The organism is Algibacillus agarilyticus (assembly GCF_003286125.1).
Lineage (GTDB): Bacteria > Pseudomonadota > Gammaproteobacteria > Enterobacterales > Alteromonadaceae > Algibacillus > Algibacillus agarilyticus.
On record NZ_QMED01000023.1, the window covers coordinates 1 to 57,671 of the forward strand.

General features: G+C 39.2%; 33 protein-coding genes and 1 other RNA gene (1 of these 34 running past the window's edge). 12 read left to right on the forward strand and 22 right to left on the reverse strand.

Annotated features, from left to right (window positions below; genetic code table 11):
• On the reverse strand, nucleotides 1-1,826 hold a 1,826-nt coding region (locus DPX34_RS15790), incomplete at its 3' end, for a TonB-dependent receptor plug domain-containing protein (protein ID WP_157964757.1).
• Between the two features lie 385 nt (nucleotides 1,827-2,211).
• On the opposite strand from DPX34_RS15790, the gene DPX34_RS15795 reads away from it, so the two are divergent.
• Entirely contained in the window at nucleotides 2,212-3,630 is a 1,419-nt protein-coding gene (locus tag DPX34_RS15795; RefSeq protein WP_111979418.1) for a DUF1570 domain-containing protein, read from the forward strand.
• 127 nt (nucleotides 3,631-3,757) lie between these two features.
• Here DPX34_RS15795 and DPX34_RS15800 read toward each other — a convergent pair whose 3' ends face one another.
• The 5 genes from DPX34_RS15800 to DPX34_RS15820 all read right to left on the reverse strand — a co-directional run bounded on the left by DPX34_RS15800 (nucleotide 3,758) and on the right by DPX34_RS15820 (nucleotide 11,712).
• Nucleotides 3,758-4,192, reverse strand: coding sequence for a DUF695 domain-containing protein (locus DPX34_RS15800; protein ID WP_111979419.1), 435 nt, complete (start codon nucleotides 4,190-4,192; stop codon nucleotides 3,758-3,760).
• Nucleotides 4,193-4,890: 698 nt separating this feature from the next.
• Entirely contained in the window at nucleotides 4,891-6,357 is a 1,467-nt protein-coding gene (locus DPX34_RS15805) for a sulfatase-like hydrolase/transferase (RefSeq protein ID WP_111979420.1), read from the reverse strand.
• Nucleotides 6,358-6,687: 330 nt separating this feature from the next.
• Nucleotides 6,688-7,263, reverse strand: coding sequence for a YdeI/OmpD-associated family protein (locus tag DPX34_RS15810; RefSeq protein ID WP_111979421.1), 576 nt, complete (start codon nucleotides 7,261-7,263; stop codon nucleotides 6,688-6,690).
• A 294-nt stretch (nucleotides 7,264-7,557) separates the two neighbouring features.
• On the reverse strand, nucleotides 7,558-8,844 hold the full coding sequence (locus DPX34_RS15815) for a GGDEF domain-containing protein (RefSeq protein ID WP_111979422.1): 1,287 nt from the start codon (nucleotides 8,842-8,844) through the stop codon (nucleotides 7,558-7,560).
• A 444-nt stretch (nucleotides 8,845-9,288) separates the two neighbouring features.
• Nucleotides 9,289-11,712 (reverse strand): right-handed parallel beta-helix repeat-containing protein, encoded by a 2,424-nt coding sequence (locus tag DPX34_RS15820; RefSeq protein ID WP_232824770.1) that lies wholly within the window; start codon nucleotides 11,710-11,712, stop codon nucleotides 9,289-9,291.
• 718 nt (nucleotides 11,713-12,430) lie between these two features.
• Between DPX34_RS15820 and DPX34_RS15825 the strand changes: the two genes are divergently transcribed.
• Nucleotides 12,431-14,392: a CRTAC1 family protein gene (locus tag DPX34_RS15825; protein WP_232824771.1), complete on the forward strand. Its 1,962-nt coding sequence runs from the start codon at nucleotides 12,431-12,433 to the stop codon at nucleotides 14,390-14,392.
• A 1,887-nt stretch (nucleotides 14,393-16,279) separates the two neighbouring features.
• Here DPX34_RS15825 and ffs read toward each other — a convergent pair.
• Nucleotides 16,280-16,376, reverse strand: an RNA gene (gene ffs / locus DPX34_RS15840) — signal recognition particle sRNA small type.
• 248 nt (nucleotides 16,377-16,624) lie between these two features.
• Between ffs and aroA the strand changes: the two genes are divergently transcribed.
• Nucleotides 16,625-17,911, forward strand: a complete 1,287-nt coding sequence (aroA, locus tag DPX34_RS15845; RefSeq protein WP_111979426.1) for a 3-phosphoshikimate 1-carboxyvinyltransferase — start codon at nucleotides 16,625-16,627, stop codon at nucleotides 17,909-17,911.
• A gap of 222 nt (nucleotides 17,912-18,133) precedes the next feature.
• Nucleotides 18,134-18,967: a LysR substrate-binding domain-containing protein gene (locus DPX34_RS15850; protein ID WP_111979427.1), complete on the forward strand. Its 834-nt coding sequence runs from the start codon at nucleotides 18,134-18,136 to the stop codon at nucleotides 18,965-18,967.
• A gap of 93 nt (nucleotides 18,968-19,060) precedes the next feature.
• Here the strand turns inward: DPX34_RS15850 and DPX34_RS15855 are convergent, their stop codons facing one another.
• A complete protein-coding gene (locus tag DPX34_RS15855) occupies nucleotides 19,061-19,291 on the reverse strand; it encodes a hypothetical protein (protein WP_111979428.1) in 231 nt (76 codons plus the stop codon).
• A 250-nt stretch (nucleotides 19,292-19,541) separates the two neighbouring features.
• Complete coding sequence (locus DPX34_RS15860; RefSeq protein ID WP_111979429.1) at nucleotides 19,542-20,432, reverse strand: class II glutamine amidotransferase; 891 nt, start codon at nucleotides 20,430-20,432, stop codon at nucleotides 19,542-19,544.
• A gap of 140 nt (nucleotides 20,433-20,572) precedes the next feature.
• Between DPX34_RS15860 and DPX34_RS15865 the strand changes: the two genes are divergently transcribed.
• On the forward strand, nucleotides 20,573-21,805 hold the full coding sequence (locus DPX34_RS15865; protein ID WP_111979469.1) for a XylR family transcriptional regulator: 1,233 nt from the start codon (nucleotides 20,573-20,575) through the stop codon (nucleotides 21,803-21,805).
• 9 nt (nucleotides 21,806-21,814) lie between these two features.
• Nucleotides 21,815-22,990 (forward strand): lactonase family protein, encoded by a 1,176-nt coding sequence (locus tag DPX34_RS15870; RefSeq protein WP_111979430.1) that lies wholly within the window; start codon nucleotides 21,815-21,817, stop codon nucleotides 22,988-22,990.
• 107 nt (nucleotides 22,991-23,097) lie between these two features.
• On the opposite strand, the gene DPX34_RS15875 is transcribed toward DPX34_RS15870, so the two are convergent.
• On the reverse strand, nucleotides 23,098-23,529 hold the full coding sequence (locus DPX34_RS15875) for an FKBP-type peptidyl-prolyl cis-trans isomerase (RefSeq protein WP_111979431.1): 432 nt from the start codon (nucleotides 23,527-23,529) through the stop codon (nucleotides 23,098-23,100).
• A gap of 263 nt (nucleotides 23,530-23,792) precedes the next feature.
• On the opposite strand from DPX34_RS15875, the gene miaE reads away from it, so the two are divergent.
• Nucleotides 23,793-24,551 carry a tRNA isopentenyl-2-thiomethyl-A-37 hydroxylase MiaE gene (gene miaE, locus DPX34_RS15880; protein ID WP_111979432.1) on the forward strand — a complete coding sequence of 253 codons (759 nt, stop codon included), beginning with the start codon at nucleotides 23,793-23,795 and terminating at the stop codon, nucleotides 24,549-24,551.
• A gap of 162 nt (nucleotides 24,552-24,713) precedes the next feature.
• Here miaE and DPX34_RS15885 read toward each other — a convergent pair whose 3' ends face one another.
• The 6 genes from DPX34_RS15885 to DPX34_RS15910 form a co-directional block, all read right to left on the reverse strand.
• On the reverse strand, nucleotides 24,714-27,872 hold the full coding sequence (locus DPX34_RS15885; protein WP_111979433.1) for a LamG-like jellyroll fold domain-containing protein: 3,159 nt from the start codon (nucleotides 27,870-27,872) through the stop codon (nucleotides 24,714-24,716).
• 1,163 nt (nucleotides 27,873-29,035) lie between these two features.
• Complete coding sequence (locus DPX34_RS15890; protein ID WP_111979434.1) at nucleotides 29,036-29,719, reverse strand: nucleotidyltransferase family protein; 684 nt, start codon at nucleotides 29,717-29,719, stop codon at nucleotides 29,036-29,038.
• 107 nt (nucleotides 29,720-29,826) lie between these two features.
• Nucleotides 29,827-30,837 carry an XdhC family protein gene (locus DPX34_RS15895; RefSeq protein ID WP_111979435.1) on the reverse strand — a complete coding sequence of 337 codons (1,011 nt, stop codon included), beginning with the start codon at nucleotides 30,835-30,837 and terminating at the stop codon, nucleotides 29,827-29,829.
• Nucleotides 30,838-31,338: 501 nt separating this feature from the next.
• Nucleotides 31,339-33,096 (reverse strand): Ig-like domain-containing protein, encoded by a 1,758-nt coding sequence (locus tag DPX34_RS15900; protein ID WP_111979436.1) that lies wholly within the window; start codon nucleotides 33,094-33,096, stop codon nucleotides 31,339-31,341.
• An 85-nt stretch (nucleotides 33,097-33,181) separates the two neighbouring features.
• Nucleotides 33,182-36,820 (reverse strand): TonB-dependent receptor domain-containing protein, encoded by a 3,639-nt coding sequence (locus DPX34_RS15905; RefSeq protein ID WP_111979437.1) that lies wholly within the window; start codon nucleotides 36,818-36,820, stop codon nucleotides 33,182-33,184.
• An 80-nt stretch (nucleotides 36,821-36,900) separates the two neighbouring features.
• The gene (locus tag DPX34_RS15910; RefSeq protein WP_111979438.1) at nucleotides 36,901-38,364 is read right to left on the reverse strand and encodes a sulfatase; all 1,464 of its coding nucleotides are present in this window, start codon (nucleotides 38,362-38,364) and stop codon (nucleotides 36,901-36,903) included.
• Nucleotides 38,365-38,780: 416 nt separating this feature from the next.
• Between DPX34_RS15910 and DPX34_RS15915 the strand changes: the two genes are divergently transcribed.
• Complete coding sequence (locus DPX34_RS15915) at nucleotides 38,781-39,515, forward strand: FadR/GntR family transcriptional regulator (protein WP_111979439.1); 735 nt, start codon at nucleotides 38,781-38,783, stop codon at nucleotides 39,513-39,515.
• Nucleotides 39,516-39,816: 301 nt separating this feature from the next.
• Nucleotides 39,817-40,734, forward strand: coding sequence for a hypothetical protein (locus tag DPX34_RS15920; RefSeq protein WP_111979440.1), 918 nt, complete (start codon nucleotides 39,817-39,819; stop codon nucleotides 40,732-40,734).
• Between the two features lie 158 nt (nucleotides 40,735-40,892).
• Here the strand turns inward: DPX34_RS15920 and DPX34_RS15925 are convergent, their stop codons facing one another.
• The 3 genes from DPX34_RS15925 to DPX34_RS15935 all read right to left on the reverse strand — a co-directional run bounded on the left by DPX34_RS15925 (nucleotide 40,893) and on the right by DPX34_RS15935 (nucleotide 44,275).
• Entirely contained in the window at nucleotides 40,893-42,107 is a 1,215-nt protein-coding gene (locus DPX34_RS15925) for a serine hydrolase domain-containing protein (protein WP_111979441.1), read from the reverse strand.
• Nucleotides 42,108-42,524: 417 nt separating this feature from the next.
• Nucleotides 42,525-43,637: an ankyrin repeat domain-containing protein gene (locus DPX34_RS15930; protein ID WP_111979442.1), complete on the reverse strand. Its 1,113-nt coding sequence runs from the start codon at nucleotides 43,635-43,637 to the stop codon at nucleotides 42,525-42,527.
• Between the two features lie 32 nt (nucleotides 43,638-43,669).
• The gene (locus DPX34_RS15935) at nucleotides 43,670-44,275 is read right to left on the reverse strand and encodes a hypothetical protein (RefSeq protein ID WP_111979443.1); all 606 of its coding nucleotides are present in this window, start codon (nucleotides 44,273-44,275) and stop codon (nucleotides 43,670-43,672) included.
• A 604-nt stretch (nucleotides 44,276-44,879) separates the two neighbouring features.
• Between DPX34_RS15935 and DPX34_RS15940 the strand changes: the two genes are divergently transcribed.
• Entirely contained in the window at nucleotides 44,880-46,364 is a 1,485-nt protein-coding gene (locus DPX34_RS15940) for a sel1 repeat family protein (protein WP_111979444.1), read from the forward strand.
• 168 nt (nucleotides 46,365-46,532) lie between these two features.
• Here DPX34_RS15940 and DPX34_RS15945 read toward each other — a convergent pair whose 3' ends face one another.
• Complete coding sequence (locus DPX34_RS15945) at nucleotides 46,533-51,563, reverse strand: tetratricopeptide repeat protein (RefSeq protein WP_111979445.1); 5,031 nt, start codon at nucleotides 51,561-51,563, stop codon at nucleotides 46,533-46,535.
• A 659-nt stretch (nucleotides 51,564-52,222) separates the two neighbouring features.
• On the opposite strand from DPX34_RS15945, the gene DPX34_RS15950 reads away from it, so the two are divergent.
• Nucleotides 52,223-52,465 carry a hypothetical protein gene (locus DPX34_RS15950; protein WP_111979446.1) on the forward strand — a complete coding sequence of 81 codons (243 nt, stop codon included), beginning with the start codon at nucleotides 52,223-52,225 and terminating at the stop codon, nucleotides 52,463-52,465.
• A 328-nt stretch (nucleotides 52,466-52,793) separates the two neighbouring features.
• On the opposite strand, the gene DPX34_RS15955 is transcribed toward DPX34_RS15950, so the two are convergent.
• Nucleotides 52,794-54,251, reverse strand: coding sequence for an NAD(P)-binding protein (locus DPX34_RS15955; protein ID WP_111979447.1), 1,458 nt, complete (start codon nucleotides 54,249-54,251; stop codon nucleotides 52,794-52,796).
• A gap of 51 nt (nucleotides 54,252-54,302) precedes the next feature.
• Entirely contained in the window at nucleotides 54,303-54,980 is a 678-nt protein-coding gene (locus tag DPX34_RS15960; RefSeq protein ID WP_111979448.1) for a phosphoglycolate phosphatase, read from the reverse strand.
• A gap of 474 nt (nucleotides 54,981-55,454) precedes the next feature.
• Here DPX34_RS15960 and DPX34_RS15965 point away from each other — a divergent pair, with 474 nt between their 5' ends.
• Nucleotides 55,455-57,671: the 5' portion of a beta-galactosidase gene (locus tag DPX34_RS15965; protein WP_232824773.1), read on the forward strand. The gene runs 75 nt beyond the window's last position; 2,217 of the gene's 2,292 nt are visible here — the first part of the coding sequence; the start codon lies at nucleotides 55,455-55,457; its stop codon lies beyond the right edge, outside the window.

The window sequence follows — 57,671 nt, forward strand, 5'->3', positions numbered from 1 at the left end:
ATGGGTTGCCAATCAAGTTGCACAAAGTATTGCTTTGCTGCAATTAATGGCACGTCGTCTTTCGTTTTACTATTTTCAGCTTGTGTAAAAGCAGCATTGGCCCGTAAGGCCAAAGCCGGTGTTATTTGCCAATTTAGCTCAAACTCCGTACCGTAGGCGGTTTGAATGCCATTATTGGAGGCTAAAGAAAAGCTTTCACCCGCTTGTGGAACTAATTGTATTATATCGTCCCATGTGTATTTATAAATATTCCAAACCAGACCAAAGTCTTGCGCTGGATGATAATCAAAAACTAGCTCGAGGTTTTCTAATTCTTCAGGTTGAATGTTAGGGTTGCCAATATTAGCTGGATTATTGATTGCACTCATATCAACAAACGAAGGCGCTCTAAAGGCCTGCCCATATAATAATTTTGTCGATAAATTTAAAGATGTCGACCAGACTAACGCCAGCCTTGGGTTGGTTGTGCTGCCAAAATCTGAATAGTTGTCGTGGCGTAAACCGGCGGTTAATTGCCAATCGTTAGCGATATTCCAAATATCTTGTAAAAACACATAATGATTTTGACGCGACTGCTCAGGAATAAACACATAGGGCGTATCCGTTACATCAACTATCGGGCTACCGGGTGCAATTGGCTGGTCGGTTGCGGGGTCAATTCCAAAGTTTTTGGTTTCTTCTACTCGGTACATGTTGGCATTATGATACCCTAATCCAACGAGAACAGAATGGTTTGACCACCCCGTATACAAGCCTGATGTGTTAAATCGCGCGTGTTTCTCCCACACTTGCGGGTTGCCAATTAAACCCTCGGTATAAACCCCCGCATAACCAGGCGGAAAAAGCGTATATTGATTTTTAACTTCTTGGCTGGTTCTCAAATAAGTAGCTTGAGTACTTAATTTAAAATCAGACGTTAACTGGCTATTATAATTTAAATCTAAGTTCCAAATATAATTAGTGTTAAGTGAGTCAGGGTCAAGCGCACTCACAACACCAGCACCAATACCTTGGCTCGCAATGTATTGTAAACCCGATCGCAACGTAAAATTGTGGTAATTAATTTCGGTTCTAACATCGTATTTTTCAATACTTTTGCTTAAATGCCCCGGCGCAAGAGAGGCATTAGTGCCATGTGCCGCATCATTAGCGGTTTGCAAGTCAGCTTCTATTAATTCATTTGAGCCATCTGTTTTGTGATACTCAACCGTGGTGGCATAGTTAAGTTCACCTTTATTACCCGCTAGGTTAAACCAAGCATCTTGTGTATTAAAACGCCCTACTCTTATCGCAGCCCCATTTTGTTTAATATCATCTGCATTTTTAGTAATGATATTAATCACCCCAGCAAACGCATCGGCACCAAATAATGCAGAACCGGGCCCACGCATAATTTCAATACGCGCGATAGCTTCAACCGGCATTCCGCCCCAACTGTTATTTCTATTTCCAATAAAGTTATTCGTGATCGGTACACCATTGATCAACATTAAGGCTTGAGAATTTGCACTCGAATAGATCCCTCTAAAAATATAAAGCGGTAAATGAAGAATTGGATCGCGTTGGATATGTAAACCGGGCACGGTCTCGAGCACATCATCGATATCCGTCGCGCCCATTTTTTTTATTTGCTCAGCGGTAAACACATTAGTCACCGCGGGGGCTTTGTAAATTTGTGTTTTAACACCGGTCGCAATTTCAACCATTTCTTCACTGCCATAAAAGCTATCTAATAAGTCATTATCAGAGCCAATATATTCAACACTTACCGCGCTAAATGATAAAGAATATAAAATAGAAAAAGAGGTGCATAACATTTTCATCATTGAAGGCCTAAACAGTTAATGAAATAGTTAAGAAAATTGGCCTGAACAATAAGCTAAATCATCTATCAGGGTTGGTTTAGTGCAAGACTAACTATAACGCAATGTCTGTTTATTTCAATCTTTACGTGCTTTTAAGTGAATGGCTTTCCTAATAAAACAACTGAATAAATGGCTAAATAAAAAGCCGAACAAGCATGTCACGCCCAACATTGGTAATACCAAAAATTCAAATTAACAATCAATGTGAAAATAAGGTATATTACTTTTTTATGATTAACGTGACATAAAAAACCAACTACTCATTAATCTGTAATACCAATTTAAATGGTGTTTTAATACAAACTTGAATTGAAAACGCAATCCCCCCCAACAGGACTTTAATTAAGTGACCAAAACAGCCATCAGAACGCTATTTAATCTAACCATCATTTTGACCCATTTTTTATTGCCTACAATGGCTGTTGAAAAAATAGAACAATTTAATAAAGCTTATGCCACGCACACTACCTTAATCAGCCAACAAAAATACGCGGAAGCACTGCCTTTTGCCAAACAAAGCTATCAGCTCAGTAAAGATTTATTTGCATCAACGCACGATACTCGCATGACGGTAACAGATAACTATGCGCTTAATCTAAAATTAGCCGTTAAACCGTTGGCAGCTCACCAGGTATTTATTGAATTATTAGCCCTATATGAGCAAAGGTATGGTCAACATGCTAAGCAGCTGATGCCTATCTTGACAGATATCACGCAACTAGATGAGCAATTAACCAGTCAAGTTGATAAACAAGCTGCCAAAGCTCGTTTAATACGCAAATATAAACTCTATTTACGTCATCACAGTGATGAGTTTGTTGCACAATTTGTCGATCCGGTTATGCCCACCACCCAACATGCTAAAAACACCTTAAGCAAAATACAAAGCCATTTTGAAACCCCTTTCGCGATTTATGAAACCAAACACTGGAGCATTATACACCCACCTGAACAGCTTAAATTTGTTAAACAAAACATGGCTAGGTTAATAGAAAAAACCTATCAAAATAATATTAGTTTTTTAGTGGCATTAGGGCTCAGAAACAAACCGATTGATCATAAAATGACGGCAGTCTATTTACCGTCTAAAAAAGATTATCAATCTTATATTAAAGAAATCACCCGAGATAGTTATGCTGCTAACAACTCTGGCGGCATATACAGCCCTAAAGCTAAAGCCATTTTTGTACACGGTCATCATAAACGAAAAAACAAACGAGCTAATCCACAAACCGTCGCACATGAAGTCACACATCAAGTGATGATCGAAACCGGCTTGCAATCGTTACACGTGGTTTATCCGCGTTGGTTTACAGAAGGATTAGCCGCCTGTTTTGAATTTAATAATATTAAAATGCCATTTGGTCCACACACACAAAACTTCGCTTTTAGACGTGTTTTTCCGTTACAAAAGCCATTACAAAACAACTCACTCATCACGTTAAAGCAATTAGTAACCTTTGATGGCGATGATGAATCGTTTGACAACCGCCAAAATCAAAACGATATTTATGCCTTAGGATCAATGTTAATTCGGTTTTTATATACGCATTATCCCGATCAACTTAAAGACTATTTAGCAATTATTGCTAAATCACGTTCGGCTCTTTATGAGCGGGCTAAATTTGGTAAAGAGATCCGTTTAAAGCAATTTGTTAAAGCCTTTGGCCCACCAGAAAATTTACAAGAAGAATTTGAGCGGTTTATTAACAACGCAATTCATATTACCAACAACGCTTTTGCGCAAAGTAAAAAAAATAAGTGAACAATACAAAACACATGATCAAATTTACGCGAATACCCATTACCATTATTAAGTGAACCAGATTTGCCTAAAAATTTGATAACCAAAGAAAAGCATCTAACGGCTAATTTAATCAGTTATCGAGAGGTTATATCCCCTGAACGTCGGCTAAAAAATCATAATACGTTGCCCAATCTGGCTCTTTGCTAATGGTAATTTCAATAGGGTATGCTTCCTGGCCAGCCAAACATTCGTTTAACTGCCCCATCCAAAGATCGACACTAAATACATACCAAAACCATTCTTTACGGCCATTGCCCGTGATCACTAACATGAGATGACAAGTAGTTGTTTCGCCCATGGCAGCAATCGCTTTTTCGAATGCGATTTGTGCCGCTTTGGTCTCTTGATCGGGCATACCATTATTCTCAAGTGAGAATGGCCAGTTGATATTAACTAAATGTGGATAATCCGATTCTTTTAGTCCAATGGGCGCTTTTTTCATACTGGTAAAAATAACGGGGTATTCATCTTGCTCGCCATGCGCCGTAAAATAAAGACTGTCAGTTGTCGATGCCGACATAAATATTTTCCTTTTTATAAATTTTTTTAATATGACTCTTAAAACTAACTCTGGTTAAGATGTACAGTGTATAGTCTTCTCGCTCAGGTTTTATGGTTCATTGTCAGCGCTTACTCGCCCCAATCACATAGTAGAGCATATGCTCATGGGGTCTCGAAGCTTGACTGCTTTGCTTACATGGATGTAAGTACTTCGGTTTCGTCTGGAACTAGAAACCTGCCCCTAAAACCCGATCGCTTTGACTATAAATAAAATATTCAGATATTTTACAGAAACTTAACGCAGAATCAGGTCGAAAAAGCCATCAGAAATGGATTATTTTCTAGAGTTAAGGTTATTTAACCACCCTATATAAAATTACATTTAGGTATATACCTAATAAGTAAATACTAAAATCATTTGATTAAAAGAGGATAAAACAAGATGGCGTAGTTTAACAAACTAATAAACGGCAAGCTAAGTGATTGCGTATTTTGAAGCGTGTTTTGTTACAAAAAGTGAATGTGTGAACGGCTAAGTTAACCAAATTCGGGGTTCGTTAACCAGCTTTGACTGTTAATTACCGTTGCCTATTCATTATTAAGATTACTCAGAGACATTGCGTGCACCGCTTAAATCCTAATCTCACACTAATATCACAAATCAAACCACTATCGAAAACAGATATCGTAAATGAATATCGATAGTGGTTGTTTACGCTATTTTAACTTAAATGTTTCGTCAAAACGCGGCATGCCATTAACACGCCATTGTGCAGCATGTTCATGATTATAAAACCAATCGGGTTGAGTGTGCGACCAGCTCCAAACCGACATTTTACTCACCATCTCTCTAACTAAATCAGGATGTAAATGACTTAGATCATTATCTTCAGCCGGATCCAGCTCTACATCATATAAACGCCAAGGCTCGTTACGAGTTCTAATCACTTTTAAATTATCTTGCCTAGCGGCAACATTGGTATGATCACCTCGATGAACCATTACATATAACGGTTCACCTGCTCGCGCACTTACACCTGTTTTAACGGCTGTTAAAATATCTTTACCATCTAATTGCTTATTAGGTGCTATTGTTGCACCGGCTAGATTCGCAAAAGTAGGAAATAAATCTAAAGCCGAAACAGGATGTTTGTATAAACCACCCGCTTTGATACCCACAGGCCAGTGCATAAACATAGGCGTGCGATAACCACCTTCTTGCACACTGTTTTTACCTTCTTTTAACGGGTAATTACTTGCACCTTGATCGGTACGATCACCGTTATCACTCATAAATACAATTAATGTATTGTCATATTGGCCGGTTTTTTTAAGCGTTTTAACGATGTCGTTTATACCTCGATCAACTGCATAAACCATACCGGCATAAGTTTTGCGCTTTTCATCTTTAATATGCGGAAATAACGCCATATCGTCTTCTTTGGCTTCGAGTGGTGTATGGGGCGCGTTATACGATAAAAATAAAAAGAAAGGCTCGTTTTTTTGGCTCGCTTGGGTAATAAACGTTGATGCTTCACGTGACAGCGCATCAGTTACATATTCAGTTTCTTTTACTTCTTTACCGTTATGTTGCATGGGCGCTAAATACTGCCAAATCGCGTAATCTAAACCACGTACTTTAGCGTCTTTATATTTTTTTTGATATTGCTCAGGAAAATAACTATGACCGCCAAATAAAAAACCATAAAACTCATCAAACCCGCGTTGATTAGGGTGATGTTCTGGCATTTCACCTAAGTGCCACTTGCCGATTATGCCCGTGTAATAACCTGCATCTTGTAATACCTCACTAATATAACTTTCATCTGTCGGTAAACCTAAACCGCCAGAATCTTTCACCGAAGGTAAGTTAAATTGAGAGCCAAATTTATGTGGATACCGGCCAGTCATTAACCCCGCACGACTGGGCCCACAAAAAGGATGCACAACATAAGCTGAAGAAAACACCGTGCCGTTGCTGGCTAAAGCATCGAGTGAGGGTGTTTTTAAGTCTGTTGAACCATTAAAACCCACATCAGCGTAGCCTTGATCATCCGTTAATATAAATAATATATTTGGTCGATCAGGCTGATTTTGTATTTCGTCTTTACTGGCAACCGCGTTTTCACCGCAAGCCGATAAGCTAAAAATGAATATAAAACTAATGAATAAATGGATTTTCATTCTGACTCCAAATTAAAAAATAGATTGTGCTTATACCTGCAGACAAAGCAACAAACATAATATGTTTATCAAAATTATACACCATAAATGTCTTTTTATACGGATAAATTAATTTTTAACTCTCACCTAAAAATAGACTCAAATGAAATAAATCGCACGAATAGACAGAATGATCTTTATGTGATTTAAAATGAGATACTTTTGGCTGTGTACAAGGCGAACTTGCGGACGTAATGGTGAGCAATTCATTTATTATGACTCGCTGGCTAATTCAACATCGATATAAAAGAGCATAACCCTTAGAAAACAAGTGACTATCCAAAATTCAGCTTATTTGGGCTTTTCTTGATTCACTAACATCTGCCTATATTTTTCGAACCGTTTGTGTCGAGTTTCTGCTTTTTTCGCGCTTATTAGCCCATTGGCAATAATGTAACGACTTGATTTACTGAGCGTTGCAAAAAAGCGTTTGGCATTTGGTGCGTTTTCAAGTGCGTCGATAAAATCGGCAGGCACTTCTATTTCACTCACTACATACGCTTTTTGCCATCGGCCATCGGCTTTGGCAGCAGTAACATGTGCAAGCCCTGCATCCATCATTCTACCGGCACTGATTAAACGTTCTACATGTTCTGTATTACGTTTAGACCAATTACTACGGGCTTTTCGGGGTGTAATACGTTGAGCATAAGCTTGCTCATCAATTGATTTTTTAATGCCATCTATCCACCCCCAACAAAGTGCTTCAACAACAACATCATCCCAAGTGACACTTTGAATACCGGTTTGTTTTTTGTATATTTTTATCCACAATTCACTTTCGAGTGTGTGATTAGCCTTAAGCCAAATACCAAGATCTTGGGGTGTTTTAAAGGTCATCATCTTTGATGGGTCGACTAAGGGCATTAATGAATCCTATTATTTTAACGCTTCAATCAACCGTAAACTTTAGATCCAGTTGATTGACAAGGAATTAATATTAATACGAAAACATTAGTTCGAAAACAATAAAATTTACCACTTATTAGCCATACGCTTAATTAACGTAAAAATGCACTATTTTAACGAGAGAAATGATGAGAAAGCTAATAAAAAGAGAGGGTAAAAAAGTAAATGAATAAAGTAATAGAAAACTAACGAATACCAACCACCGTTAATAACAAGTTAACATGAGTATAAAAAAAGCGACTCCTCTATTTTTTAAAATTGCGTTTGGTCGCGCCCAGACGTTTTAGCACTATAGAGTTTGATATCGGCACGTTTAAAACAATCGTCAAAAGATTCGTCCTGCATTCTAATCGCAAAACCAATGCTAGTCGTAATACTAATTTGAGGAAACTCAGGGATCGCAAGTTCTTTAATCGACAATCTTAATTTTTCAGCAAGCGTTAACACACTATCGGCAAAACTATCACTCACATATACTATAAATTCTTCACCGCCCCAGCGCCCAACAATATCGTTTTTACGCACATTATCAATAATAACTTGCGTGACCGTTTTTAACACGATGTCGCCTGCGTCATGCCCAAAGGTATCATTTATATTTTTAAAAAAATCAAGATCAATGAGTAATATCGCTCCCGCATAATGCCCTGCAAAAAACGGGTCGGCTTGGTCGTTAAAACCACGGCGATTATATATGCCCGTTAACGGGTCTTTACTCGACAATTTTTTATATTTATCTGCTTTATTCGTTAATTTTTTATTCTGACTAATTAGCTCATTACCTCGTTCTTGATAATGCACAACCGCATTTTTTACATAACTTAGCCGAGTAAATAAATAACCAAATTGCACAAGCATCCAAATAAACAATATACACAAATAATAGTTAGACTCGTCAAAAACAGGCCCGATTAAAGTGATTTCATCAATAGTAATTTCGTGGCGGCCTTCAAACACTTCTTCCGATAACTCAAATCCGATCGACGTCACATTTTTAAAACTTGGTTGAACGAGTGTACGCTTGTGGTCGTATTGTTCTATCCACCAATCTGCAACCGTAAATTCAGTCATGTAAACATCAATGGGCTCATTTTTTAACGATGACGTTTTAATTTCGGTATAAATATACTGCAAACTATTATCGTCTTTAACGGTTGCATAACCGGGGTCAAAACTTCGCATAACAAATCTAATTTTTTCACTCGACCCCGTATAAGATATCTTTAATTTTATACTCGAAATGTTATTCAAATTACGGCCTTCACCGTTTTTTTTATTACGTGTTAAAAAATTTACGCCACAAAATTGATAATCAGTCTCTTCTTTTAAGGCATCACAGCGCCAACCATTTTGAGAGTCATCTAACCATTCAATGTCAGGCGCGTTACTAGTTGAACTGCCCGAATATAAAGCGCCAAAAATATTATTTGATGGATAATATTCAACATGTTGATCCGGTATAAAATGATACAACGCCAACATAAATAAGGTGAAAGGAACTGCAACCCAAGGTAGCGCATCAAATAATTTATTTTTCATTCAGCTGCAGATTTTATGAATAGATAACCATTAGTATGGTTCAAATTATCGGGAAGTGAAGATATAAAGCGGAACAAAATCGTGAAATAGTCTTTTTTTTACCATAATCCAGCGCATATTTTATTACCCCTTAATATACAAAAATATTCACATCACAGTGAATATTTTTATTTAAGAGCCGCAAAACCAATGAAGCGATAAAACAACGGTAAATAGCAACTTTGAATATTTTGGATCAGCCCGACGCTTAAAGAACGAACGACTATACTCCCCTCCCCCTATAATTAAAAACGATGATTAAATACGATAATTAAAAGAATCTTAATTTAAACCCATAAAGGGCTCGCCGTAACCGATACAAACCGCATATTAGGTTTGAGTTTGTATCGGTGTTTATTGCTATTTTTAGAGAAGCACTATTAGTGAAGATCTAATAAAGAGGCACTAAATCACAATAGCGGCGCGTTTTCTGCGCGTTAAATTAACGAATGCCACAAGGATAAACCAATACGCTAAGCTACCGCCACCACTGTTACTGTCAACATCATTACCACCGATATCGCTTGGCGTATTAGGCTCAGGCTCAGGTTCTGGCTCTGGCGTCGGTGTTTTATCTTTAAGAGTGAGTGTAATAGTATTGCGACTACCCAAAGTCGCGTTTACCAGTGTTCCCATGCTAATGATGAGCGTTTCGTCTGTTTCGATCAGATCATCGGCTGTCGCTTTAATACGGAGCGATCCTTCTTTTCCTGCGTTAATCACGATTGTACCAGCAGAAAGATCATGATCGTTGGCCGCCGCCGTGCTACTAAGCGTATAGGGGATGGTTACAGGGTAACTCATTGCGTAATCTGATAACGTAACCTTGATCGTGAGCTCACTATCTTCGTCAATATTCACGTCAGAATCAAAATTAGCCTCTGGTGATTGAGTCGGTGGTTCGATGCAGTTTTCACCCGGTAAGCCATAACAACCATTGCCTGTTGGCCCTAATTTTTGTTCCCATGTAATACCGGCAACCCAGTTTTCATTCGTCCCATTTTTCTCGTACGCACCGACATCGGGTTTGCCATCCGTTACGTCGTCGGTTATTCCAGCAATCACTCGACCGGCATCAATGGCTGTTGTGTTGGCTTTAAGCCTAAAATCACCGTTTTCGTAATCGACAAAAGGCGATGTCGATATGGTTAGGTTATTTTGTTTATCCGATTGGGGTTCCCACGAACTTTGATCAGATAAATTATTCCATACATTAACATTAGAAAAAGCGGAGCCTTCTTTGTGCCATGCTCCCATTGTCGCACTGCCGTGCCAGAGCGTATTGTTATAAATATTAAGATTACTACCATCCCAATTGATTTGAATATTTGACCATTCAGTGTTCCAAATTACGTTATGGTGAACATCAAACGCCTGTGCATCGTTATCTAAATAGATACCTGCGGCTTTACTCTTGCTACCCGATGAATAAGCGTCGTGCAACCAGTTGTGATGTATCTCACTATTGCTTGGACCACCTACGGTGTAAAACAGCCCGCAATCATCGGCAATCAAGTTGCTACGTGAAATGTCGTTATACGCGTATTCGGCATTATCATTAAAACCTTGTATCCCGTCTCTACCTGCACGTGTGATCGTATTGTTTAACACTTTAGTGTTGTTACCACCACGCGCATTGATAATGGCGTCGTAATTACCAAGGTAATTAAAGTCATGAATATATGAATTGAAGATCTTCGTGCCTTCGCCAGAATCGTATATGCCTGTACCGGAGCCAAAGCCAATTTCGCTTTTTTCTATAATGTTGTTTCGGGTATTTGATTGGTTCCAATCGCTACGAATGTTAATACTTTGGCTGCCAGATGCAAACCCAGATACAACACCTAGCGTATAGTTACCATATAAACTGGTTACGCCATAAATATGGTTGTTAGACGCACCACCCGTGATTTCAATTGAACCACCAAAAACGGCTAAGTTTTTTATATGAATATAACTTCTTGCCGATAAATCGATAGTTTTTTCTCGTCGCCGCATTTGCACCTGATTATCTACTGGCATTACGCCATTAGGTAACTGGACATATAATTTGTTATTGTTTGGATCGAAATACCATTCGTTTTGATAGTCGAGCGCTTCTTTAATGCCTTGTAAAAAAAAGTCACCTTTATCGGCTGGCGCATGGAACGTGCGGATCCAACTCGGGTTTTTATCTAAACTGAAACTGACACGTGTGCTGGTGTTGCTGGTAATGAATGATCGCCATGTTGTCCAACCTGAACCCGGTTTATCACCGTAAAAATATAGTGAACCGCCATTCGACCAGTCGCCACTCGGAATGCCCGCCGCATAGTCGAGATAGGCATCATGTGCAACATCACTCGCACTACCGCCGCTATTGCGCAATGAATCTTGCGTGAATGGATCACCATCGACGTTATTGGGCCAACGCGCCAAATCCATTGCGGTGTTGCCTTGCATAACAAAATTAGCTTGGCCTAACGTCCAATCGACATCGGCTACGTATATGTTGTTGGTATCCAAACGCCAATTATTAACTGGCTCCATCGCCGTGATCACCACTTTTTCATCGGCATATGATTGAAAGACGATAGGATTTGACTCGGTGCCCGAATGACTGGGGCGCAATACCTCATTGTAGGATCCAGCTCTGATATTAACGACATCGCCAGCCACAGCCGTTTGTGCCGCTTTTGTTAAAGTTAAAAAGGGTGAAGTGATCGTACCTCTGTTGGTATCGTCACCTGTGGTGGCAACGTAATAGTCGGCAGCATGCACGACGGGTAGCAATGTAACTAAGCTGGTTAATAGTGCTGATACAGTAAAGTGTGTTTTCACGGTTTTCACGTTTAAGCTCTCAATATTGTTATGTATATTTTTTGTTAACAGACGAAACAATATACTAATCAACCCACACTTACAATTAAGTATGAACTTGTTATTTTATATTTAAATCAAAAGTCAATCACGTTTACTGCGTTGAATCACTATATATTGAGTATGTATTGTAAAATGTTGTACGCCTTAAATAATAAAATACACCAGAGGACGCGCTAACCAGATCGTTTTATAAATACGATTTTGTGAATAATTTTTCTTTTGTGAAAAGTTTGTTTGTGACTCGTTTTTATTGCAAATAGTTTTTTGTGAATTCAGTTTAGTGACGGTCGTGAATAATAAAGCAAGTGCAAATGAGACCGCTTAATTAAGTCGACCAGAGAGGGTTCACCATGGTTGTTAATTCTATCCACCACAGCAATAGCAATATCTTCAACACCGCCAAAAACACGTATTGCACAGTCGCTTTCCTAATAGCTTAAGTGCTCTGAATGAGCATGTGAAAGTCACTTGAGTATACACTCTAATTATTGTTAACAATTAAATATTATTAGCGTATTATCTTTGTAATTCTTGTATCACTATCAAACATTGACTCCCTATTTTTCTCAATATGACATAACGCAGCGGCTTAATCATATTAGTATCCGGTTAAAAATAAAACACGGTCAGTCAAGATAAATAAACCCTTTTTAGTTTTAACAAACGTTACATTAGGTATATAAATATGAAAACTACATTATTACAGGCGGCCTTGCTAAGCGCCGTGTGTATGAGCCAAATGAGTTGTGCGGATAAATATGCCACCAACACATCAGCTGTTCCAGCCATTAACCCAGCCCTAAATCAGGCGCCTCGTTTTACTGATGTTTCTAACCAAGTGGGTTTAGTTACCGGCGAACATTGGAAATACGGCGGCCCATCAATAGCCGACCTCAATAATGACGGCTATTATGATTTTTTATTAACCAATCATAACGAAACACCTGTTCAGCTCTTTTTATCAAATGGAGAAGCAACCTATACAAAACACCCCGATATTTACCCACTGGTTGATTTACATGGTGTATCTGCTGGTGATTATGACTTAGACGGCGACAACGATATTTTATTATCGGTGGGCGGTGGCAACGGTTTAAAACCATCGCCGCAACGATTATTAAGAAATGATAATGGACAGTTTGTTGATGTAACCGATGAAGCCGGTATTTCTAAAATGGGAGCTCGTGGCAGAGCAGTGAGATGGGTAGATTTAGATAATGATGGTGATCTAGATTTTTTACAGCAAAACGCAGAGAAAGTCATTGATGAAAAAGTGCCCCGAAACATCATATTCTCAAACAATGGCGACGGTACTTTTACCTATGTGCACAGCCCACAGTTTGAAGAAATAGATTCAGAACGCGTATTAATCACTGATTTTAATAATGACAACATCCCCGATATTTTTGCTTTTAATAGCTATGCCGAAACGGTATTACTCATTGGCCATGGTGACTTTAGCTTTACCAATGTAACGGATAAAATGTTTGCGGCGGATTCAAATAACTACCCTGGCGTTATTTCGGTGGCCCAAGCGGATATTGATAATGACGGCGATCTCGATTATTACTTAGCAACCGGTAAGCTTTACTACACCATTGCCAATAACAGTATTTCTTTTAATAAAGAAAAAGGTCGATTAGATATACGCGATCAAGGCTCTAAAAGTCATGATGGTATTACCCTACTCGCCGATAACAGTATCGGTTTATCGCATTTTAATCACTGGCCAATACGCGACCTAATGGATGCTATGCCCGTTTATTTAGGCAAGCACAAAACGCCTGTTAAAACGCCTGAAGACGAAATGATTGTCACACAACAACAAGCCACAGGGTTTCCTGACAAAATAACCGACACAGGCTGGTATTTAGGTTATTTAGGTGAAGGAAAATGGCGACTAGAATGGATACTAACCGATAAACTGGCTTGGGATATACGGTCGTCTATTAGCGGGTTAACAGGTTACATCGCCGATTGGACCCCACAAGATTTAGCCAGTCCCGATATATTATTGCGTAACGACAATGGTAAATTGGTGAATATTGCTAGCGCATTACCCGCAGAAACCATAGGCAATAATTGGGGTGTAACCCCCGGCGATTTTGACAATAACGGCTATACCGATTTCTTCGTTTATCGTTTTGGTGAATTACGAGAGCGTGTAGCCGATGTTATGTTATTAAACGATGGCAAAGGCAATTTTAAAAGCACGCTTGAGCACGGCGCAACAACCGAGATTGGCCAAGATTCTCATGGCGACATGGGAACCGCATTTGATTACAACCTCGATGGAAAAATCGATATTTTAAGTGGTGATGACGATAACGGAAAATGGCATTTATATCGTAACGATATAACGTTAACCAACAATAACCACTACCTGCTTACCCGAGTCGGCTATTCAGAAAATGGCACCGATCCGTACGGCGCAACGGTTACCGTAACAACAGCTAACGGCCAACAATTTAAATTAATTGGCTCTAGCAGCGCATCACATTCACAAAGCTTACTGAATATAGCGCATTTTGGGTTAGGTAATACTGAACAGGTAACTTCAGTTAGCGTAAGGTGGCGTGATGGCACTCAAAGTCGCGTAGACAATATTAAAGCGAATCAAATGATTGTTATTGGCACCGTTAAATAATCAACTGTTGAGCAAGCTTTGGCTTTAGTGTGGTTAATGTATTAACCACACTCTATCAATAACGAGATGGAGTACGCCTAAAAAATGAAAACGTCTTTAGATGTTACATTTTTAATTAATAGCGCTCAATAACGGCCAGTCTGATTTTAGTGGGAGTCCTACAAATTAGGTGTATTTACGTACAAACCACTTAATTGGAGTACGTAGTAAAACCCAACTTAATATTGTTAAAAATAGGATGTTAAATATTACACCGCTTTTGGGCTCTTGATAATATGCCTTATTATTAATATAGAAGTCGATAATAAGGTTATTGCCCTTGAGGTAGTGTGCGTGAAGCTTATGACCTTGCACCAAAACTTTAAAATCTTGGCAAGAGTTAAATTTTCTTGATAAATAATACGCTTGATAATCTAAATGAAAATACCCTTTAAAGTTATCCCATTTACGATTTTTTTTACAAGATAATTCACTATTTGTGAGATCTATTGTACCTATATTTTCGGATAGTCTAGTTTTGTAACTCCAAACTGACATTAAAATTAAAAGTGTAATGATAAGGAATATATCAACTTTATACTTATTCAACGCCAAAATGTTGTAACCCACTGAGATATACCTAACGAGCTTGTAGAATTACTCGTTTTTAATTATTGTTTTAATTGCGTTAAACAGTATCTAAGTTTGTCATCTGCTTCAATCTTATTTACCATCTTTTTGAGTGCAGCGTGTAGGACACTCATCATAACCCTCAAGTAGGTTGGTGCTAAGCTTGCGAAGCCCAACGTCACGTATGGTGTATTAAAATGGCGTTTTTTGAGTTAGCAGAGCGTGTTGGGCTTCATGCTTCAGCCCAACCTGCTTGTCTGCGTTAAGTAAAAAAAAATATAGACCTTATTCAATTATTTACCTGGCATAGCTATTGCGATAAGCCATTAAAAGTGTGCATGCAGGACATCGATTTTTCTCAGGTATACTTGATTTTGCGGATTTTAAAAATAAAGACAATAATAAAGAGAAGTGCAGGAAAGGCATAAACAAGCGCTATCATAAAACTTATAGATGATGTCATTAACCCCCAAACGATCGGAGACATAGCCCCAATAAAATAAGAAAAATATATTTTCTTTTCAAAAGCGACATCTCTGAATTTAAACGTTTTAATATCCGATAGATAGTGATTACCCAATAAAACCCCGCCCAAGCCAATAACACCTAATAAGACAGGTATTAGAGTATAATAATGAGCAACATAAATAGAAAAACAAGATAAGACAAATAACATCATGCACATAATCGCAATGTAAAACTTAATAAGAAATGAGCACATTAGATATACATAACATTTAACATTCATACGTCACGTAGTGTGTGATCGCATGATGCCTTGTTGAACGAAGTTGATGCCTGCGCCCAACTTTAAATTGGAATGCTTAATGTTATAGGATATTGCTTTTTAAGGAAAGCTGGCTTCAATATTAAACCCGTAATTAACGGCGTGTCATACGTGCAGCGTGTAGGACATTCATCATAACCCCCCTTCTCCTCATAACCCCCTCAAGTAGGTTGGCGCTAAGCTTGCGAAGCCCAACGTCACGTATGGTGTATTAAAATGGCGGTTTTTGAGTTAACAGAGCGTGTTGGGCTTCATACTTCAGCCCAACCTACTTGGTTGCGTTCAGCAAGGTAAAATACAAATAAATTCAACAACTTACATAAAAAACCGGTTTAGTGGGTGTTCTGCAAATTAACGGTTAATGCTTAACCATATTCTATCAATCATTTTTGTATAGACTTGATTTAATTGTTAGTTGAAATCTAGGGTAATAAATCAGGTAAGTAGTTTGAATAAATATGAATTGAAAATTTTTAGAAGGGAGGTGGCGATCTCACCAGCTACACCTCGGCACATGAGTCATTCACTGTGGCTGCTCCCTTCCGGGCCTGACCAGATTCATGAACTATCATTGCGAAGGAACCGATAAGATCACCATAACGCGAAAACGGCTGCATTATCCACAAACCCTGCGCTTTAATCAAGGCTAATAAGTAAAATAATTACGATAAAAAACAGTTTGCTGTTTAATTAATCAAGTGTTGTTTAATTATGCTTACAATCACGTGGGCTCTCATCAATTTTGGATATGTAATAGTAAAAAAGTGCCGCACAAATGACATAAATCATGATAATCTTACGGTATTCAAATTGAACAACCTTAGACAATTATACCAATGGAAAGCTTAACTATTCAGCCTATCACTTCTGCCAACGGCGAAGTCACCATTCCGGGTTCAAAGAGCCTATCAAACCGTATTTTATTATTAGCCACGTTAGCTAAAGGTGAAACGCATGTAACTAACCTTTTAGATAGTGATGATATTCGCCACATGCTAACGGCATTAAAGCAAATGGGCGTTAGCTACACCTTATCGAATAATAACACTGAGTGTACTGTTCAAGGTTTAGGCGGCCCTATTAACATTTCTGGCGCTGAAGAACTATTTTTAGGTAATGCGGGTACCGCGATGCGTCCGTTAACGGCAGCACTATGTTTAGGCCAAGGCGAGTTTGTTTTAACCGGCGAACCACGCATGTTTGAACGCCCTATTGGTCATTTAGTTGATGCCCTTTTACAAGTAGGTGCCGATGTAACCTACTTAAAAGATAAAGATTACCCACCGTTAAAAATTAAGGGTAATGGCTTAAAAGGTGGCAGAGTTGAAATTCAAGGCAGTATTTCAAGTCAGTTTTTAACCGCGTTATTAATGGCGGCTCCGCTGGCACAAAACGATATGGAAATTGTGGTCATTGACGAATTAGTGTCTAAGCCTTATATCGAAATTACTTTACACTTAATGAAGTTGTTCGGTGTAGAGGTTGAAAATGACAACTTTGAAGTATTCCGTGTTAAAGGCAACCAATCTTATGTGTCTCCCGGGCGCGTATTAGTTGAAGGCGATGCGTCTTCAGCGTCATACTTTTTAGCCGCGGCTGCTATTAAAGGCGGTACTATCCGTGTTAATGGTGTTGGCAATAAAAGCGTGCAAGGTGATTCACGCTTTGCTGAAGTGCTTGAGCAAATGGGCGCTAACGTTAATTGGCAAGATGAGTATATTGAAGTGACCGGTACCGGTGCTTTAAATGCGGTAGACGTTGATCTTAACCACATCCCCGATGCCGCCATGACCATTGCCACCACAGCGTTATTTGCTAAAGGCGCAACCGCTATTCGTAATATCTATAACTGGCGAGTTAAAGAAACAGACCGTTTATATGCCATGGCAACCGAACTACGCAAAGTAGGCGCAACCGTTGAAGAAGGCGAAGATTATATTATTGTTGAGCCACCGGCTGAGTTAACGCATGCGGCCATTGATACTTATGATGACCATCGCATTGCAATGTGTTTCTCGCTAGCCGCTATGGGTAACACGGCGATCACCATTAATGATCCTAAGTGTACGGCTAAAACATTCCCCACCTATTTTGAATTATTTGAATCGGTTGTTAAACGCTAAGTTTACTTAACGTTTTATATTTTTGAAAAGCCGTTGAGTTGATAAATCAATTCAGCGGCTTTTTTGTATTTTTTTATTGATACGCAAGTGACTTCAATACGCTCAACACCCCACTTTGTTTAATGATTTTGCTTTGAATCTAACCGTGCCGCCTATCGATTTCTTTACACCGGCTTGGTTATACGTTAAAACGAGTTTCTTATTTTTTTGAGCTTCTCGTCTTTGAAAATTGAACTATTAAAAACGTTTGTTGAAGTAAGCCGTACGCGTCACTTTCGTTTAGCGGCTGAATCCCTATTTATTACGCAAGCAGCAGTTAGCGCGCGTATCAAGTTGTTAGAAACTGATTTAAATGTGAGTTTATTTGATCGTGATCGTAAAAATTTACAATTAACCGCCGAAGGACATCGGCTATTAAAACATGCTAAAGCGATGATTTTTGCTTGGCAAGTGGCTCAGCAAGATGTTGCCGGTGCTGATAACGGCAATCAGCAATTAACCATCGGTGCGATGATGTCGATTTGGGATATTATTTTGCAAGATTGGCTGAATAATTTGAATCAACAAGCACCTGAAATAAGCGTAACCACAAACACCGCCAATCATCACGAATTACACAGCCAGTTATTGCGTGGATTAATCGACGTGGCGTTTGTCTTTGAGCCCATTTATCATGATGACTTTACCACCACTAAAATAGCATCCGTTCCTTTATTGCTCGTTTCAAATCAGCCGTCTCAGCCTTTAATTCAAGCGCTTACAGATTCATTTGTTATGGTCGATTATGGCGAATTTGTATTTCAACAATTGACCCGAGAGCTTTCGCCACAACTCAAACCACGCCATCAAATAAATCAGCCTCGGGTCGCACTTAATTATATTTTGCATTCAGGCGGTGCAGCTTATTTGCCACAACAAATGATTAATGAATATTTAGATGAGCAATTATTTATTATTGAAGATGCGCCGATATTGCAACGTGAAATATACGCGTTGAGTTTAATTAAAAGCCAACGCCAAGCGTTAATTGATAAAGCATTTAATTGTTTTAGTTAGCGCAATATGCTGAATAAATTTTAGGTATAAAAAAGGGCTGTATCAACAGCCCTTTGCATTACTAACGTGGAATTACATTATCTAGACGAAAAATTAGATTGATTTTACGCGATCGTAACCTAAGTTTTCTAATTCATCATTAACACACGTTAATAAATAAGCTTTCAATTCATTGGCTTCAATTTCGTCTTCTGCCGCCCAAGCTTTACATTGTGCAACCACATCAGCTAACTCTTTGGCCGGTGCAGGTGTTGATTCTGCTAAAGCGGCAAAGCTAGAGACTAATAAAATTAAAGCGCTGCTAACTAATGATGATTTTTTCATTGTTGTTTCTCTATCAGTACAAGAAAATTATCTTGTTCAATTAATAATGGGGGTGATTTAACTAATCATTTGGTTTAGTAAATCACCGATAGTCTTTTGTGAGGTGCCTAGTTGTGTAGAGCAACCTCAAGCTGCAAGTTAAAAGACCTAATCACCTGCAATAAAGAAATAGTAGCGGGTACTGACAATAAATAAAGCAATATAATTTTATGGTTTTGATAAAAAAATTTATCAACGTTATGTTTATTAATTATAAATCGCGTTGATAAGGCAACGGTATCGCCATCGTTTTAACGGTTTGATTAGCTCTCGCAATAACCATATGATTGCGTTCAACTTTAATCCAGTTTTCGCGATCTTGCGTTAATGGTTCTGATGCAATAATAATTGCATGCTCATCGGTGTTTTGATTATTTTCAATGCATAACAAACCTTGACCACATCGTCGCAACTGTCCTTTAGCATAAAATAATGAAGAAGGCTGAGTGTTTTCATCACTCGAAAAACGCGTTACTAGCGTATCTTCGCCATTAGTCACAGCAAAGTTCATAAATGCATTACGGTGAGCGCCTTTGTTATTTCTTAATTGCATAATTTGTTTAATACACGCCAATAACGCGCTTTGCATGGCATCAACACTTTCACCAGCAAAACGTTCAACTTGTTGAGCTAAATTGTGAAGATACAAAGCAAACGCGTATTCTGAATCTGTGCTGCCTTGTATGGCGTTGAAAAGCGTGTCATTTAACTGAGCTAACAAATCACGTCGGTATAAATCAAACTCGTCGAGTAAACCATTGTGCATCCATAAATAGCGGCCGTGTTGAAAGGGGTGGCAATTTTGTAAACTCACCGACAATCCGCCCGATGCATCACGCACATGAGCAAAAAAGTGTGATGATTTTAACTTGCTCGCCAGTTGCAATAAGTTTTTGTTGCTCCACGCCGGGTCAACACTAACAAAGGTGCCCGGTTCTGGATCATCATGCGTTGGGTACCAGCCAATGCCAAAACCATCGCCATTCACTGGCAAATGTGTTTTTTGTGCGGATTTACTTTGTTTTATCAGCGAATTACACGCGTTGTGTAATAATTCATCCATTAATATTTCAGGGCCACTATAGGCGAAAAATCGACACATTTGCTTAAAATTGTCCTCATCAATTCAGATGCTTAAGTTTACCTTGCTTAAGCCAAATAAGAAATATTGTAAATGTAATGTAACGTAAGGTAAGCTTGCAGTTCGCCTTATTTTATTCATCAAACTGTAATCACTTTATTATGCCTGTAGAAAAACATGTCATTACTTTATTGCTCAATGCGAACAGTGCCTTTAATCGTCAAATTATAAAGGGTGTTGGCGCTTACATGCGAACAAATCAGGTAAATTGGGATCTCTACACTGAAGAAGATTATTTGTGTCGTCTCGACAATATTAACGCGCTTGAATGTGACGGCCTAATTGCCGATTTAGACAGTGCTGAAATTCGTCAAAGTTTAAATCAATTTACCGTGCCTATTGTTGGGGTTGGTAGCCAATCATTTGAACAGTCACAAATTGGCGAAATTCAACATGTTGTAAGTGATAACGCCAGCTTAATCGAATTAGCATTTCAACACCTGCTTGATAAACATATTAACCGTATTGCGTTTTATGGCATCCCCGAAACAAAAGGCAACGGCTGGGCACAAGAGCGCCATCAAGCAACTGAAGCACTCGCCTTAAAACACGGGGTTAGTTTTCAATCACATATTGGCCAACCCATTTTAGCTAAAACCTGGCAGCAAACAGCAGACCGTTTAAAAGATTGGTTATTGCGCTTACCCAAACCCATTGGCATTGTTGCGGTAAACGATGCGCGTGCTCGGCATTTACTACAAGCGTGTGATCATTTGGGCATATTAGTGCCCGAAGAAGTCTCGATTATTGGCATTGATGATGATGATGTTGCCCGCCATTTATCGCGAACCAGTTTATCTTCGGTGATGCAAGGCAGTGAAAAAATAGGCTTTATGGCCGCTAAACAATTGCATCAATTATTAGAGAATAAGAATAGCAATAAATTTGAAGCTCACTTAATTGCCCCCGAAGGGATCGCAGAGCGTCAATCATCTGATTATTTAGGTTTAACCGATCCACATGTCATGAAAGCCGTAAACTTTGTTCGCTTAAACGCGACTAAAGGCATTAAAGTAGAACAAGTTGTAGATCATGTGGGAGTATCTCGTTCAACCCTTGACCAACGTATAAAAGATGCCCTCGGCTATAGCTTGCACACCGAGCTCCATATGACCAAGCTGAATAAAGCAGCCGAACTTTTAACCGATACCACATTAGCCATGCATATGGTCGCCACCATGAGTGGCTACCCTTCTGTACAATATTTATATGCGGTGTTTCAAAAACATTTTGAAACCACGCCTATTGTTTATCGTGAAAATACACGAAAAAACAAAGTTGACGATGAGTTCAACGCCACTTTTACTAACACTACACAAAAAACAACTTCATAAAGAGAAATAATGAAACTAACAAACTTAAACCCATGGCGAGATAAAAAATCAATCGCTCAGTCTATTACGGCTATCGTTTGCGGCCTTTCTTTAAGCGCATGCCAATTGACTCAACCTAATCACGCATCGCAGGCAAGCACTGAACAATCGGCTCCGCAAACCATTATTATTAGCGGTTCAAATAAAGCGCCTTATGACGGGGGAATATACCAAACAACACTCAACCCTAAAACAGGAGAATTAAGCCCTATTGTTAAACTGGCAAATGCAATTAGCCCAAGTTATTTAGCTTGGGATCCGGCCAATAAAGAAACGCTTTATTCTGTCATTCAAACTAAAACCGGCGGCTTAGGCATACTCAATCGTAAAAGCGATAATGCCTTATATGAATCTATTTTTTCACAAACTGAGCTGGCTTGGGCTCCTTGCCACATCGGATTAAGCCCCGATAATAGCCAAGTCGCGATCGCAAACTATATGTCGGGTGATATTCATTTATTTGATGTTGATGGCGCAAAAACAACGCTCGCCAGTCATTACAAACATCACGGTAAAGGCACACATCAACGCCAAGAATCACCTCACTTACATTGGATAAACTGGTCGCCAAGTGGTAAACACTTATTTAGTATCGATTTAGGTACCGATTCGATTTATGGTTATAACTTCAAAAACGGTAAAATTGTCGATTCGTATGTCGCTTTTAAAACGCAAAGTGAAGATGGCCCTCGCCATATGGCATTTCATCCAAACAAAGATTTAGCTTATGTTATTAACGAGTTAAGCAATACAATAATCGTGCTCGCCTATGATGCAAAAACCGGTATGTTTAACCAATTACAACGCATTAATACGGTAGATAAAAGCCATGTAGGCCATAGCCAAGCGGCAGCCATTAAAGTATCAAAAGATGGCAACTTTGTTTATGTGTCTAATAGAGGTGCAAACTCAATTGCCGGTTTTAAAGTAAATAGCGACGGCACCTTAGTTTATTTGCATAATCAAAGCACAGGCGGCGATTGGCCTCGCGACTTTACTATTTCAGCTGACGGCCAATATGTTTTAGTCGCTAACCGCCGTTCTAATACCATTAACGTGTTAAAACGCGATGTTAAAACCGGTTATTTAAGTGCAACACCGCATGTATTAAACGTGCCCGATCCTACCTTTATTTCGCCATTTTAATGAGCTTACGTTTCGTACTTAAACGTTAAAAACAAAAATGCCAGTTCAGCTCGAACTGGCATTTTTTATTCACAAGATCAATTATGCTTAACCGTATCGCCCTTCAATTACGCAATTTTGATTAATCGTAAGTCAACCTGCATCACGGCATTTGGGCCAATTTTACTGCCATTGCCTTTTTTACCCCAAGCTAAGTCAGGTGGTATAACAAATTCATACCGTGCGCCTATTGGCATAAATTGCAAACCTTCTTGCAAGCCCGGAATCGCTTCCGCAATTGAAAACTCATCAGGCAACCCCGCCTTATAGGTATCGGCTATAACACTACCATCGGCTAATAAAATACGTTGATTGGCGATAATGGTATCGGTGAATTTTGGTTTAGCGCCTTGGGTATCTTCAATAATGCGATACATCAAACCCGACCCCGTACTGATCACATCGGGTTTACTCTCGTATTTATCTAGAAAGTCTTCTGTATTTTTACGGTTCGATCCGGCCGAACCCTTTGATGCTTTTTTAACTTTGTTTCGGGCCATTGTGTATTTAATATTTTAAAAAGAGAGCGCGATATTATATACCCAAGTCACTTATACTCAAGTGGCTTCAATATGCTCATCAAAACCTTTGAGTGACTTGGGTAGATGAGCGCACAGCGTCAAATCCGTTGTAAATCACTGCAGCTTGAAAGCCAAAATAGTAATTTAAAATCGCATGCGTATAATGCACATTTCAAGTTAAGCGGTCAGGTTTTGCACGTTTAAACATCGCCTTTATCAATCAATAGAGAAAACCATTTTATATGTTAGCTACCCTACTCGCCCCTATTAATGCTTTTTTAAAATCACCAACACCTGACGCTTGGGTTAATGAAGCCGTTAAAAAAGAAAACCTTGATATTGTTTTAATTGATCATTTAATTTGTGAGCTCAAAGCAGCGCAGTCGGCGATGTTCTTAATCCGAAAATATGCCGTTGATAAAGACAGTGCAGATGCGTTGTTAGCATGGTTAAAACCGTTTGAAGCTCTTATTTACAAACGTGAAGGTGATTGGCGTAGCCTTGCAAGTAAAAATAAACTCACCAAGTCGGTTATCCCTAAATCTGACTCCCCTTACGGCCAAGATTTAATCGATAAAATGGTCGTTTTAATTAAAGAAGAATTACATCACTTTTATCAAGTACTTGAAATAATGGACGAATATGGCATCGAATACCGCAGTATTACACCCTGCCGATACGCCAAAGGTTTATTAAAGCATGTTAAAACGTTTGAACCCGATGCCCTCATCGACAAGCTTATTATTAGTGCTTATATTGAAGCGCGATCGTGCGAACGCTTTGCTAAATTAGCACCGCATGTTGATAAACGTTTAGGGGATTTTTATATTTCGTTGTTACGCTCAGAAGCGCGGCACTTTCAAGATTATTTAACACTGGCTCAAGAGATTTCGACGACGGACATTACCGAACGAGTTGCCTTTTTTGGCGAAGCTGAAGCCGAATTGATTACCTCATCAGACAAAGACTTTAAGTTTCATAGCGGCGCACCGGCGTTTTAGGTTTGTATGTCTGCGTCTTAACGCATTAACGTACAATAAAAAAGGTGCAATAAAAAAGCCTTGAGCAAAAAGACGTTCAAGGCTTTTTTCGTGAAGCTTAAAGATAAACTGTTGTGTTGCTTAGCTTTTATTAATGATCTTGTATTAGCTATCTTGTCTAGATCATAAAGGCGTGCCGATAATATTGAATTCTTGCAGTCCGGTTAACTTACCATTAGGCGCTTGCAATAACACGCGCACTTGTGCATAACTTGTATTAGCAGTAGGGCTATAGGTTTTAAGGCTACTGTTATTACTAATTTGCCAGCCCATTATGTCTTCCCAACTATTAGCCGTATTGTCGTAGTATTGCACTTTCCAACGACTGATTTGATCGGTTGCTGATTGCTCTTCTTTCATATAAAACGTGAGTTCACTCGCTTCTGCAAAACCAAACTCAAGCCACACCAAGTTAGCATTCGTGCCCCGAGTGGCGAGTGCTTCGCTGGCATTATCACTGGCATCACCATCAATCGCATGTAATACCGTGTTATTTTGCCAATTTGTGCTCTGCTCCATTAATGTGCTTGCGGTTACAAGATCAGTCGGTGAGTTAGTTTCAGGATCACCGGGGGTCGCAGGCTCGTCGGGTATTGCTGGCTCATCTGGTGTTGTGGGTTCATTAGGTGTGTTATCGGTTGATAATGGCAACACTAAGCGGTCAATCAAAAAGCCTGCTTGAGCATCGGCTACAAACCGATTAGCCGGTATGCCCTCACCTAACCAGTTTGCCGGTATGTTACCAAACACACGTGCATCAGGTTGCATCGGTTGACGTCGCGGGTCATTCGGTGCATTAACGGTCGGATCAAGCGCTAATGCGCTTATCGTTAAGCCTTGTTTACCATCTGCCGTGTGACAGCTTAAACAGAACGCATTTTGTGTTGAATCCGGACGTGGGCGGTCTTGAAATAACGGACCTTCCGGAAAATTAATGGCATCGCGCACCGTGACTAAACCGGTGGGTATATTGGCTAAGTGTGCAGCATAGTCAGCCGATAAATCGTTGTAACACACATATTGGCCATAGGTTGTTTGATTATTGCGGCTAAGCTCGTTAGTGATCGCATTGTGTGAAGCATTAGCATAACGATTAGCCAATGTTGCCCACTGCACAGGCGCATTGGTATCAACACCAGCCAATGTGCCATTAGCATGGTTACACGCAACTTCAACATTAACCTGCTCAGCAAACACTTTAAAATCATCAATCCAACCGGTTAAATGATTCACATTAGCCGTGTTTTTTCGGTTAAAACCAACCGTTAATTCACCCGGCGTTAATTGAAATAAGGCAGAGGCATGCGTAAAACGGTTTGTTCTAAACCCATTTACGTAGGTTGTGATCGTACGATTATTGTTCGTTAATTGTAAACCTAAATGCGCCCAACCATTAGTTGGAAAAGGAATAATAGTATTAAGCAAACGAACTTGGGTGCCAGTATTATCAATATAAACTAAGCGATTGCCGTTACGTATGCGTACTTCACTGTTATCTGGAAACGTGATTAATGATTTTTCACCCGATTGATCGCCGCGCATATCAACATACAAGCTATAGTACCAATCATGCGTGTTAATCGATTGAGGCTGGCTATCAATGGTAAATTCAATACCCGCGTTTGAGCCATTTAACCATAACCCTTTGCCATTCACGCCACCTTTAGCAATAGGTTCAATGCGTGCATCGCCAATAATCTCGCCAACTGAAGGAATAGCCCAATCATTAGCCGTTGCAGTCGCTGCATTTTGAATAGCGTTATTAACCGGTCGACGTGCACCGTTACTTCTTAACTCAATCGCTTGAGTCATATTGGCATTAATGAAACTGTTTGGATTTAAAAAATCATCAAACGGCACTTCTGTGGTGCCACGGCCTGAACTCACGAGCCACGTTACATCAGCCGGTGTGATCGGCCGCATGTTAGCTAAATAATTAAAACGATGTTCATTACTATCAAAAAACGTTGTGTTACCCGAACTACCCACCGGTAATAAATCTTCACGATTGTCACGCCCATTGCCAACTCGCGTAAAACCATCGTTGTTACCTTGGGCTTCGTACAACTTTACAAATCGCTGCGAGGCGTCATCACTGTGCAACGTAAAATCGATGTTATTTATAATATTATCCAGTAATACCATTTTACCGCGAGTCCACAACCCCATCATTACACGGCCATTAAGCGCAGAACCATTTTGACTATCCAAATCAGCTTCGCATTGATTTGAGGGTAATACACAGCGCGTTTCGTATTCAGATACACCGGTATCACCATCATATAACTCAGTGCCCACGGCGGTAAACGTGATGTTATCACCCCCTTTATCGATCCACGGGTATGTGCCTATTGGTACACCATCAGCGATAACCTTGTTAGTGATGTCACGGAATAAGTTCATCGCAAAACCATAACGCGTATTAATTGTTGTATCGTAAGGCGCATGGCTTAGTGGATACACTTTGTCCCACAGCCTTACATCACACGCATCGGCGACAACTTGATTGCCGTTAGCATTCGTGTAAGTTGGGTTTTCAGGGTTATCATTCACAAAATACACATTATCTGATTTTGATGTCATATTTTGCCCTTGGCTATTTTGCCAAGTGATTTCAGTGCCCGCTCCAACGCGTAAAAAAAGCAATCGACCATCACTCGTTGCCATCGGCTCTAAAAAACCATTCAATGCAAAGGTTGACCCTTCAATAGGTGTACCGGCAGTGACTTCAACAACTCGAGCATTGGCTGTTTTAGGGTTCGCAACACGCACATGCATCGGTGTGCCATATATTGTTCTTAAATCGCGATTGTTATCATCGCGTTCAGAACGAATTAACGTAAAGTCATAACAATCATCGGCATTATTAACGCCACAAGCTTTAGGGTTTTTAACATTAGAATCAGGGTTAAAAGCCGGATCGCAAAGCCCCATATGCGAAGACGCATCACCAGCGACTTGGTTACTCGCTATACTCGCTTCAGTAGGCGAATATTGTGCAGGGTGACTCATAATATCTAAACCTGAGCCCGCTGCAGTTGATAAAAAAGGTTGATTTAGTTTTTCAGGCACTTGCAAACGAATACCAATACGGCCATTTTCTAATTTGTGTGAAATACCCACTCGACCGTCTGCCGTCGTTTGTAATGTAGGAATAGTTGGCCGTGTATATTGATCATTCTCGGTCATGTGTACATCACGATCAATGGTCGGTAATTCGGGTAAAGCAAAAGCTTGTATGCTGATTAGCGCAAGCGTTACAGGCAATAAACTATATTTCATTTAAACCTTCTTATGTTGTTGTGTAGCGACAGTCGTATTTTTTAAGTGAGTAATTTCATTTTTCATCCAAATCCAGGATTTAATAAATGAAAATGCTAACAATCGTCCTGATTGCAAAACGCCAACATTGAATGGATATAATAAAATAACCTGCGTGTTACCTTTACACGGCACCAAATGTTAAGATTTATTTAAACATATGATGTATTTATTATCAACAAAATAATTCCCTTGAACATGAATTTTGGTATTTATTATTTAATACGTAGCATTTAAGCGAACATAGCAGACATTAGCACCTAATTAGGGGTTTAATACTAAAGCGACCGGTTAAAGAATCATTAACATTTACACGGGCTATTTGTATTTTTTGACGCGTGTCCGTCGTTATATTGTTGATGGACCTAGAAAAGTAAATGCAAATAAACAATAAAAGAAAGCGAGACACAGTTAGTTGAAACGAGGCATTTAAGCAAAAAAAAAAGCCTTGGGCAACAAAGTGCTCAAGGCTTTAGCATTACAGCTTAAGGGTAAAAGTGATAGTCGTGCGTCGACTATATAAAATTCGATTGTAGGCTTATTAACTTACCATTCATTTGACAGTTCTCACTGGCTACTCACATTCTTCAACAACGCATTCTTAAGCAAACCATTTTTATAGTCTTCTCGCTCAGGTTTTATGGTTCATTGTCAGCGCTTTCTCGCCCCAATCACATAGTAGAGCATATGCTCATGGGGTCTCGAAGCTTGACGGCTTTGCTTACATGGATGTAAGTACTTCGGTTTCGTCTGGAACGAGAAACCTGCCCCTAAAACCCGATCGCTTTGACTATAATTGAAACTACTTTATGGTCTTCACTTGCTAGCCTAGGGCGTTGTTAAATTACTTGAATATGACAATGGCTTAGTTGTTAAGAATGATTTAAACATATGATTTTAATGTTATCAACCGAGCAAACGCTTGCATAAAAATTTTATTTTTTTATGCTATTTTCTTGATTTTTTGCTGAAACGGTAGCGTTTTACGCAAGATTTAACATGGCTTGCAATGATAAAAGTTTAGCTTTATGTCCAAACCTGGAGGTCACCTAAAGCGACAATCATAACGACTTAACAATCATTATACCCAAGTCACTTCAATATGCTCGTTCATCATCTTGAAGTCACTTGGGTATATATCTAGCCAAATCATGTTGAGTATCGACATCAAGCAATGCTTCAGGGCAATGAAGTCCGATAACAGACTGTGCATGTTGTTGTATTAATTTCTTAGCGCCCTGGTCACCTGCCAGTTGAATCAATTCATCAAAATAAAGGCTTGGAAAAATCACGGGGGCAACAAAACCTTTAGCAGATTGACTCGCAATGATTTTATCTGGATTGACGTAAGCGAGCTTACAAAGCGCAACATAGTGTTTATTAGTTATAAGAGGTTGATCAACCAGACAAATGAGTACTGATGACATTGAGTTTTTCAACTGTTGAATACTATAAGATACTGTTTCACCCATTCCCTTTTCCCAGCTTGGGTTAAATAATAAATTAATCGACTGAGTTAAGGAGGCGGTCGTGACGGGATTTTCTGGGTTAATTGCAGGGATATCAGTAAGCGCAATGTTTGGTGTAATGGTACGCGTAATAGTAGGCGCAATTGTAGGCGCAATCTGTTCAGCGTTAGCCCCTAACACCACATGGCATTGATTAAGATAAACATTGCCCAAACTAACTTGAGTGATAGTACGATTAAGTAATGTTTGCCCTTCAAATTTCGCAAGCTGCTTGATACCTTTAAAACGTGAACTCTGCCCTGCGGATAAAATTAAAACATCAATGAAAGGGGTTGCCATAACAAATACTCATGCGGGTCAATTTATAAAGCAAGACCATACTACTTACAAACTACCCTAAATAAAAAAATAAAGACTACATTCAGCTCAAGTTTAACAGCCAGCAACTACTCAAACGCATTTAAGCTTGCGCAATCTCCGGCTTCAATTTGTGCATGCGCTTGCGCAATTATTGCAAGTGCAATCGACTCAGGTAATTCGCCACCTAAATTTAAACCAACAGGGTTATGCAAACGAGGTACTAATCTGTCTAAATTTAATTCAATGTCATCAAATACTTTTTCGGTTCGATGTTTTGGACCTAACAAACCAATATATTTAGCCAAACTCAGTTCACAAGCCTTTAACGCCTGGGCATCTAAACCCACATTATGATTCATCACAACAATAGCATCCGCATTAATCACGTCAGGCGCTTGGTTTAATTCAGCATAAGGTTGTTTAATAATATGATCAGCCAAAGGAAAGTAAGCTTGTCGAGCGTAGTGCGAACGACTATCGACCAAGGTTGTATGCCAACCTAAATTATGGGCCAGGTTAACCAAAGGCAAAGCATCTGTGCCTCCGCCAAATATGCACAACCGGGGTACTGGTTTAACACAAGTAAAAAACGCAGCAGGGGTTAATACACTTTTACCCTTTGTAGATACCAATGCAAAATCGGTTTGACTAACAAGTTGATTAGCATAAACATCAAGAGGCTGCTCTACACACGTATTGAGTTGATAATAAGCCGGTTGGCCTTCTTGCAGTGTTGAGAGTAATTCGATCAACCCTAAATAACCATTGGCTTGATTAATAGGCTGTAATAACACCCGCACCATGCCACCACAACCAATACCTAATTGCCAGCTAATATCAGTATCATCTTGCATATCATAACAAACTTGATAGCCCTTATTATCGTGTAGGCATTTACGTGATTGACGCATCAGATCAGCTTCTAAACAGCCGCCACTCAATAACCCAAAGCTTTGGCCAAAACTATTCAGTAACATCATCGCGCCAGCTTTGCGATAAGCCGAGCCTTTAGTTTCAATGATCGTGGCGAGTACCCATTCACCATCATCTTTTAAGGGAAACCACTGTTGTAAAATATGTTGAAATCGGTTTGACACGTAAGTTTTCCTATAAAATGTGTAATGAAATAAGCGCTTTGTCTTTCTTAGTTTAAACTTGTAATTTACTTAAAACAGCTATGCGTCTAATGGCTAAATTGGGCTCACAGTGTAACAACATGCAAAATAAATCAACAATAATAAATTGTTAACTACTTGCAATAACGTTAATAATTTACGTTTTAAACTGCCATTTTCATTAACAATTTGCAAGCCTTGCTAAATTTAAAGCAGTGATAATATCGTGATGAAAAATTTAAATGATAAACAACGAACAATAAAGTAATACAAGTACAAATTGAGATCGGAATAGTAAGTTTGATAATAATGCGTTAAAAGCTATGGGGCTGGAATTATTCATTAAATGATAGCGCGTTGCTAAATCTAGGTTATAAGTTAGGTGAACGACCTAATTAAAATTAAACCAACTTGCTTGTACGAAGTTCTAGATTTGTACAAACAAGTGGCTTAATTACAGTTTATTAATTAAAAGCTAAAGACTTATTGGTCAACTCGAACAACCGCATAGTCATCAACGAAGACTTGGTCGCCTTGCATTAATCCTTCAAATAAGAACTCAGGAATAACACTTGTTGCGCCCTCACCAGTACGATGAGTCCATGTAGTTGGCACAGTAAAGGTCGCTGCTGATGTAGTCGCATCGTTATCCCATTGTTGGTCAACAAATTCAATATACTGCCATTCACCTGGTGTGATCATACCTACAAACTCAGGGCTTAAAGCACGTTTAGCTGGGCGAGCGCCACCAGGAGTCGATAACCAAGGTAAAATGGTATGCGTTAATTTAACGCTATCAGCTGTTGTAGAATTGTCAGCTTTAACCACTTTAACCCACATTGAAGCTTTGATTTCTTTACCCCAAGAACCACCGTTATCGGCTTTATCACGTAATAAACCAAACTCACGGGCTAATACATTGTTAGCTGTGTTACCACGGTTGAAGTTTAGTGAGTTAAAGCCATACTCTTCACCTGCGTTAGGATCACGATTCATGGTAAATACATAACCACCGCCACTTAAACCTTGTGGAGTTGTTGTTAACGTTGCTAAACCCGAGCTAGGTAACGTTCCCCAAACACCTGCGATGCTTTCAAAAGACTGATCAAAATTACCGGTTGCGCCACATGCTAAGTTGTTTTCTATATCAATAGCAGCGGTTGCATCAGCAATATTCCCAGCAGAAAGATTTACCGAAACCATTTTGTCAGTAGCAACAGCATCATTAGTATCAGCACGTAAATATGCCATTTCACTAAAGTCTGCATTTGCTGAAGATGATATTAAATCAAACTGGTCAGCGTCTGAAGACCAAGTATAAACGAACGTACCAGATAGTGTTTCACCAGTTTTAGCTGTGGGTACAACATTGAAAGCAGCGGCTGAACAGCTTGGTACACTTCGCTTAGCTGCGTTATCAATCGCGATTGAAGCAACACCTATTGGAGCGTTCTTAACTTCAACAGTTGCAGTGTCAACTAATCCACCCACTTCAGACGTAATAGTAACGGTAACCGTACCCGCTTTAACGCCAGTTAACATGCCTGTAGCAGCATTTACCGTTGCAATGTCTGTATCACTTACTGACCACGTATAATTTTTATTACACGCATATTCCGGTAAAGCCACAGCCATTAATTGTGTATTACCGCCAACTGATGCAGGAATAGCTGCGTCATTATCAGTAATGTTGATGCTAGCTAAAGCATCTTCGTTACCCGTTAAGGTTAGGTTTAGCTTACGTGCACCTGGGCGAAGTTCATCAGGGTCGCGAGCTTCACCCGTGTACGGCGGTGTAAAACCATTATCTAATACATAATTAATGGTATAAGTGTGCTGGGGCTTGTCGCCACATTGATGCAATAAGTTTGAGAATAAATCGGTGTTTACCGTTAATACATTTCCTTCATGACGGAACGGAGAGAAATCTTCCGCATCTACAGGGGGCGCTAAATTAGTTTCATCGGTTCCGCCTGCATTCTCAAATGAGAATTCACGCACTAATATACCGGTTGAACTAGCCGTCAATGCTTCACCATTAGACATTGCACCTTCGAATAGATCGATTGTCACAATGCCACTGTCTTCAGCGAATGTTTTGTTGATTGAGTCGTCGCTATACGTTACCGCTTCTTCATTACCAAAATTAAAATCGCGACCTTCTTCTACATCACTACAACCGGCAAGCGCGGCGGCAATCGAAACCATTACAAATGTGTTTTTTAGTAAGGTTGTTTTCATCTTACTTCTCCAATTATTTCTTTTTACTTGGCCTATTCGGCTAAGCCAAGCAATATTTAATATGACTATCTAAACAATGACTAAATTAGAAAGTAGCGCGTAAACCTAAACGATACTGACGACCTGTTTTGTATTCAGCCCAAGTACGTTCATCGTAAACGCCGCTATCATTCATTGGATTACCTTCGTCTAAGGTTTGACCATCACCTAATACCGTAGTTGTACTGGTGTAGAACGTACGACGCTTGTCATCTGTCAAATTTGTCGCTTGGAAAGTAACCGTAAACATTTTATTTATACGGTAGCTAGAGCTGAAATCTAAACGATTTGAAGCATCTTGCCAGATAGCACCACCCACTAAACCACGGTCAACAAGTTGAACATCATTAAAGCGGTTTGCTAAACGTAATTGGATACCGTTTTTCTCCCAGAAAATAGTCGTATTAGCAGAATGTTTTGGTGTAAAAGGTTGTGGTAATGGTTTCAAGAATAAACCTGAATTACCAATTTCTTCTGCATCAGATTCTGAATCAGCATAGGTGTAGTTAATGCTTAAACCTAAACCTGATAATGCACCTGGTAAGAAGTCATACGTTTGGTTATAAGCAAGTTCAACACCTTTAATCGTTGCGCCTTTACCATTTTTGATAACATCAACAGTCGCTTCATGACATTCAAATGCCCAATCTGAATTTTGGCCACCCATGTAACGATGAGCTTGACAATCACTATTGCTTGGCGTCATACCGTCAACTTTCTCAAGTAATAAGTCACCGCTTGCTAAGTCATACTGTTCGCGAACATCTTTGTAGTAATAAGGCGTTTGAACTTCTTCTTCAAAGTTGCTCATGTCTTTATAGAATATAGCAGCAGATGTCATGCTTGATTCGTTAAAGTACCACTCCCACGATAAATCCAAGTTGTTAGATTCAAGTGGTTTAAGTTGCGTATTACCGACTGTTCCTTTTGCTGTTGGCTGCCAACCATCTTCACGTAATTCTAAACGTGGGTTTAAAGAATCAAATGTTGGACGAGACATGGTTTTAGATATAGCAAAACGCCCAATCATGTCAGCATTAAACTGATAGTTTAAGTTTAAGCTTGGTAAGAACATTGAGTTGCTACCCATATCCGTTAATGCAGATTCACGAGAGAACGCTCTGTCGTCATCTTCGCCAGGTAAAGCTTGTAAGATAGTCGTAGTATCAACATAGCCACGTAAACCCGAGTTGAAACTTCTGTGCTGACCAGGTTTTGTGCTTACAGTATTGCCATTTATATCAATAATAGTTGAAGGCAACACATCATTGCGTGTAACGACCGGTGTGTCACCACTATAATCAACCCATAATAGGCGATTTACATCATAGTCAGGGTTACCTGCTGCATCTTTAAAGCGCCACTCACCGGTAGCAGGATCAACAGGCCAGGTATTACGGTTATTGTAAACATACGCATGGGTTACACGCCATTCATGACAATTTTGTAATTCGGCTTCGTTAGCGGTACCGTAACGTTGATCACCCACACCATTAGGAAAGAATTCATTAAATTCCGGCTCTTCCGAACATGCCCCAGCCTCTACATTAGCTAAACCACGGTCAAAGACTAACTCGTATGGGTTAGTTGCATGTGCATTGGTATAGAAGTTAATACCTGATACACCACTGGCAACCGTTTCATCTTTGATATAACGGAAACCAACGTCACCAGTTAAGCGACCATCCATAAATTCAAAGTTTACTTTACCGTATAAAGCTTGCGTATCGGTTTCGATTTCGCGCGAACCTAAGGTATTACGGGCAGCACGAACTGAATCAGAATCGGTATTGGTGTATTCAGCAATCGCTTTTGATGTGCTTAGCATTGGCCAACCAGCAAAGAAGTCATTTGATCTGTCGTCCTGCAAACCTTCAGCAAAATTATTCACAGGGAACGCTTCGTCAGACATGATGTCAGCTAATTTAATTGACTGCATGCCGTTAGTCGCATAGTTTAAATCTGAATTTTCAGAATCAACGAGTGCTTGACCATTGGTAATACGCGTTAATAACGCATCAACATCTTTTTTACGGTTTGAAACTTTAAAACCAAATTCAACCGTTGTTATACCGCCTACATCCAGATCCCAATCAAAGTCAACAAATAATGATTTGTTAGTATCTTCTTGATAGTTATCACGGAATGAAAACCCACCTAAATGGTTAGCATCTAAATCAAATGGGTTAAAACGGCTGCTCGCTGTAATCAGTGAACCATCGAGTGGATCGGCTTGAGCAACTGTTTCGCCGGTAAAGAATGAACAATTGGCTGGATCTGAACAATCATAGCCAATTGGCTCAATGACAGAGCTGTCCATACCTTCAATAAATGTTTGACCCGTTGTACCCCAAGTAGCAGAAGTAATGGCTATATGACCATCTGTTTCATCATTTGTATTTGAAAAACCACTGGTTAATGAAACTTTCAACGTATCAGTAAGTTGGTGCTCAATTGCAAGTGAAACAACATCTGTTTCAACTGTCTGTAAACCCGTACTTCGGTTAAACCAACCTGACATATGACGGCCACGTGTTGAGGCTAATGTGTTGTTTTCTAAATCAACACCGTTCCATTCAACTAAAGGATCACCACTAAACGGTAATATAGCCGGTGCAAAGTTTAAACGAATACGGTGGTTATCCGTTTCTACTTCTTGCTTTGTATGACTGATATCAAGTTGGATATCAGTGTCGTCACCTGGGCGGAATTGTAAACCTAGATTAACCGTTTCACGTGAACGGATATTAAAGTTAGCACCAAAATCTTGGAAATCACGTGCTAATACGTTCAGGTTACCTTCGTGATATACATAGTCATCAACATTGTAACCCGCTGTACCCACTTCAGGTAAAGTTTCAGCTGTTTGGCCTTCTTGCAAAATACGAATTGGCTTGCCAGTCGCAATATCATGGGCTTTACGGCCTGAATTAGAAAGTGCATCAGCAATTGGAATTGAAGACTCATACCAATCTGAAGTCATGCGATCTTGGCGAGTTTTTTGCTCATCTTTACTGACAGTGAACACAACACCAAATGTTTCGTCAAAAAACTTGTCAGCAAGACTTAACGATACACGGCCATCTGTTTCACCCGAGTATTCATTGTTACGAGCTTCAACGGTGACATTACGACGAGGCGCATTTAAGTTTAATGGCTTAACGGTACGTAAAATTACGTTTGCACCTAGAGAACCTTCATCTTGATCAGCAGAAGCGGTTTTGATTACATCAATTGAAGATAGGATATCAGCTGAGAAAGAGCTTAAATCAACGCTGTTATCGGCTACAGCATCATCGCCATCGCCAGACAAGCCACCCGTTAAGGCAACACCATTCATTGATATTTGGTTTAATGAAGGACCTGCACCACGAACTGAGATACGTGTACCTTCACCATCTGACTCTTGAACGGTTACACCCGTTACACGAGATAATGCGTCTGCGATGTTTTGGTCAGTTGATTTACCAACATCTTCAGCATGAATTGAATCGCTGATACCTTTAGCAAAACGCTTAGCGTTCATGGCTTTTTGTAAACTACCGCGAAAACCGGTAATTTCAATAACCTCAATGCTTTCATCAGCAGCTTCTTCGTCGACTTCTTCCGCAGCATAAATAGGCATGGTGATAAACGATGCAGCTATTGCAACAGAAATTGCTTTTAGTTTAAATTGTTGTGTCATGTGGCCTCTCCACTATTGTGATGTAGTGCTTTATTTTGCTAGACAGGCTTAAAATCAAACCTGCCTTGGCTTATTAATAATTAATGCTTAGGGACGGCTATTGTTCCTTCAATAGTGTCTTTAGCTTTAATTGGTTGTGTGTCCATTAATGTCCAACGGTACTTGTCCATACGCTCTATGTCGTAGTTTTCAAATTGCCTTTTTAGCAACCAACGCGGACGCTCTAACGTAGATTCCCAAGCAAATAGTTTTTTAAACATGGCTTTTACACGTTCAGGGTGTTGCGCTGCTAAATTACGAACTTCTTGAATATCATCAGGTACGTAATAAAGCTCTGCTGGACGGTCAGGAAAACGAATTAATTTCCAATCGCCCTGGCGGATGGTGGCGCGAGTATCTTTTTTCCAAAATAATTCATGATGCGGGCGTTCGTCTTTTGAACCATTCACATAAGGCAATAAATCAACACCATCTAAATCAGTTACTTTGCTAACATCGCCGCCCGCAGCCGCATAAAAGGTAGGCAGTAAATCAAGGGTACTTACCGGCAAGTCATATTCAGAACCCGCTTGTATTTTAGCCGGCCATGTCATCACAAATGGCACGCGTATACCACCTTCTAAATGATTAGATTTAGAGCCGCTGAGTGGCGCATTATCTGAGGAATTTTTATCCGTTGGGCCACCGTTATCATTGGTAAAGATAACGATCGTGTTGTCATCTATGCCTAATTCTTTAAGCTTATCTAAAATTTTGCCTGAAGCACGATCAAGTGCTAAGGTCATCGCGGCAACGGTTTTACGTTTACCCGTTAAGGTCGGAAATTGATCTAAATCTTCTTTTAATGCTTCCATCGGGGTATGTACCGCATTAAAAGATAAGAAAGCGAAAAATGGTTTCTTCTTTTTAGCATTACGCGTCATAAAATCAATGGCTTCGTCAGCTAACACATCAGTGTAATAACCTTCAGGTTCAACCATTTCGCCAAAGCCACGCTCATTATAATCAAGGTCGCTTGCGGGCGCGTTATCATAAGCGTAGTAACTACGAGCGCCGCCTCTAAAACCATAAAACTCATCGAAACCACGCTTGGTTGGGTGAAATTTATCATCGCCCCCTAAATGCCACTTGCCATATACAGCCGTTGCATAACCTTGCTTTTTCAAATAATCAGCGATTGTTTTTTCATTAACATCTACACCCATTTCACGGCCATCAGCGGCAGAGTTAGGGCTCATGTAACCGGGTACGTTGTTTTCTTCAAAACCAAAACGTTGTTGATATTTACCGGTAATAAGGCCTGCACGTGAAGGACCACATGTTGGGTCAGTTACATAGGCTTGTTTGAAAATCATGCCGTCTTTTGCTAACTGATCAAGATTAGGGGTTTTCATTATTGTGCTACCTTGAAAACCAAAGTCGGCATAACCGGCATCATCTGCAAATAACAAAATAATATTAGGTTGAGTTTGTCCTGCCATGACAAATGCACTTAGCAACAAACTAAGCGGGGCAAATATGAGTAGGTGTTTTACTCGTTTCATATACTTATCGTCTCACTTATTAATGTCTAATTAGTTAATCAACAATTTGTCACTAGTAGATAGTATGTATAAAGATTCAAACTTTGCGAACAACCTATTAATAACAATTAACCAAACATATGATGTTCAAGATTTGACTCAATTAAAACATATGATGTTTAGATAATCAACATGAAAGCAACATGTTATTGATATATTTTGTTATGTCACAGATTTATATAACTTTTTTTTAACAAATAAAGAGGCAACACATTTGAGGCGAACATGAACGGATAGTTAAATGCCGAAAAAAATGTAATTTTTTTAATAAAATTCATTTTTATTATTTTTTTTTCGTATAAAAAAATTAAAGATTGAATACCTAAACATAGTATGTTTATATATTTATTATAGGCAGTAAATTTAGTAGAAAAATTATGAGTGAATTAGTTTATTACGATTTAAAACGTGCAACCACAATGGCCCCTAGCCTTTCTGTGCAAATTGCCCGTGAATTAGGCCGTCGCATTGTAGCCGGTACATTTGAACCAGATACGTTAATAGATGATGAAAATGCATTATCAGAGCGTTATCAAGTAAGCCGTGTGGTTATCAGAGATGCCGTTAAAATATTAGTTGGCAAAGGCATGTTAGATGTTCGACGCGGTATTGGCACCAAAGTACGCCCGCGTAGCCAATGGATTTTATTAGATGATGATGTTTTAGCGTGGCACATTACTGCGTCTCCTAAACCAGAATTCCTTAACCAATTGATGGATATTCGCCTGTCTTTTGAGCCAAAAGCTTCTCGCTGGGCAGCAGAACGCGCCACACCAGAAGATTTAAAAGCCATTGAAAGTGCCATTATCGGTATGGAAGAAGAGAAAGGCAGTGTTGAAAATTTCATCATCGCGGATGCTTTGTTTCATAAAGCCGTTTTACATGCTGCACATAATGAATTTTTAACCGCAATGGAAGGTGTAATATACTCTGCTCTATTAGTGAGCATTCGTATTACTAACCAAGACCCTCGTGAAAACGCATCATCAATTCCTTACCACCGTAAAGTATACGAAGCGATTTTAGCGGGAGATGGCGATTTAGCTGAGTCATTAACCGGTCAATTATTAGGTGATGCTAACGACCGTTTAAAAGATAAAGATTTTAAATAGTTGCATTTGTTAGTTAACTTAGCCGCACGGTTAAGTTAACTGGCTCATCCTTCCTTATGTACAGTCTTCTCGCTCAGGTTTTAGGGATCATTGTCAGCGCTTACTCTCGACTTTGCTTACATGGATGTAAGAACTTAGGTTTCGTCTGGAACTTAAAACCTGTGGCTCCTGCGTCGTTCTAACACCTAAATCCATTTAGGCGGCCCCAATCACATAGTAGAGCATACTTATATAATTCGTTTTTTCTACCTTGTTAATCTAAACTCAAGGTTATGAGTTTTTATAGGCTTTGATTATAAAATTGAACCCACGTTATTTATTAAAAATGGTTGGCTGTTTTGTGGTATTACTTGCCAGTTTCACGGCTGCAAGCCAAACACACGATATTGTTATTTCTGTAACGCCACAGGCACATCAAAACTATAAACAACTCATTAATGATAAGCCGTGCATTGACGTTAATCACTATCTACAAAAACCCGTTTATCGTGGCAGTTTAGAATTATTAATTATTTGTAAAGCTTTAACATTAGGCGGCATAAAACCTCATTTTATTTTTAAAACCGTGCCAAACTATTCTCGCGCATTACTTGAAACCCAAAAAGGTCATGTCGCCATAATGGGAGAAAGTGTATGGTTAAAAAACATCGACACCACTAAACTGTGGCAAACCGCGCCCATTTTTAAATCAGGTGAATATATTAAGGGTTTTTATACAACCCATTCTCAATTAGCCTTTATTGAATCTCAGATTAAAAAATCACAATTAACCAAAAAGCCCACTTTGAATGTTATCCAAACACTCACCGTGGCTTCATCCAACAATTGGGTATTTGATTGGCAACTCTTAAACGCGCTCGATTTGACAGTAATCAATGTGCCGACAACGCAAAGCATGTGTGAAATGATAAAACACAACCGAGCCAATGTTATTCTGACCGATTTAATGATGAGCGGCTCAAAAGATATTCTTTATCATTGTGCTGATACCGTGTTTTATCCGGTTAAAGGAGTAAAAATCACATTTAAGCAAACTCGTCATTTTGTCGTATCAAAGCAACATCCAACCAGTGTAGTGGTTCACCAAGCACTGCAAACAGGCTTAGCACAATTAAGAGCCCAAGGGGATTTAGCCAAGATGTTTTTTCCGGAAACAGCCAATGCGGCTTTAGTTAATAACTGGGAAGACCTTGGCACTAATTTAGATGTGTTCTTTTAAGCAGATTTTAAATTAATAACCCAGTAGCTTAGGGTTAGCTAGAGAGTGTTTATCTTTTGTGTATGCTTTTAACGTAGAACCACTATGCCATCAAGCCAATGTCGCGATCAAAACGCTTTGGAATTGAACAAAATCTATACGACAAAGATAAACACGCTCTAGTCATGTGGTAAACCAGACCAAAAACTGGACGATATTTCAGTAATGACATTGGATTCACTGTTAATTAAAATAGCAAAACCAATATCATGTTTGGGTGAATAGCCAATGTCGGCTCTAAAACCCGCAACCCAACCCGCGTGGTAATGAATGGTTAACCCTTCTAACTGATATATTCGCCAACCATAACCATAATGCGCATCCACTAAATGATTCCGCCAATACTTTCGCCGTAGGTTACGCTTAGTTTTAATTCTTTTTGTGGTTAATTCACTGATCACTTGGGGTTTCAAGGCATTAGGTTTATGACCTAAATTAGCATTCAGCCATTTGGCTAAATCCGTAATACTGGCATTAACCCCAGCGGCGGGTAGTACTTTATAATAATCATGTGAGACCGATATTTTTTTCCACGCTCGCTCATCTACAACACGTTTACCTTGATCATTAAGCCGAAAGGTTGAATTTTTTTTATCAAAAACATGTGGTTTGGCTGTGTTGGCATTGCGTTTAAAGGCATCATAGCCCAGTGATGCATTGGTCATATTTAAAGGCGAAAAAATATTTTTCTGCATCAACTCACTGTAATTTAGCGGCTGCTCGCTTTCGATTGCCTGCTGAATAAAACTGTAAGCAATGTTTTGATAACCATAGCACTCGCCGGGCTGACAAATAGGTGCTAACTTATTAAATCTCGATATTATTTTATCCAGCGACCAGTTTTCATGTAATAAATTATCGTATGAATTAGGCATTAAACCAGCGGTATGGCTGAGTAAATGTTGCAGGTTAATTTGGTTTGCCGTGTTAGGTAATGACAATTTAAAATTAGGGACATAGTCGGTAATAGGCTTGTTCAATATTAACTTATCTTGTTCAGCCAATTGCACCGCCAACGTAGCCGCAAACGTTTTAGAAACGGATGCTAATCTAAAAACGGTATGTTGATTAATCGCTTGCTTAGCGGTTAAGGCCTGACTGGTTAAAGCATTATTGGTGAGGTTCGTATTTGTTGAATCAGTAACGCCATAAGTCGTTAATTTGATAACCTCGTTACCTTTAACAATAACAAAAGCACCACCCGGAATTTTATACTTTTTTAATAACTGAACCGCTTCTTTATCAAACTCATTGATGAAAGCGGTCATGTTTTTATCAGTTGATGTTGCATTAAATGACAGCAAGGTTAATAAAATTAAGCAGGCTTTTATCATCGAATCTCCTGTTGTCACCTTTAAGCAGCGCTAATTAATGGCTATTAATAATGTGAGGGTAAATATAGCGCTACACCACCACACACAAATAATCAGCAATGTTATCATTTTACCCGATCAAACCCCACCCAATAAAAAGGCCAGCGCAGTTATAGTCTTCTCGCTCAGGTTTTATGGTTCATTGTCAGCGCTTACTCTCGACTTTGGCTCCTGCGTCGTTCTAACACCTAAATCCATTTAGGCGGCCCCAATCACATAGTAGAGCATATGCTCATGGCGTCTCGAAGCTTGACGGCTTCCCCTAAAACCCGATCGCTTTGACTATATTTAACACTACGCCAGCCGTATTTTGCTTTTTGCTTGTACGTTTATTTTCGCTTTTTAGTCTCGTGTAAAAAGCGCAACAATCGCTTGCAACTAATACGCATTCACTTTTGCTAACTGCTCATCAGCCTCAGCATTTAAAATCGCATCATTGCATTGTGATAATAATTCAGATTTAGTTTCGGTTGTTACATTGGTAAAAGACGAAATCAAGGTATTTTTACGCTCAACCAAAACTTGAGCAAAACGGCCTGACAACACGGTTTTTTCTTCATGGGTTAAAATCGCATTATTGTTGATTACTTCGGCACCGGCTTTAATATAATCTTGCTTAACGTGAGTATACTTCGAAAAAACGGCTTCCATCTTTTTCGTAAAATCACTATCAAGTGCAGGACAATGTGTTAAAAACACATCAAATAAATCAGATTTAGAATAAACATCAATTGCTTTTAACTGAATATTGTTTTCAGCCATCGCGTGCCATTCAGTTTTAGATTCTTCATCGGTCGCTATAAGCACTTTAACCATCATATTGCCTTTGCTCTTTAGTATGATGTCTGATTCTTGTTGAATAAATTGGGTTAAAAACGCTGATTTAGGTTGATTAACGGCAACTAAATCACTTTTATTCTGACTCTTAAATAAAGCCACTAAATCAAAACGCTGTAATGATTTAGCATAATCAGCGGGGCTTAAATCATCAATCATAAAATCGGCTGCAACACCTTGATTGTATAAATAAGCAATCAATTCATATTTTGCGTCATTCATTAATGCTATATACAATAAATTTTCACCATCCTCGTTTACTTCATTTAAATCTGCACCGCGGGCAGCTAGTTTAGCAATGACCTCATTATTAAGTTCATTTTGGATCGCAAGCTCTAATAACCCCGCCGCGTTAGCCCATTCATCAGGTGCATCAAGTAGCGCAAGTATAACGGGGCTTTCTGTCGCATAAATAGCCAATTCAAAAGCATTATTATAGCCATCGTCCGCAACGGGTAAATTGACATCGGCACCCGCTGTTATTAACGCGACAACAAGTTCGGTGTCGCCGGCATAAATCGCATTATGTAAACTCGTGTAACCCTCTTTAGTTCTGTAATTAACATCGGCACCGTTAGCGATTAAAGAACTAACATCGCGAGCGTCTAACGATTCTAATTGAGAATGTTCAGCAATCGCTTTTTCTCCATACATAAGCGGTATTTTAGCCGTGCCAACAAACGCAATTAAGCCAATAAATATCCACCCGCTGTTTTAACCCCAGAAACGAATTTACGTCCATAACGGCCTTTTAACGATAATTTAGTCACCACAGGTGGATTAGTTGCGCGTTTATAAAGCCCATATAAACTAAGTAGAGCCCATAAACCACATACAATGATTGTCACCCAACGCAAACGATCAATATATAAACTACCTAACCCGATTGCGCACAACAAACTAAGTACCGGCGAAATACTAGCCGATAAAGCCGATTGCTTAGCCACGGTTAAGCTTAATTGAGGAAACTCACGAGCAGTCATCAATTGTAAACACGCGTTTTTTTGCTCAAGCGTTTCAAAATCAAGAGTGAAATCTTCAGTGCCTTTTTTAGCCAAATACTGCAGATCAATACTGGTATCCGTGTTTTTACTCGTGAGGTTTTGTAATTTATCAAAAGGAATAATTTGAATGTCTTCAGTGCCTAACACTTCTATTGGAGCAACATCGGCTGTGAGCTGTGTAAATACATTGTCGTAAGCTTGTTTATCACATGAGCCCACTAAAATATTATTTTGTTGCAACACCACAACGTTGTTTGATTCTGAATTACGATCTAACCAAAAGTTCATTTTTTATCCTTACCCTTATTAACACCTGACTAACACTGACGTGTGAGTTAGGCGATTTCCAACGAATCGGAATGTCCCTATGCCCTATGCATAACTAACTGCTTTTTTAATAACCTATAGTCTTCTCGCTCAGGTTTTATGGTTCATTGTCAGCGCTTACTCGCCCCAATCACATAATAGAGCATATGCTCATGGGGTCTCGAAGCTTGAAGGCTTCCCCTAAAACCCGATCGCTTTGACTATATTTAATAAAATACAGACCAAATAATATAATCTCTATTTAGGGTAGGTATTAAACCAGTTCAATATACTATAGGCTAGTTATATTTTTTAGGGGAAATTTTAAAATTTGGTTAAATATATAAAGCGAAACCCAATAAACTAAATTTTGATCGTTAATAAAGTCTCATTGATCAATAACTATTATCCATTAAGCCAAGTGAGTGAATCCCCTCAGCGCACAAAACATACCATCTTTACACTTGTAATACATTTAATATCATTTATATTACAGCTTATTCAATTTTTTAACGCTTTTGTTATCTGACTTATCGAATGACATCGATCGTAACCAAAGCAAACAACTCACTTCATGGAGAATAATGTGTATAAAGGTTACTTGTTACTTTTAACAATTTTGTTGAGCTTTTCGTTTTCAGCCAATGCCAATTTTAACGAAGCCAATAAAGCCCTAAATGAAAAGGATTTTGAACATGCCAAAATGTTGTTTTTACAAAAAGCGGTCATGGGTAATGCCCAAGCGCAATTCAACTTAGCAGCACTTTATAGTGATCCTCAATCAGGCCTAGCTAACCCTAAAGCGGCTTTTGCCTGGTTATTTTTAGCATCTGAATATCAATACCCAAAAGCCGAAGCATTTGCGGCTAATATCTTTAACCAGTTAAGCCCAACAGAACAAAAACAAACAAAAACATATACGGAAAAATTAGTGCAACGTTATGGTAAACAAGCGCTTGAGCAATCAATTTACCCCACGCTGGCAGATACCAGTGTGCAAGTTGTCGCCACCCACCCTTTTAAACCCGCTAAATTAATTCAACATACTAATCTAGATCTAAATGATGAAGTGCAATTTAAACGTCAACGTCGAGTAGCAGAACATAACAATGCAATTGATCGTCAGCACGAGCGTATGCAAAATATGTTAACCGGTTACCGAGTCGGTTCTGAAGATAATCTATTTAAATTACGTAAGCAGCCTGAACCGGGCTATTTTGTGATTAAACATGATATTGATGAAAACGGCAGAGTCCGCTCACCTGAATTATTATTTGCTTGGCCAGAGGCCGTGTATGACGAGATCATTTTAAAAACGATACAAGATTCGATTTATGAACCCGCGATGAACAAAAAGACGCCTGTGAATCAACATAATGTGATTTCATATTTACGTTTTGGTTACCACGGTAAAAGCAGTTTGCAAATGGGTTTTCCGAGTTATGTTGAACACTTTAAAAGTTTAACCCGTAATCAAACCACCTTTAGCCAGCAATACCAATATGCGCAATTTTTACGGGCATTTGGTGATTATGTTGTTCCCAAAAATCATCCCCATTTTAGTGACGTTTTATTAAATTTAAGTCAAAAAGCTTATGCACCGGCACAACTCGCCTTAGCTCAGTATCAAATTTATGAAAACAATAACGCAGCAGCGGGCTTACCGTGGTTAATAGCGGCCGCTAAAAATGGTAATATAACCGCTCAATATCAATTAGGTAAATTAGCGTTAAATTCGCCTAACCAACAAATCACACCCGACTTAAATAAAGCCAGTTATTGGTTAAGCCAAGCGGCCGAACACGGGCATTATCAAGCACAAGAAAACCTGCTCGAGTTTGCGTTTACCCATTTAGAACCAACAGACTTAGATCCTGTGTTTATATCAACAGCTGATACTTGGTTGCAAAATATTATCCAAAATTCACAAGATTCTGCTTACACCGTTTATTTACAAGCCAAGTTGATGCAGTTGCAAGGTTATCCATCTAAAGCGAAACGTTATTTTAATGAAGCCATAAAGCAAGCTAAAGCCGTTAATTGGGCCGTAGAAAACTGGAAATTAGACTAAAAAAGGCTGATTTTAAAAAATTTTAATGAATTCACATAGCAAATAAAGTAACAGAGCCTACTGCTCTACTCTGTTACTTTTTCATGGGTTAAGCGGCTCGCTTAATCCACATTTGCGGGGCTTTAATTTATACGTACAAGCGGATATAGCATGTTATGACAGCACGCATTAAAACCGATTACTGATCCAAAAGCGCAGTTTAAGTTTGGCGATAAAGCCTGTGCTAACCATTGCGCTTTTAATACGTTGGCGCAATAGTTTTTGAGGAACCAACGCTAAATGATGGCCTGCAGCGGGTTGATAAGCATGTTGGCATTCTCGTAGTAACGGATCAAGTGCAGTTTGCACCGTCTCTAAACTTTTACCTTCAAGCGTATGAGCCGCACATAAAACCCGATAAACATATTGCTCAATTTCAATTAGCTCAGAAAAATCAATCACGTTAAGTTCTGATACATCAACTTGGTTATTGACACGCCAATTTTCATAAACTGACCATAATCTTAAATTATGCAGCACATTATCTGGTGTTAAACTTAAACCTTGAGTGATGTACGGCCCAGCTTCATCCCATCGGTTTTGCATTTGGAGTGCCATTCGGTACTGATAAAAACAAAATGCCGACAGCGCTTGTTTATCCTCTGTTTGTTCAAACCAATGCATCGCGGTATATAATTGATCGCACATTGAATACAAGTTGATCAATTGTTGAACCAACTTAGGATGACCACTAATGCGTTTCGTGTCTTTTTCGAGTGTTTTTTGATCAGGCGTGATCTCATGATCATTCAAAAATTGCAACACGGCTTGCATCGCGCCTAACCAAGCTATATCTGACTGAATAGGATGAATCACATCCAGTAGCTTTTTGTATCCTTGTTTGTTTTTCTCTTCGAGCTGGTTCTCTACCCACACGTAACTTTGAATTTCAGTTAATGATTCTTGACGCTGTGCTAAAACAGCAATGACCTTTGCGGGCTCAAACACAGTCACTAACGCTTCAAACGTCCGATTGATCGTCCAATAATCATCTTCTCCACTTTCGAGCAGCACTTCAAACGCCCGTAATGCTTGATCGGCTTGCTGCAAATGCGCTAACAAGATGATGTAGCGGGCTTGCACAAACCCACTCGCGTTAGTTTTAAGGTGCTCAAGCGTTAAATCTAACGCGGTTTTGTATTCTTTTTGCGTGGTTAAATAATCAATATAGGTTAGCGCAATATATTCGTCATTAGGGGCTAATTGAAACGCTTTTTCAAGATAAGATTTGGCTTTGGCTTGATCGGCTTTTTCGCCTTTATTTAATAAATTTTCACTCGCAATACATAACGCGTCAGATGCATGTAAATTAAGCTCAATATGCTTATAACACGCTTCAATATAACCCTTTTGATCAGACAATTGCTCAAGCCACGCGTAAAGCTTGCGCCACAAATGGGTTTGACCTTGTGTTTTATAAAGTAAACGCTTTAAAACATCGACCGCATTTTGCGTTTGGCCAATATCACTTAATAATTCGGCTCTTACACTGGCTAATACTAACGGTAAATCTAGTTGCCAAGGCGTATCGTCAAGTGATTGTAACGCCGCGCTATAATCACCAAGTTCGATATAATATTGGGCTTTATCTCGATAAGCGTTGGTGTAATGGGGATCACATTCTATCGCTTTATTGAGCAACAATAGTTTTTGAGCGCCATCGGCAACAAAGGCATAATCACACCATACCGCTGCATTAAAAGGACTTTTTTTGCTGATCTTTTTAGCGGTATCAAGCGCTAAACTGGGTTGACCCAGTTCATCAGCTAGATTAACCAAATTAGACCAAGCCCACCGATAACCATAATGATTTTCAACCGCTTTAACAAAAGCGGTTAAGGCTTCATTTTTACGGTTCAAGCTTAACAATAACCCTGCTTGATAACCGAATAAAACACCGTCATTTGAAACAAATTTTAACGTGTTTTCAACGGTTGTTAGTGCCGATTGTAAATCACCTTGATTCTCTAATAAATCGGCTAATTGTTTAGCGACGGTATCCCATTGTGGGTTTAATTTAAGCGCATTTTGATAACAGTTGATGGCATCGTCAAATAATGCTTGAGCTTCATAGGTTTTACCTAAATCATAATGAATTCGAGGTGTTAACGGAAACTTAGCTATGCCCTGTTTAAGTATTTCAACCGCAGCCGACATATCGCCGACTTGCGAATAATACATGCCCGCAATCGCATAGGTTTGCCATAAATGCGAATGCTTTTGTAATAAAAATTGTACAAAATCGAGCAAAGCATCGTTATCTAAAAAAGCTTGTGCCTCGAACCAATAATTCCAAGCATTATTACCAAATAAAACCTGCTCAACCATTTGGGTTCGAATAAACAGTAAAGCTTGCGTTTTTTCATCTTCTGTTTGGCTAGCCGAAAACAAAATATCAAATGCGAGCTCTTCATCAATCGATTGTGTTAACACCTCTTTAGCTAACGTTTTAGCCGATTCAAACTGGTTTTTCTTTAACAAGCATTTTGCTAAATATGCACTATTTAGGCGTGAACCTTTTAAGGTATCGACTGTTTCGAGTGCCAGTTTATGGGCTTTGTCTGTTTGGTTAGTTTTAAGATACAAATCAATCAATTGTCGTCTTGCCGCCGCATAGTCTGGACGCGCTTTAATCGTCTGTTCCAGCACAGCTATGATCCGTTGTTCATCACTATGCCAATCGGCTAAATAATCCCAAACAACGGCATTCTGCGGGTCGGTGTTGTATAGCGTAACGAGCTCGGCATCAATGCGGTCTTGCTGACCATTTTGCTGTAATAACCAGAAATATTCATTGCCGATTTTAGTCACAAACGGAGATTGCTCAAAAGCCGTTTGATAAAACGCAATTGCTTTTTCAATGTGCCCCGATTTAGATTCTTTGTTAGCTAATAATAAATCATGATCATGTTGGCTTAACACACGCTCAAAGGTTTCGGCTAAAGCATCAAATCGCGACCATTCACTGTTTACAATCAACTTATTGGCTAAATAACGTAATAAATCAGAATCATTAGGATGAAGCTCAATTGCTTCAAAAAGAAACTCAAACCCTTCATGTTCTAAATTCTCTAGCTTGTAAGCTTCAAATAACGATATAGCGGGGTTAGCTGAACGCGTTTTATATTTTTGATGTCGTTGCAATAAAAAATCTAACGCGACATGCTGTTGGCCAAGATAACGCGCCGCTTTGTAGTAACTTTCAACAAACAAACTATTCGTATCATCTAAGCAATGGGCATATAAATAATAGTCTGTTGCCGCTGTAAAAGATTGATTAGACCAGTAATAATTAGCGATTGACCAGCAAGCAGATGCCGAGCGATACCCATACATTTTTAATTTATCTAGCAAGCTTAACGTTAATGTTTCTTGTTCATTCGTTTCATAAATTTCATCGAATAATGTATTAATTAAATCCAAACTTGGCTTTTTTTCGACATATTGAGCGAGGGTTTTGATGGCTTCGGCACGAGATCCAGTATCTCGCTGGCAAAAAAATTGTGAACTTAATAAAACAACTTCATCAGGATAACGACTAAGCAGTTTATTATTTACATCAGCAATCATCTGCACATCGTTATTTGAAATAGCATAAGATCGCTGACACCGAAGCGTTAAGCGGTGATCGGGGGCTAACATTATTAACTCGTTCAACTCTCGCTGTACGGCGACAAAATCATTTTTATCTTGCGCGAGGTGAAAACGATCAACATAGGGATATAAATCACTCGCCGGAAAATCAAACATGTCGAGTTTATGTTTTTGTGCCTCAGGCACAAAAACCAGACAGCGCGCGCCAGCAAAACCTTCCGATTTAATTAGCTCTTCTGCCAGTATATCAACCTGAGTCGAGCTTGAAGGGTCCATTAAATACAGCGTACCCGTTTGATTATTAAAACCAATAACGGCTTGTAAATGCGACGAATACCCATTGGTTGTCACTAAAGCAAATGGCAGGTCATGCCTGATTAAATCAAACGCTAATTCAATGTCTAATTCAAACTCTTTAAAAGCAAATTGATTATCACGTAACCATTGGCGTTCTTTAGTATCCGGCGTACCGTCAAAACAAATCTCTTCAGCGATAGCTTTTGAATCAAAATTAACACCCCAAAATTGTGAAAGCGCCGCCATTGTTGTAGGGGCACAAGTAAGATGTTCTTGGCGCATAAAAGGCACATCAAGTATTTTACTTTCGGCATTCTCAGGCTTATTTTTAAGGTTTTTTTGTACAATTTTCCAGTAGACGCTTTTAGTGTCTGCCAACAGGTTAATGGCTTGAGCGGTTTCGTTTTTATGTATCGCTAATTGAGCCTGAAGTGAGATGACAAATTGCTCATCTGATTTATCTTTTATAATACGCAGTGCAATAAATTGTGCTAACGCCGCTTCACATAAAGACCAGTCATGTAAATTACCAGCCAAGCAAGCTAGGTCTAGCCACAACGCAGCCGATTGAAATATCGTGGTGTACTTTTGTAACGTTGAAAGTGCATTGCTTAAATCTGATTGGCGTTTATAAACATCAACAACTAATCGCACATTAGCAATAGTGGTGTGCGAATCAAGTAAAGCTAAGGCTTGAGTTAATGCCTCTGGCACCAAGTCTTGATCGAGTAAAGTCCTAACCCATATTGTTTTAAACCACGCTTCGTTCGGTTTTAAGTCAATCGCTTGTTGGATTTTGGTTTCAGCTAGTGCAAAGTTTTTAAAACACCGGTTAGCCAAGGCTTCATACAGGAGTATATCGGCTTGTTTATCTTCTCCGTCAATTGAATTAACATCATCACCAACCATGAATTCACGATATTGCTGTAAAAATTCAGAGGCAAAGATAGGGCCTTTTTCATTAAATACGTAATAAAGCATGCGCTCTAACACATCAGCATGAGTTTTATGTTTGCGCCATAATTTGAGCGTGATCACATCTGAATAGCGATCACCACCCAAGTTGTACCAAATTGGACGGGCGATTAGCTGCTGCTCTATCGTTTGCCAAGATTTTATTGGCCCCCAATGTTGCTCACCTAGGGTCAAGGCATCAATAAACAAACCTTTTTTTATTAATGCTTTAACTTTAAATTCAAGCTTGTCTATTTCACCTGATTTTTCAAAAGATTGAATATCAACAGCCGGCAAACTAACAACATCAGACACAATAAAATCCTTTTAATAATTAACGAATATAAAACGCTATTGTGATCGAAAATAACATTTTTTCAAGTTACTTAACCCTAACCGTTAACATTCAACAACAATATGATTTTTTAAGATCAGCGTATTAAGTTCGCCTCTCGTGCGGGACAGGCATCTCTAAACCTATGATATTATTGTTTTTTAGTTAGACTTTTGTAGGGTGCCGTGAGCTTGCGAACCGCACCATTTATGTTCTAGGTAACTCGGTGCATATAAGTCGTATTTTGTAAATAATTTAACTTTTTATGTTTGGGTATTAAAAAGCGACATGGGCCAGTTGCGATTCGTTTCACTCATGGCAACCTACGGTGTAATTTAAAAAAGTATCATGCGAGACAGGTATATCTAAAAACCTCTGATATTATTGTTTTTTAGTTAGACTGTTGTAGGGTGCCGTGAGCTTGCGAACCGCACCATTTATATTCTAGGTAACTCGGTGAATATAAGTCGTATTTTGTAAATAATTTAACTTTTTATGTTTGGGTATTAAAAAACGACACGAGCCTGTTGCGATTCGTTTCACTCATGGCAACCTACAGTATAATTTAAAATTAAAATCTACATCATTAAAATAACGATAAAAACGTTTTGTACAGGCTAACTAGCATTCGAGGTGAAAGATGCCAAAAGCTAAAAAATTAACGCTTAACCAGAAACGAGCTAAGAAAAAAGCCAAGTTAGAGCGCCAAAAAAAATATATGTGGGTCTTTAAAAATGGTAAGCAAGTAAGAGTTAAACGGCCTGCGATGATAGACGAGATCCCGCAAGAAGATTGGTTAATGCAAAATGCAGATCCAATTTGGCTGCACCAACATGAAATGTGGCACTTACTATATGCTGCAGAAGAGCAAGATACCCACTAAAGTGAACAAGAACAAGAACAAGAACAAGAACAAGAACAAGAACAAGAACAAGAACAAGAAAATACAGTACCATTTTAGCCTTGCTATAAAGCAGAGATGAAAGACATGCACTGACATTTACTAACTAGCGCTTAATGACTAACACTGAATGGCTATTACCTATTCACTGATAAATAATCAACCTACAAGCAAATTGATGCCGTGAGCGTTGAATGATAAAGATAAAAAAGCTGATGAAAGAGCCCTACTCTGAGCCTTTCGTTTCGCTATTTTATGTAATCCGTATATTTTACGTGCCGCCTCATATTTTACGTAACGCTTCGCTATTTTAAATAACGTTGGGGTTTAAGCGCCCCGTGAGCTCTTTTGGAAAACACCGTTCAATTGCCAAAACTTCAGCTCGCTGGCTAATTTCTGTTTCGGTTAAGCTGTCACTCACTGAAGTCGTATTAACGGGTTTACCGCCTTGTGGCAACAAGCCCTGTGCAACGAGTTGATCGACTATCGTATTAGCGGCCGGTAATGCAGATGAGGCCTTTACAATTTCACATCTTGCGTATCTATTGGATTGAAAAGTCACATCGGCAACGCGTAATGTCGCGTCAATACCCGGAATTTGCTGCGCACCAAACATAGGCGGGCCGCCTAACGTTGCATTGTTAAAAGATGGAATAAAACCGGCTACTTTATCAATGGCCTTTAGGGTTCTGTTGCTAACCATTTGAGGGTCCCATTGATTGTTCACTTTGGCTAAAAATTGATGAGGCAGTTGAGGCTGTGCACTCTCGCACTTTGATGCAACTAAGCCATCTTCAAATAACGTAACATCCGGCGTCATAGCATGAATTTGAAAGTACCCATTAGGGTAAGGTGTTAATTGTGTCATACCATTTTTTGTGCCTCGCTCACCATAAAAGATGATCTCAGGCCAATTATTTTGGTGACTAGACCAATGACTAATATAAGCCGCTTTAAATTCAACCATACGCTTTGGTCGCAACCCCACCATATCGTCAATAGTACCGGTTCTAAAACCACAGGCATTAATTAAATAGTCGACTTCAAATGTCTGATTTTCACCTTGGTAGTTCGCTTCTATACTCCATGTATTGTTACCATTATTTAAGGCAACCGAACTGACCTGAGTGTTAGTAAACAACTGACAATTTTGACTGTTTTCAAGTGCCAAGCTTGTAATGGCAGCAAGCCTAAAAACGTTAATGCCATACTCTTGAACTAAGATCAAAGGGAACTTTAATTGATTCAAATTGGCATTTTTAGCGAAGGCAATCATCCATTGTTCGGATGTTTCAGGTTTTTTAGGTGTAGGCAAGCTTGCTAGCTTTTCGATTTGTTCGCGCTCATACAACGTAAAATAATGTGCGGCAGGCCCCAATACTTGGTTTAAAGCGTCTTTATCGATTAAATTGGCATACTCTTGCTGCAGCGTTTTTAAGCGAGCGATAACATCGTTCGGATGGCCGTTATCTTTTAACGGCACGGCAACAATGGTGGGCCTATAATCAATTGCATCTTTATAAAGGCGTGCGGTACTGATCGATTGTTTTAGCAGTTCGATACATTGTTGGTCTGAAATTTCTCGATATAAATTACCGCCAGCATGAAGATGACACATAGGCGGGCCGTTAACTAAGCTCGTTTCTTTTTCGAATAAAAAAACATTCGCACCTTGTTGGCTAAGGCGTAACGCGATAGTCGCCCCACCAATGCCACCGCCGATAATACCAACTCGCGTATTGGCGTGCGCACAACTTTGATTATTCATAGACTACAGTTCAATTGGGTAATATAACGGCTGATAAAGGCGCTAGCATGGCTACGCTAGCGTTTCGTTAATCGTAGCAAAATCATCTAAAACGAGGGTTGCACCGTGGCTGTTGATGTCTTCGCCATGATTGTAACCGTAGGTTAAACCGATACTTTGCATGTTAGCCGCAACGGCAGCAAAAATATCATTTTTAGAGTCGCCAACCATTAAACAAGCCGCGGGAGGCATATCTAGCTTTTCGCATACATAATTTAATGGCATTGGATCAGGTTTTCGTTTAGGTAAACTATCGCCGCCTACCACCATTTCAAATAAATGATTCAACTCTAACTCGTTTAAAATAGGACGAACAAACTGTTCTGGCTTATTAGTAACAATAACCAGGCGGTAACCTTTGCCGTGCAAAGTTTCGAGTGTGTTTTTTACATTTGGGTAGAGCGTGGTCTCTACGCAGATATTTTGCGCGTAACAATCAAGAAAAATGGCCAAGGCTTTTTCAACCAACGCGGGATCAAGATCAGGGCTAATTTTTATATGGCCCGACAACGCTCTTTTGGTTAACACTTCGGCTCCGTTACCAACCCAACTACGAATAACTTCGGTCGTATACGTTTTCATACCCAATGTTTTTAACATTTGATTAATGCTAAGTGCTAAATCGGGCACACTATCAATTAACGTTCCATCTAAATCAAATATCAAGACTTGTTTATTGTTAAATTTCAATTTTACAACCTACTGTTTGCCCTCATTTTAAGGGTGCGTAGTTTATCTTTAAAAGGGCGGCTTTTCTACGTTTTAACCGCTTTATATTTTCATTTATAGCGCGTGAAATTTTCTTTGTTAATCAGCATTTACACGGCTGTTTTCAAAACATGCGTTCAAGCATGCTGATAACTTAACGTATATTTTTAGGGTACTGCGAGCTCACTAACCGCACCTTTACCTTTTGATAAAAGGCGAATTTAATTGTGTTTATACCCAAATGTTTGTTTATACACCAACCGTTAAAAAAGCCCCTGCAAAAATACCAGCCTAAATCAGATTAATTGATATAAATAAAAAAAATAATGTGTCGATTTGTGGCCATGACAACAATATATAGTTATTACTATTGAGTGACTTATTACCACCCGTAATTTTTAGGTTTGTAAGTGCTTTTAACCGGATAACAGTATGTACAAATACATGAATAAATATATGACTAAAAATTCAATTAAACATTCAATTAAACATTGCTATCTCGTGCTGTTCGCTTTGTTGGTGATGGCAATAACGAATGCACAGGCAAGTTCAGTAAAATCGACAACCTTATTAAATTTTGAAAAACCTGAGCAACTCAAGTTAATTGAACTTGAAAATTCAACCGCCATATTAGTAAAAAAGAAGAAAAATACGCAAGTTAATATCAAACTGGCAGCAAAAAATAATCACAATGCATCGTTTAGTTTAGTGCCTAAACCGGCGTGGAATTTTAACCAACACAAATATGCGGCTATCGCGCTTGATATCAGTAACCCCGCGCCCGCTTCAGCGCATGTTTACATTTACACGCATGGTGCCAATAACGCGTTTCAACTGCGTAATGTTGATGTACCCGCAAACAGTAAACGGACTTATTTAATAGAACTAAATGTGCCCGCGTTAGCCCTTAACTCAGGTATCCGTAATAACCCCGTGAGTTGGCAACATGATTGGGTGCAAACAATCTGGCGTGGCGGCGTAAAAGCACTTGATCTGTCGGCTATCACCAAAGTGCGTTTTATGATTTCAGGCGTACTCGAAGACAAAGAGCTCGAAATTGATAATGTTCGGTTTATAGAACCAAATCACTTTGACCCTAATTATATGAAAGGCTTGGTTGATCAATTTGGTCAAAACGCAAAAATCGATTTCGAAAATAAAATTGATAACTTAAAACATCTACGTGAAGTATCTGAGCATGAACAAAAAAGCTTACAAGATAAACCTTTTACGTCGCGTTCAAAATTTAATGGCTGGGCCAATGGGCCAAAACTAAAAGCAACAGGTTATTACCGAACTGAAAAGTATCAAGGAAAATGGTCTTTAGTCGATCCTGAAGGCTATTTATTTTTCTCAAATGGTATCGCCAATATACGCATGGCAAATACATCAACGATCACCGGTTACGACTTTGATAAATCGTTGATCACACAACGTGATGCAAACGACTTTACCCCCGAAGATTCAATAGGCTTAAACAGAGCACCAAACAATGCAATAAACAGCCGATATGTGAGTTCATCCTTGCGAGCTGATATGTTTACTTGGTTACCCAGTTATAACAGCAAAGAAGCGGCCAGCTATGGCTACCGTCGAACTGTACACAGTGGAGCCGTTGAACATGGCGAAACCTACAGTTTTTACCGAGCTAATTTAGCCCGTAAATATGGCTCCCACAACGAAGCTGAATTGATGGAACATTGGCGCGATACCACAGTTAAACGCATGCACTCTTGGGGATTTACCTCGTTTGGTAATTGGGTTGATCCCAGCTTTTACCAAATAAACCGTCTGCCCTACTTTGCAAATGGTTGGATCATTGGCGATTTTAAAACGGTCAGTTCGGGTAATGACTATTGGGGAGCAATGCCAGACCCATTTGATCCGGTATTTGCCGAACGAGCCGCGGTTACCGTTAAACAAATCGCGCAAGAAGTTCAAAATAACCCTTGGTGTGTTGGCGTGTTTATTGATAACGAAAAGAGCTGGGGATCAGAATGGGGAGCTGAAGCACAATACGGCATCGTGATTAACTCACTTACTAAACCAGCCAACGACAGCCCACTTAAACAAGCCTTTATGGCTAAATTGCAGCAGCGATATAAAAGCATTACCGCTTTAAATCATTCATGGCATAGCCATTTTGCATCTTGGCAAGCGCTTGAAGCGCCATACACCGTGGCCGAAATCACACAAGAAATGCAAAACGATTTTGCGGTTTTACTTTACGATTATGCCGACAAATATTTTAGTATCGTGTCTAATTTACTTAAGCAACACATGCCAAACCACCTATATATGGGCCCGCGCTTTGCGCACTGGGCCATGACACCAGAGGTAAGAAAAGCAGCAGTAAAACATGTCGATGTAATGAGCTACAATTATTATCGCGAAGGTATCGATCAACCTTATTGGCAAAAATTAGTTGAGTTAGATATGCCCAGTATCATTGGTGAGTTTCATAATGGCGCCATGGACTCTGGCTTATTAAACCCAGGGTTAATTCATGCTGAAAACCAAAAAGACCGCGGTAAAAAATATCAAGAATACATGCAGAGTGTTATTGATAACCCATACTTTGTTGGCGCGCATTGGTTTCAATATATAGATTCGCCTTTAACCGGTCGCGCTTACGATGGTGAAAACTATAATGTGGGATTTGTAAATGTTGCC

What these genes read in the sequence shown, in the direction of transcription:
- aroA (WP_111979426.1), top strand. Translation starts at nt 16,625, where the DNA reads ATGGAAAGCTTAACTATTCAGCCTATCACTTCTGCCAACGGCGAAGTC.
- DPX34_RS15815 (WP_111979422.1), bottom strand. Translation starts at nt 8,844, where the DNA reads ATGAAAAATAAATTATTTGATGCGCTACCTTGGGTTGCAGTTCCTTTC.
- DPX34_RS15825 (WP_232824771.1), top strand. Translation starts at nt 12,431, where the DNA reads ATGAAAACTACATTATTACAGGCGGCCTTGCTAAGCGCCGTGTGTATG.
- DPX34_RS15915 (WP_111979439.1), top strand. Translation starts at nt 38,781, where the DNA reads ATGAGTGAATTAGTTTATTACGATTTAAAACGTGCAACCACAATGGCC.
- DPX34_RS15890 (WP_111979434.1), bottom strand. Translation starts at nt 29,719, where the DNA reads ATGGCAACCCCTTTCATTGATGTTTTAATTTTATCCGCAGGGCAGAGT.
- DPX34_RS15805 (WP_111979420.1), bottom strand. Translation starts at nt 6,357, where the DNA reads ATGAAAATCCATTTATTCATTAGTTTTATATTCATTTTTAGCTTATCG.
- DPX34_RS15870 (WP_111979430.1), top strand. Translation starts at nt 21,815, where the DNA reads ATGAAACTAACAAACTTAAACCCATGGCGAGATAAAAAATCAATCGCT.
- DPX34_RS15955 (WP_111979447.1), bottom strand. Translation starts at nt 54,251, where the DNA reads ATGAATAATCAAAGTTGTGCGCACGCCAATACGCGAGTTGGTATTATC.
- DPX34_RS15800 (WP_111979419.1), bottom strand. Translation starts at nt 4,192, where the DNA reads ATGTCGGCATCGACAACTGACAGTCTTTATTTTACGGCGCATGGCGAG.
- DPX34_RS15905 (WP_111979437.1), bottom strand. Translation starts at nt 36,820, where the DNA reads ATGACACAACAATTTAAACTAAAAGCAATTTCTGTTGCAATAGCTGCA.
- DPX34_RS15910 (WP_111979438.1), bottom strand. Translation starts at nt 38,364, where the DNA reads ATGAAACGAGTAAAACACCTACTCATATTTGCCCCGCTTAGTTTGTTG.
- DPX34_RS15885 (WP_111979433.1), bottom strand. Translation starts at nt 27,872, where the DNA reads ATGAAATATAGTTTATTGCCTGTAACGCTTGCGCTAATCAGCATACAA.
- DPX34_RS15875 (WP_111979431.1), bottom strand. Translation starts at nt 23,529, where the DNA reads ATGGCCCGAAACAAAGTTAAAAAAGCATCAAAGGGTTCGGCCGGATCG.
- DPX34_RS15810 (WP_111979421.1), bottom strand. Translation starts at nt 7,263, where the DNA reads ATGCCCTTAGTCGACCCATCAAAGATGATGACCTTTAAAACACCCCAA.
- DPX34_RS15855 (WP_111979428.1), bottom strand. Translation starts at nt 19,291, where the DNA reads ATGAAAAAATCATCATTAGTTAGCAGCGCTTTAATTTTATTAGTCTCT.
- DPX34_RS15935 (WP_111979443.1), bottom strand. Translation starts at nt 44,275, where the DNA reads ATGAACTTTTGGTTAGATCGTAATTCAGAATCAAACAACGTTGTGGTG.
- DPX34_RS15865 (WP_111979469.1), top strand. Translation starts at nt 20,573, where the DNA reads ATGCCTGTAGAAAAACATGTCATTACTTTATTGCTCAATGCGAACAGT.
- DPX34_RS15900 (WP_111979436.1), bottom strand. Translation starts at nt 33,096, where the DNA reads ATGAAAACAACCTTACTAAAAAACACATTTGTAATGGTTTCGATTGCC.
- DPX34_RS15860 (WP_111979429.1), bottom strand. Translation starts at nt 20,432, where the DNA reads ATGTGTCGATTTTTCGCCTATAGTGGCCCTGAAATATTAATGGATGAA.
- DPX34_RS15950 (WP_111979446.1), top strand. Translation starts at nt 52,223, where the DNA reads ATGCCAAAAGCTAAAAAATTAACGCTTAACCAGAAACGAGCTAAGAAA.
- DPX34_RS15930 (WP_111979442.1), bottom strand. Translation starts at nt 43,637, where the DNA reads ATGTATGGAGAAAAAGCGATTGCTGAACATTCTCAATTAGAATCGTTA.
- miaE (WP_111979432.1), top strand. Translation starts at nt 23,793, where the DNA reads ATGTTAGCTACCCTACTCGCCCCTATTAATGCTTTTTTAAAATCACCA.
- DPX34_RS15925 (WP_111979441.1), bottom strand. Translation starts at nt 42,107, where the DNA reads ATGATAAAAGCCTGCTTAATTTTATTAACCTTGCTGTCATTTAATGCA.